39 protein-coding genes and 2 pseudogenes are annotated in these 40,666 nt (G+C 68.2%); 22 read left to right on the top strand and 19 right to left on the bottom strand.

Translation table 11 applies throughout. From position 1 onward, the window contains the following. The first annotated feature begins 87 nt into the window (after positions 1–87). From AB0L95_RS37485 to AB0L95_RS37495, 3 genes are all read left to right on the top strand, one after another. On the top strand, positions 88–726 hold the full coding sequence (locus tag AB0L95_RS37485) for a class I SAM-dependent methyltransferase (protein WP_365170290.1): 639 nt from the start codon (positions 88–90) through the stop codon (positions 724–726). Further along, positions 723–1,283 (top strand): pyridoxamine 5'-phosphate oxidase family protein, encoded by a 561-nt coding sequence (locus AB0L95_RS37490; protein ID WP_365170293.1) that lies wholly within the window; start codon positions 723–725, stop codon positions 1,281–1,283. The genes AB0L95_RS37485 and AB0L95_RS37490 overlap by 4 nt, the downstream gene beginning before the upstream one ends. Positions 1,284–1,466: 183 nt before the next feature. After that, positions 1,467–2,063: a methyltransferase domain-containing protein gene (locus AB0L95_RS37495; RefSeq protein WP_365170296.1), complete on the top strand. Its 597-nt coding sequence runs from the start codon at positions 1,467–1,469 to the stop codon at positions 2,061–2,063. Between the two features lie 47 nt (positions 2,064–2,110). Here AB0L95_RS37495 and AB0L95_RS37500 read toward each other — a convergent pair whose 3' ends face one another. Next, on the bottom strand, positions 2,111–3,307 hold the full coding sequence (locus AB0L95_RS37500) for an amidohydrolase family protein (RefSeq protein WP_365170299.1): 1,197 nt from the start codon (positions 3,305–3,307) through the stop codon (positions 2,111–2,113). 37 nt (positions 3,308–3,344) lie between these two features. Next, positions 3,345–3,473: a hypothetical protein gene (locus AB0L95_RS37505; protein WP_365170301.1), complete on the bottom strand. Its 129-nt coding sequence runs from the start codon at positions 3,471–3,473 to the stop codon at positions 3,345–3,347. A gap of 4 nt (positions 3,474–3,477) precedes the next feature. Between AB0L95_RS37505 and AB0L95_RS37510 the strand changes: the two genes are divergently transcribed. After that, complete coding sequence (locus AB0L95_RS37510) at positions 3,478–3,738, top strand: hypothetical protein (protein ID WP_365170304.1); 261 nt, start codon at positions 3,478–3,480, stop codon at positions 3,736–3,738. Positions 3,739–4,130: 392 nt separating this feature from the next. On the opposite strand, the gene AB0L95_RS37515 is transcribed toward AB0L95_RS37510, so the two are convergent. From AB0L95_RS37515 to AB0L95_RS37545, 7 genes are all read right to left on the bottom strand, one after another. Continuing rightward, entirely contained in the window at positions 4,131–4,415 is a 285-nt protein-coding gene (locus AB0L95_RS37515) for a hypothetical protein (protein ID WP_365170307.1), read from the bottom strand. A 583-nt stretch (positions 4,416–4,998) separates the two neighbouring features. Beyond that, a complete protein-coding gene (locus AB0L95_RS37520; protein WP_365170386.1) occupies positions 4,999–5,559 on the bottom strand; it encodes an ATP/GTP-binding protein in 561 nt (186 codons plus the stop codon). A 49-nt stretch (positions 5,560–5,608) separates the two neighbouring features. Further along, the gene (locus AB0L95_RS37525) at positions 5,609–5,920 is read right to left on the bottom strand and encodes a DUF742 domain-containing protein (RefSeq protein WP_365170389.1); all 312 of its coding nucleotides are present in this window, start codon (positions 5,918–5,920) and stop codon (positions 5,609–5,611) included. Between the two features lie 53 nt (positions 5,921–5,973). After that, the gene (locus AB0L95_RS37530) at positions 5,974–6,420 is read right to left on the bottom strand and encodes a roadblock/LC7 domain-containing protein (protein ID WP_365170310.1); all 447 of its coding nucleotides are present in this window, start codon (positions 6,418–6,420) and stop codon (positions 5,974–5,976) included. A 146-nt stretch (positions 6,421–6,566) separates the two neighbouring features. After that, on the bottom strand, positions 6,567–9,131 hold the full coding sequence (locus tag AB0L95_RS37535) for a nitrate- and nitrite sensing domain-containing protein (protein ID WP_365170313.1): 2,565 nt from the start codon (positions 9,129–9,131) through the stop codon (positions 6,567–6,569). 450 nt (positions 9,132–9,581) lie between these two features. After that, a complete protein-coding gene (locus AB0L95_RS37540) occupies positions 9,582–10,442 on the bottom strand; it encodes an SDR family oxidoreductase (RefSeq protein WP_365170316.1) in 861 nt (286 codons plus the stop codon). Between the two features lie 173 nt (positions 10,443–10,615). Further along, positions 10,616–11,632: a transposase gene (locus AB0L95_RS37545; RefSeq protein ID WP_365170392.1), complete on the bottom strand. Its 1,017-nt coding sequence runs from the start codon at positions 11,630–11,632 to the stop codon at positions 10,616–10,618. A gap of 208 nt (positions 11,633–11,840) precedes the next feature. On the opposite strand from AB0L95_RS37545, the gene AB0L95_RS37550 reads away from it, so the two are divergent. After that, positions 11,841–12,215: an RHS repeat domain-containing protein gene (locus AB0L95_RS37550; protein WP_365170395.1), complete on the top strand. Its 375-nt coding sequence runs from the start codon at positions 11,841–11,843 to the stop codon at positions 12,213–12,215. A 208-nt stretch (positions 12,216–12,423) separates the two neighbouring features. Here AB0L95_RS37550 and AB0L95_RS37555 read toward each other — a convergent pair whose 3' ends face one another. The 3 genes from AB0L95_RS37555 to AB0L95_RS37565 all read right to left on the bottom strand — a co-directional run bounded on the left by AB0L95_RS37555 (position 12,424) and on the right by AB0L95_RS37565 (position 17,065). Beyond that, positions 12,424–13,179: a transposase gene (locus tag AB0L95_RS37555; protein ID WP_365170319.1), complete on the bottom strand. Its 756-nt coding sequence runs from the start codon at positions 13,177–13,179 to the stop codon at positions 12,424–12,426. Further along, positions 13,176–14,603, bottom strand: a complete 1,428-nt coding sequence (locus tag AB0L95_RS37560) for an NAD(P)-binding domain-containing protein (RefSeq protein ID WP_365170322.1) — start codon at positions 14,601–14,603, stop codon at positions 13,176–13,178. The genes AB0L95_RS37555 and AB0L95_RS37560 overlap by 4 nt, the downstream gene beginning before the upstream one ends. Before the next feature lie 1,061 nt (positions 14,604–15,664). Continuing rightward, complete coding sequence (locus AB0L95_RS37565) at positions 15,665–17,065, bottom strand: aspartate ammonia-lyase (RefSeq protein WP_365170325.1); 1,401 nt, start codon at positions 17,063–17,065, stop codon at positions 15,665–15,667. 180 nt (positions 17,066–17,245) lie between these two features. Here AB0L95_RS37565 and AB0L95_RS37570 point away from each other — a divergent pair. Continuing rightward, positions 17,246–17,428: pseudogene (locus AB0L95_RS37570) on the top strand (transposase); the annotation flags it as partial. Between the two features lie 152 nt (positions 17,429–17,580). Here AB0L95_RS37570 and AB0L95_RS37575 read toward each other — a convergent pair. Next, positions 17,581–19,173, bottom strand: a complete 1,593-nt coding sequence (locus tag AB0L95_RS37575) for an APC family permease (protein ID WP_365170328.1) — start codon at positions 19,171–19,173, stop codon at positions 17,581–17,583. A 1,479-nt stretch (positions 19,174–20,652) separates the two neighbouring features. Here AB0L95_RS37575 and AB0L95_RS37580 point away from each other — a divergent pair. Then, positions 20,653–21,873 carry an ISAs1 family transposase gene (locus tag AB0L95_RS37580; RefSeq protein ID WP_365170330.1) on the top strand — a complete coding sequence of 407 codons (1,221 nt, stop codon included), beginning with the start codon at positions 20,653–20,655 and terminating at the stop codon, positions 21,871–21,873. Here AB0L95_RS37580 and AB0L95_RS37585 read toward each other — a convergent pair whose 3' ends face one another. Further along, the gene (locus AB0L95_RS37585; protein WP_365170333.1) at positions 21,874–22,878 is read right to left on the bottom strand and encodes a helix-turn-helix domain-containing protein; all 1,005 of its coding nucleotides are present in this window, start codon (positions 22,876–22,878) and stop codon (positions 21,874–21,876) included. It abuts the gene before it with no gap. Between the two features lie 127 nt (positions 22,879–23,005). Between AB0L95_RS37585 and AB0L95_RS37590 the strand changes: the two genes are divergently transcribed. From AB0L95_RS37590 to AB0L95_RS37650, 13 genes are all read left to right on the top strand, one after another. Next, positions 23,006–23,971: an NADP-dependent oxidoreductase gene (locus tag AB0L95_RS37590; RefSeq protein ID WP_365170336.1), complete on the top strand. Its 966-nt coding sequence runs from the start codon at positions 23,006–23,008 to the stop codon at positions 23,969–23,971. A gap of 30 nt (positions 23,972–24,001) precedes the next feature. Further along, complete coding sequence (locus AB0L95_RS37595) at positions 24,002–24,322, top strand: NIPSNAP family protein (protein WP_365170339.1); 321 nt, start codon at positions 24,002–24,004, stop codon at positions 24,320–24,322. Positions 24,323–24,391: 69 nt separating this feature from the next. Beyond that, positions 24,392–25,378, top strand: a complete 987-nt coding sequence (locus tag AB0L95_RS37600) for a hypothetical protein (protein ID WP_365170341.1) — start codon at positions 24,392–24,394, stop codon at positions 25,376–25,378. Positions 25,379–25,504: 126 nt separating this feature from the next. Next, positions 25,505–25,645, top strand: a complete 141-nt coding sequence (locus tag AB0L95_RS37605) for a hypothetical protein (protein ID WP_365170344.1) — start codon at positions 25,505–25,507, stop codon at positions 25,643–25,645. A 445-nt stretch (positions 25,646–26,090) separates the two neighbouring features. Next, positions 26,091–26,288, top strand: a complete 198-nt coding sequence (locus tag AB0L95_RS37610) for a 4-oxalocrotonate tautomerase family protein (protein ID WP_189898410.1) — start codon at positions 26,091–26,093, stop codon at positions 26,286–26,288. 265 nt (positions 26,289–26,553) lie between these two features. Continuing rightward, positions 26,554–27,837 (top strand): multidrug effflux MFS transporter, encoded by a 1,284-nt coding sequence (locus tag AB0L95_RS37615; protein ID WP_365170347.1) that lies wholly within the window; start codon positions 26,554–26,556, stop codon positions 27,835–27,837. A gap of 144 nt (positions 27,838–27,981) precedes the next feature. Continuing rightward, positions 27,982–28,899: a LysR family transcriptional regulator gene (locus AB0L95_RS37620; RefSeq protein ID WP_365170350.1), complete on the top strand. Its 918-nt coding sequence runs from the start codon at positions 27,982–27,984 to the stop codon at positions 28,897–28,899. A 280-nt stretch (positions 28,900–29,179) separates the two neighbouring features. Next, entirely contained in the window at positions 29,180–30,112 is a 933-nt protein-coding gene (locus AB0L95_RS37625) for a hypothetical protein (RefSeq protein WP_365170353.1), read from the top strand. Then, positions 30,109–30,915 (top strand): alpha/beta hydrolase, encoded by an 807-nt coding sequence (locus tag AB0L95_RS37630; RefSeq protein WP_365170356.1) that lies wholly within the window; start codon positions 30,109–30,111, stop codon positions 30,913–30,915. Before AB0L95_RS37625 ends, AB0L95_RS37630 begins: the two co-directional genes overlap by 4 nt. Beyond that, the gene (locus AB0L95_RS37635; protein WP_365170359.1) at positions 30,912–33,131 is read left to right on the top strand and encodes an isocitrate/isopropylmalate family dehydrogenase; all 2,220 of its coding nucleotides are present in this window, start codon (positions 30,912–30,914) and stop codon (positions 33,129–33,131) included. The genes AB0L95_RS37630 and AB0L95_RS37635 overlap by 4 nt, the downstream gene beginning before the upstream one ends. Beyond that, on the top strand, positions 33,128–33,829 hold the full coding sequence (locus AB0L95_RS37640; RefSeq protein ID WP_365170362.1) for an RraA family protein: 702 nt from the start codon (positions 33,128–33,130) through the stop codon (positions 33,827–33,829). The genes AB0L95_RS37635 and AB0L95_RS37640 overlap by 4 nt, the downstream gene beginning before the upstream one ends. After that, entirely contained in the window at positions 33,813–34,757 is a 945-nt protein-coding gene (locus tag AB0L95_RS37645; RefSeq protein WP_365170365.1) for a DUF6282 family protein, read from the top strand. The genes AB0L95_RS37640 and AB0L95_RS37645 overlap by 17 nt, the downstream gene beginning before the upstream one ends. A 272-nt stretch (positions 34,758–35,029) precedes the next feature. Then, positions 35,030–35,602: a TetR family transcriptional regulator gene (locus tag AB0L95_RS37650; protein ID WP_365170368.1), complete on the top strand. Its 573-nt coding sequence runs from the start codon at positions 35,030–35,032 to the stop codon at positions 35,600–35,602. 72 nt (positions 35,603–35,674) lie between these two features. Here AB0L95_RS37650 and AB0L95_RS37655 read toward each other — a convergent pair whose 3' ends face one another. The 5 genes and pseudogenes from AB0L95_RS37655 to AB0L95_RS37675 form a co-directional block, all read right to left on the bottom strand. Beyond that, positions 35,675–35,884: a hypothetical protein gene (locus AB0L95_RS37655; protein ID WP_365170371.1), complete on the bottom strand. Its 210-nt coding sequence runs from the start codon at positions 35,882–35,884 to the stop codon at positions 35,675–35,677. Between the two features lie 15 nt (positions 35,885–35,899). After that, entirely contained in the window at positions 35,900–36,160 is a 261-nt protein-coding gene (locus tag AB0L95_RS37660; protein WP_365170374.1) for a hypothetical protein, read from the bottom strand. Positions 36,161–36,169: 9 nt separating this feature from the next. Continuing rightward, entirely contained in the window at positions 36,170–36,874 is a 705-nt protein-coding gene (locus AB0L95_RS37665) for a transposase (RefSeq protein ID WP_365170377.1), read from the bottom strand. Between the two features lie 760 nt (positions 36,875–37,634). Next, a pseudogene (locus tag AB0L95_RS37670) lies at positions 37,635–37,697 on the bottom strand (hypothetical protein); the annotation flags it as partial. Positions 37,698–38,084: 387 nt separating this feature from the next. Beyond that, a complete protein-coding gene (locus tag AB0L95_RS37675) occupies positions 38,085–38,981 on the bottom strand; it encodes a LysR substrate-binding domain-containing protein (RefSeq protein ID WP_365170398.1) in 897 nt (298 codons plus the stop codon). A gap of 90 nt (positions 38,982–39,071) precedes the next feature. On the opposite strand from AB0L95_RS37675, the gene AB0L95_RS37680 reads away from it, so the two are divergent. Both AB0L95_RS37680 and AB0L95_RS37685 read left to right on the top strand, forming a co-directional pair. Further along, a complete protein-coding gene (locus AB0L95_RS37680; protein ID WP_365170380.1) occupies positions 39,072–40,400 on the top strand; it encodes an aspartate aminotransferase family protein in 1,329 nt (442 codons plus the stop codon). Positions 40,401–40,421: 21 nt separating this feature from the next. Then, complete coding sequence (locus tag AB0L95_RS37685) at positions 40,422–40,556, top strand: hypothetical protein (RefSeq protein WP_365170383.1); 135 nt, start codon at positions 40,422–40,424, stop codon at positions 40,554–40,556. Positions 40,557–40,666 lie beyond the last annotated feature (110 nt).

Raw genomic sequence — 40,666 nt, forward strand, 5'->3', positions numbered from 1 at the left:
CGGCGCCTACACGCGGCTACTCAAGCGCGGCGGCGCAGACCGCGTCGTCGGACTGGACGCGTCCGAGGGCATGCTGGAAATGGCCAGGTGGCGGGCGGCAGCGGCGCCTACACGCGGCTACTCAAGCGCGGCGGCGCAGACCGCGTCGTCGGACTGGACGCGTCCGAGGGCATGCTGGAAATGGCCAGGTGGCGGGAGGCTCATGAGAAGCTGGGCGTTGAGTACGTCTGTCGCGATGTCGCCGATCCCGGCCCCTTGGGACCATTCGACCTCGTGGTGGGCGTCTACGTCCTGCCGTACGCGGAGTCGGTCGAGCGCCTGCATGCGATGTGCCGCGGGGTAGCGAGCGTTCTCGCCGCCCACGGCCGCTTCGTCACACTGCCACTCAATCCCGAGCTCTCCCTGGATCCGGCCTGGTACGCACCTTACGGCTTCACCATGCGCAGTGAGGAGCCGCGGGTGGACGGGAGCCCGGCTGTACTCACCGTGGACTTCGGTGAGACCCAGTTCTCCGTCAGCTCCCAGCAGTGGAGCCGCGCCACCTACGAACGCGCCTTGCGTGAGGCCGGCTTCGCCGCGGTCCAATGGGACGAGTTGCGGCCCAGCGCGGAGGGCATCGCCGAGAGCGGTCAGGGTTTCTGGGAGCGGTACGTCACCTGCCCGCATGCGCTCATCCTCGATTGCCGCATGCAACCCTGGCCGGTGGCGCCGCAGGTTCGCTCGTGACAGGCGACGCCCTGAGTCCTGTGCAGCGGGCCACAGCCTTGCTCACGGGTTCGCGGTTCCTGGTGCTGGCCACCGCCGACGCCACCGGCCCGTGGGCGGCGACAGTCAACCATGTAGTGAGCCGAGCGGGCGCCTTGCTGTTCTGCTCGCCCCCGCAGTCCCGCCACGGCCGACACATCGCCGACCGGCCAGTGATCGCGGCCACTGCCTACTTGGTCGGCCCCGGTCAGACCCCGCTGGACGGTGTGCAGCTTCGCGGACGGTGCACACCGGCCGGCGAGGACGAGCTGACCGCACTCCACGAGGAGTTCTTCACCCGGGCCTTCCCCGACGACGCCGTACGCGACCAGGCGCTCATCGCGTTGCGGGACTTCGGCCCGGCAGCCGCCTACCAGCTCTACACCATCGAAATCACCCAGTGCTGGGTGCGCGACCTCCAGGCCCGGCGGTGCGAACGGGCCGAGCGCCGGCTCTCCGTGCCGGTCCCGGACCTGGTCGTAGCACTGCGCGCACACTCGACCTCGGTGAAAGGTTGCGAAACCGATGAGCATCAATGACATCTCGGAATTCTTCGACCGGGTAACCAATCCGATCACTGCGTCCTACGGGCCGGACATCCACTTCGGCTACTGGCCCGACCCGACAGAGCCACTCCCTCTTGCCAAGGCCACCGCCACGATGACTGACCAGGTCGTCACCCGCCTTGACGCCGGCCCGGAGTCCCACCTGCTGGACGTGGGGTGCGGAACCGGCGCCCCCGCGGTGCGAGCCGCATTCACACCGGCGCCACCGTCACGGGCATCGCCACCAGTCGGCACCAGGTCGACCTCGCCAGCGCAGCGGCCTCGGCGGCAGGACTGGCCGGCAGGGTCCAATTCGCCTACGCCGACGCCCTTGACCTGCCATACGCCGACCGATCCTTCGACGGTGTGTGGGCACTGGAGTCGGTCGTCCACATGGCCGACCGACCAGGGTTCCTGCACCAGGCCACGCGGGTGCTGCGCCCCGGCGGCCTCTCGGTCATCGCCGAGATCGCACTGCGCGAGCCGCCCCGCGACCTCGCACAGGTCGAGAGCCTCCAACGCTTCCGCGCCGACCCAGCACTGATCGTCGACTACCCCAGCCTGATCGCCGAGGCCGGGCTACGCTTGGAAGAACTCACCGACATCAGCGACCACGTCCGCCCCAGCTATCCGGCCGCCGCCAGTGCCATGAACTCCCACCGCACGGAGTACGGCGCCGTCATGGGCCTGGACGCCTTCGACGCATTCATCAGCAGTCTCAGGGACTTCGCCCCGTGGTGCGGCTACGTCATCCTCACCGCGTCCCGCCCGTGACCACCCCGGCCCCACGCCGTTGCCCACAACCGCACGCCGGCCACCGCCTACCGGTCAACGGCCGCCCACAACCCGCCAGGTGCCAAGACCTCGATACGTCGGCGGGCCCGGAACGTGGCCGGGCCGGTTTCCACACCCGCACGCCACACGGCACGCAGGGCACGCGTGGCGGCGATATCGCGGGTGGGATCGCCGTCCACGAGCAGAAGATCGGCGCGCAGCCCAGTGGCGATGCGACCGCGATCGGTCAGACCCACGCACGCCGCGGGAACGGACGTCGCAGCGGCCAGTGCCTGAGCGGGAGTTAGGCCGGCTTCGACGAGCAGTTCTAGTTCTCGGTGCAGGCCGATCCCGTGGCCGAACACCGGGATGGCGTCGGAACCGGCCAGCAATGGCACCCCGGCGCGGTGCATCGCATTGGTGAGGCGTAGCACGCCGTCCACATACAGATCCCGCTCTGGGCTCGGCGCGCGTGCTGCCGAGGACGGCGCCGTCGGTACAAATCCCGCGGTCGCGCTGACGGTGGGGATGACGAAGCGGCCGCGCTCGGACAGCCGGCCCAGCAGGTCTGCCGTCAGGTCGGTGGCCTCGGGGTGGTGCGCGAGCGCGTCGGCGCCGGCGTCCAATGCCATGCGTACGGCCGCACCGCCCTCGGCGTGCACGAAGACCTTCTTGCCGTGCGTGTGCGCTGCCGCGACGACCGCCCGCACCGATTCCTCCGACAGAGCCGCGTGCTTCGGGGCCGCGCCGGTGCCGCCGCCGCGGGCCCCGGCGAAGACCTTCACGTAGTCGGCGCCCTCGGCGACCCTCGCCGCGACGAAGGACTCCGCTTCCCGCGGCCCGCTCAACGTCGGAAACGGCGGATAGAGTCCCCGCTTCACAAGGTGGGTCGGAGGCCCGCCCGGTGCGGCCGCGCCGATCCCTGCGCTGCGGAAGTCAGCCAGGTCACTGCGGTTCGCCGCTGCGTGCCGCAGCCGCTGGGCGTGCGGGGGCACGCAAAACATGTCCAACTCGGTGGTCACCCCGAACGCAAGCGCCTCGACCAGATTCTCAATCCGCAACGCGTGGGTGTGACTGTCGATCAGGCCTGGCAGAAGGGTGCCCGACCTGCCGGCCACTATCCGGACACCCCGCGGCAGCGCACGTCGACTTCCCACTTCCACAATGAGACCGTCACGGACCAGGACACTGTCAGCATCGATCAGTCGGACGCCGTCGAAGACCCGCGCCGCTCGTATCAGCACACCATCGGAAGCATCGTCGTGCCGACGGTCGGCCCCGTCAGGATTCGTCGAGATGGGCGGCGGCGACCAGCTCCAGCACATCGTTCTCACCCTCGGTGACCTTGGGACTCTTGGTATGGCGCAGCAGTTTCTCGGGGCAGAAAACACCGCCGTCCGAGAAGTGCACGCCGTTGCCCTGGGTGGCGCTGGCGCCGCAGAGCTGGAAGGCGATGTCGCAGACCCCGAAGGCGGTCTCCGTGCGGGCCGCCTTCGGCGTACTGGTACTCCAGCGGCGCGATGAACAGGCTCATGGAGAGGGCAGCGTCGCCCGTGGCGAGTGCCTCCAGGACCAGGTGCTCCTCCAGCTGGGACAGCTCTGGACCTGCGCGATCTGGTGGCGCGGTGAGGCAAGAAAGCCCTCATCACGCGCCTTGTCCATGAGCGTGAAATAGGGCGATCCGGGGCCACCGCTTCCTCGGGGCTTATCAGATCGAGCCGGTGACCGACCGGGGCACGCGTACGGCCTGGCCCGTCGCTGCGCTTCTCGGCAGAGTAGGACCCCCGAGACGCCTCGGGGATCCCACTCCGTGCACTGCGGCTCTTCGGGGGTGGAAGCGGCGGTCCTGAGCCCAGGCTCGCCGTCATCATCCTCCCGTGCCGAGGACCTATCGGGGTACTTTGCGGGTGGGTCTCCCCTTGTGGCGCTGGTCCTCATCGCGAGCGTCGAGCAGACGCTAGAACCGGTCGCCCGATCGTCGGCTCGTACCCGGCGTAGCCCGAATGGGCACCCGCGGGGTGGCCACCGCCGTAGGTCTCGACGCCCCAGGCGGTACCCATGCCGTCGTTACTTGGCGAGATGCATCCACTCGTCGTAGAAGTTGGGCATGCCCGGCTGAGGGTCACGATTGCAGCCGACCATGTCGTACTGCGGGGTCTGCTTCACCCAGGCAGACATCTCGTCGATGCACTGCCAGTAACCACCGGGGAAATTCTCACCGCCGACCTGTACCCACCCGGGCCCGTACGGGCTGGTGGCGGCGGAAGCCGTGGTGGCGGTCAGCGGCACAATGATCGCTGCGGCACCCGCGGCAAGACCGAGGGCTATACGAGAGCGCCCAGGAAACTTCATGAAATCCTCCATCTCGTCGAACCACTGAGCAGCGGAACGTCAGCTCAAACCTAGGTTCGCGGGGCTGCACAAGGCCATGCTGTAAGTTGCTGTCGTGGCGACATGATCTTGCGGTAGGCCCTGCTCATCAGTGCACCGTCGGCGCTCGACAAAATGGGCGGCCGACACGGACGGACTGGAGGATTCGCAGGGCTCGGCGACGCGGCAGGCTCTCGGCCGGTCCCGGCGCGGTTCGACCACCAAAATCCGCCCGGCAGTCAACGCCGCAGGCCCCCCTCTCCTTGATCCTCACGATGGGGAGCGTCGTCGAATCCTCTGTGTTCAAGGGGGTACTGGGCACCGTCCGCTCTGCGTTCTGCCCGCCGGAGGGGGGTGGTCCCGCACCCACCGGACAGGGTCCTGGCCGAACTTCTTTGCCGCCTGGTCGCTCCAGCAGGCCCGGGACGTCCTCAAGCACAGCCTCACGATGCTCGCGGAGTTGGTCAAAGGCAGGCGGGATCAGCGATGATGCGTCGGTGGTCACGGTCTTCCAGTCGGATCACGGGAGCCCTCCTCGTCCACGGCTCGCAGTCGGCGGTGACCGTCAGTGGGTGTCTGCGCGTTCCAGTTCGACGGCGAGGGCGTGTTCGACGGCGGTGACCAGGACCTGTTTGGCGGAGTCGCGGCGGCGGGCGTCGCACAGCAGGACGGGTACCTGCGGGGGCAGGCTAAGGGCGGTGCGGACCGTTGCGGCCGGGTAGGAGCGAGCCCCGTCGAAACAGTTGACGGCCACCACGAAGGGGAGTTGCCGGCGTTCGAAGTAGTCCACGGCGGGGAAGGAGGCGTCCAGTCGGCGGGTGTCGGCGATCACGACTGCGCACAGGGCGCCGGACGCCAACTCGTCCCACATGAACCAGAAGCGGTCCTGCCCCGGCGTCCCGAACAGGAACAGCGCCAGGCGGTCGTGGAGGGTGATCCTGCCAAAGTCCATGGCGACGGTCGTCGTGGACTTCTCCTCCACCCCCTTGGCGTCGTCGACGGCAATACTGGGCAGGGTCATGTTCTCCTCGGTATGGAAGGGGACGATCTCGCTCACCGCGCCCACCATGGTCGTCTTTCCCGCCCCGAACCCGCCGGCGACAAGGATCTTCACCGCCTCGGGCAGCGCGACGCCCCCCGGACCCGCTGTCCCCTCGCCCCGGCCGGCGTCGTGCTCAGAGCGCACGAAGTCCATCAAGCACCTCTCTGATGATGTCAATACCCGGCCGTGCCGCAGGATCGGCCGGTTCATGGATCAGCACCGCCTGCGCGTCGAGCAGGTCGCCCAGCATGACCCGGACGACCCCGACAGGCAGACGCAGACGGGCCGCCACTTCCGTCACCGTCCTGGGATGGCGGCACAACTCCAGGATGCGGTGGTGTTCCGGCTCCATCTGCATCCACGCGTCCAGGGTGTCGACCAGGGTGACCACGAAGGCGATGAGGTCGAATCGCCCCTGTCGACTCTGCGTGCGGCCCCGCACCATGGCATAGGGGCGCACGACGGGTCCCGCGTCGTCGTCCACCCATTCCTGGTACGTCACGTCATCGGCCGTGCCCCGGAGGGCGGCTGACCGTAGCGGGAGTCGACCGACAGGTGCGGCCCGAGCCGCTTGACGACCATGGCCATCTCGTAGGCCACCACGCCGATGTCGGCCTGCTCCGGCGTGAGCACCGTTAGACACGCGTTGCCCCCCGCCGCGCCGACGAAGAGGAATCCCGCCTCCATCTCGACAACGGTCTGGCGCACCGCGCCGCCGCCGAAGTGCCGCCCGGCCCCCTTGGCCAGGCTGTGGAGACCAGACGCGACGGCCGACAGCCGCTCCGCCTGGTCACGGCCCAGCCCCTCGGAGGTACCCAGCAACAGGCCGTCCGTCGACAACAGGACCGCATGACCGATCTCCGGCACCCGCCGGACCATGTCGTTCAGAAGCCATCCCAGGTCCGCACCGGACTCGGAATACTCGGAGGCTTGTGGCAGCGTCATTGACCGCCGCTCCCTTCGTGGGCGCTTATGGTGGGTGAGTCGCTCCGCGAAAAACGGTCGCGGGGACGTGGACAAGTGGGTTGTTGGGGCGTCGCGAGCGTCACTGGACGGTCCGCGGCACCGGACGAATTGCGGAGTGCCGCGCCCTACGAGTAGCCGTCGCCGCTGTGGTCCGCGCGTGCCCGGGCCGCACCGGCCTGCAGGGCCGACATGAGAGAGCGGACGTGTTCCGGTCGGTCCTCGTGATCGACCGCTGCGGCGTCGCCCGCGCCCGGACCGGGCGTCTCGGTGCCGAACAGCGACACCGGGCCGGACCCCCGCTCCCACGCGTGCTGATTGCGCGCGACTGGCGCGTACCCCTGGTCGGACACCGCGTACGCGGCCCGTCCCCGGGGCAGCCGGGAGAACCGCTCGGCACCGGACAGCCCGGCCGCATCGCCCGGCACCCTGCCGGGCCCGCCGGGCGCCGCGGGCTCGCCGCCCCAGTCCATCACGGGCCGCCGGCGCACCGCCTCGGCCTCCTCTCGCAGTTCCCTCGCCAAACTGGCCTGGGGCACCCGGCGAGGCAACCCGTCGACGGTGTCCTGCTGGTCGTGGGCCGTCACGGACGGCTCCGGCTGCCTGACGGCGGCCGTCGCAGACGGATTCGGGTACGAGCCGTGAGCAGTGGCCCGCGCCGTCTCGTGCGCGTAGCTGGGCTCCGGGGCCTGCTCGGTCTCCGTGGCGTACGCGGGCACCAGGGCGGAGGGCTGCCCCGGCTGATAGACCGGTACCGGCGTGCCGCTCGCGTCACTCAGCTCGCTCCGGGCGGCTGCGCCGTCCGAGCGCTGGAGTCGGCCGGCCGTCGCCGCGCCGGGCCCGGGCAGGGCGTTCGCGTCCCACTCCAGAAGCGCATGCGGGATCAGCACGACCGCCGACACGCCTCCGTACGGGGAGTCGCGCAACGACACCTTCACGCCGTGGCGTTGGGCCAGTCGGCCCACCGTCACCAGGCCGAGCTGCGTACTGTCCAGCAGGCTGACGTCGAAGTCCGCAGTGATGCGGGCGTTGGCCACGGCCATCTCCTCCTCCTGCATGCCGAGGCCCCGGTCGTCGATCTCGATGACGAGGCCGCCTGACGCCTTGCTGATGCTCACCCGCACCTGGCTGTCGCCCGGCGAGAACGCCTCGGCGTTCTCGACCAGTTCGGCGAGCAGGTGGATGACATCCGCAGCGGCCCTGCCCAGCACGCCGACGGTGGGCACAGGCATGACCACCACCCGGGCGTACTGCTCCGTCTCCGACACCGCGCCGCGGATGACGTCGACGACCGGCACCGGGTGGCGCCAGAACCGCCCGGGAGGCGCGCCGGAGACGATGATCAGGCCCTCCGCATACCGACGCATGCGGGTCGCGAGCTGATCCAGGAGGAAGAGGTCCGCCAGTACCTTCGGGTCCTCCTCACGGGCCTCCATCGTGTCGATCAGGGCGAGTTGGCGGTGCACCAGCACCTGGCTGCGCCGCGCCAGATTGAGGAAGACATCGCTGATACCGCGGTGCAGCCTGATGTCCTCCTCGGCCAGTTCCACGGCCGTCAGCTGAAGGGCCTGGAAGGCCTCACCCAGCTGCGCCATCTCGTGGTTGACGAAGCGCGGCTCGGTCATGTCGCCGCGCACGTCCACGCTCTCACCCCTGCGTAGCCGACCGACCACGTCACGCAGCCGGTCATCCGTGAGGTTGCGTGCCGAACGACGCAGCTTCACCATGTCGTTGACCAGCGAGCGGGCGATGTTCGTCGAGATCACCACGGACACCACCAGTGCCACAAGACCGAGCGCGCCGGAGACGATCAGCTCCACGAACGCCCGATGGGCCGGCGGGCCGGTGCGCCTGAAGAGTGCGGAGATGTCGTCGACGGACGCCGCGCTGACGGCCTGGTCCTCGGCGTCGTAGACGGCACGCCACGTGGCGGCCGAGAACGGCAACGACTTCGCCTCCGGACCCGCGGCGACAACCTGCTGCTCCAGCGCCCTGAGCTTGCCGACGGTGCTGTCCGGCGCGCCCAGCTTCTCGAACTGGGAGCGCTGCGCCGCCGGCAGGTCCTCCAGTGCCTGGCCCATCAGGTACCGCTGGGAGCCAATGTCCTGGACGAGGGCGACGTACGCGACCGGGGTCAACCGGTGCGAGGGGCTCGCGGCGGCCGCGGAGATCAGCGCGTCCTCCTGAGAGCGGAGGTCGCCGACGGGCGCGAGGTTGTACAGCGCCTCGCCGTAGGCCTGCGCGTTCTCGTCGGGCAGGATCACCATGGAGTGCAGCGCCCGCTCGATCGTACTGCTGACCCCGTTGTAGGAAGCCATCGCCTTGTCGGACGACAGAGTCCCCTCGTCCACACCCTTCCTGATCCCGTCGATGCCCGACATGGACCGGTCGGCCCTGTCGACGGCCTGACGGACGAGTGAGTTCTCCGCGCCGCGGACATCGCTGTCGTGGGACTGGGCCAGGTATGCCTTGAGGGCGGCGTCGGTCTCTTGCCGGTCCGCGTCGAGCGTGGCACGCCCTCTGTTCTTCCCAAAGGTCACCACAACCGAGTCCCGCCGTTCGTGTCCAATGGCGTTGAACACATCGATCATCGGGATGGCGAGGCGGTTGCCCAGCGTGTTCTCATGCGCCAGCGTCAGCGCGTTACCGAGGGACAGATAGGCGGCGTAGGCCCAGAGGATGGCAAGCGACATCAAGGGGAGTACGAGCAGAGCAACGAGCTTGTTTCGGACGGACCAACTGCGCACTCTCATGAGGAGAAGCCAACTTCCACGGTCGTAAGCCATGTGCCCACTGGTCAATGCGCCGGTATTGGCGTTCAACAGCAGCAAATATTGATCACTCAACGGGGTCCCTCGGAACGTCAAGGTGAATGCCGCGTTAAGTTTTTTAGCGATTGCATGTCGCTGTTCCGTAAAGTCACACGCGTCCGCGCAGGACACGGATGCCGGAGCCTAGCGGCATTGCGGCAACCGATCCGCTTGACCGCAGTCTGTGCCAACTCGGAGCCAAATCAGTCCGCGAAAGAACGGGGCGCAGGATGGCGGACGCGCGGTTACGCGGGCGCATTCCTTCATATGAGCCGCGCAGATCGCATACGCCGGTTCATTCGATGCGGAAAGTAAGGGGCTGTCTCTGTAAGTTCATCGCCAAACCATGAGCGAGGGTCCACAGCCTGGGCTCTGATCTCGGAGGCGTGGCCCACCTGGGGTGAGCTCTGCGTGTCCGGCCTTTAAACCGGTCCTGGAGGCCAGTGACAGCCTCTCATCGTCCTTGCGGGAGGGTGCTTCAGCGTCGAGGACACCGTCTGGCCCGCTGGTACCGCACCGGAAGGGAGACTTGCCATCCAGATGGGCTGCGGCATAACGGGCCTCCAACGCCGCCCGGGCGGCGGAACGCCCACCGGCCGACCGCTGATTCACGGCTGTCGTCTGCACGGGACCGTCGGGTGCGACCGCGTTGACACGCACCCTGCGTGGACCGTACTCCACAGCCCAGGCCTTGGCCAGAAAGCCCAGCGCCGCCTTGCTCGCCCCGTACACTGCCTGTCCTGGAATTCCGAGCATGCCCACCGAACTCGTGACATCGACTATCGTGCCTTCACCGCCGAGCGCCATCCTGGGTACTATCTCCGCCACCAGGAGAAACGCGGCACGCACATTGACCCGAAACGCGGCGTCGTACACGTCTGCTGTCATGTTCTCCGCGGCAGGCACATGGCCGATGCCCGCAGAGTTGACGAGGATGTCGATCCGGCCGCCGCCGATCGCCGGCGCCCTATTGCCCAAGCTCTTGATCGACTCGTCGTCCTTCAACTCGCCGACAAGGAAGTCGGCCTGCGCTCCCGCCTCCCGCAATCCCTGCACCACACGGTTCCCGCGCGTGACACTGCGTCCGGAGACAAGTACATGAGCCCCCCGCAGGGCAAGCTCAACGGCCGTAGTTCGGCCAATGCCGCGAGTCGCCCCTGTCACGAGCGCCACTCGACCGGCAAGGCCCTTCACATTCTCTCCTCTCAGCGTGGCGCCGCTCCGGATTCACCTTCCTGGCAGGAGCACCGCTGTCCCACTCTGCCCCGCACCCGCCACGACTGCCCGGCGACATCCTCCGCGCTCACGAAATGATCAGGACCGTGCTGCGCTCACGAGCCGCTCGAACCACATGAGGGCGACCGAACTCATGCGACATACCGATGCCACGGGCTCCGTGCCGTCCTGGACGTGATCGGCGCCCCAAGCTCCGGGTGGGAACGCCCGCACCCTCGACTGCCACTGCGGTGCCATCTGTCTCCCGCGCGTCGGGGATGTCGAGGCCAAGCTGTGGGGATGCCGTCACGGTGCAGCCGTATGTCACACGCCAAACGTAAAGTGTCCGTCTGTACTAGGCGATGCTTGAAATTGCCCATCCATCGCTTAGATCTTGCGGTGGACCCCTGGCCCATTCTCCCGATGGGGTGCAAGAAAACCCACGGCGAAACTCCGGGCCCGCGAGCCCGCACGACCCGGTAACCCCCTCGAGGACTGGGCCGGTCGCCGGTCGCCAGTCGCGGAAAACGCGGCGAACGCTCGGCCCGCCCCTGCTGTTCCTGCACCTCTGTGACGGAGCGCGAGCAGAAGAAGCCGCCGCGGTTCGAAGGGGTATGCACCGAGCCGGCAACCTCTTCCAACGTGGCACGGAGGCCTCGGTGACCAGTTCCAGCCGGGTCAGGTCCCGCTCCTCGGCCAGGACGTGGGTGGAGTCGGTGCGCAGGGTGGTGCGCTCGCGCACGAGTCCGGCCTCCTTCAGGCGCGCGAGCGCCAGACCGAGAAGACGGGGTGCGGTCGTCCTGGGCGAGGCGCTCGCGGAAGTCGCCAAGCACACTGTGGTGGAAGCCGGGATCGTCCAACTCCATGGCCAGGGCGTATTTGAAAGCGATTCGGCAGTGCACCGCTTCCGCTGCCTGACGGTCTGACAGACCGAGCACAAACTGCAGCACACAGATGGTTGCCAATCGGGATGGCGAGATGCCGGGGCGTCCGTCGCGCGGGTACCAGCCGACGAAGTCCTCGTCGTGCCACAGCGCGTCCAGCCGGTCTCTCACCCACATCGCCGTCGTCCCGCCCGGATTGCTCGCCCGCGCGACCTGCGCGGTCAGAGACGGGCCTTGCTCACCGGAACAGGGGCGGAGCGACAACAGACACCTCGACAACTGCATCGATCTTTGACTCAGCACCGAGCATGCCCGCTGATCGCGCTGGCGCACCGGGAGACTCCGAGATCCCCGACAGAGTCAAGCTGAGACCGGCCACCATCACCCCAAGCAGCTACACCACGCCAGTTCACACACTTGCGGATCAACTCAAAAGTGCGGAGCACGAGGCGTCACCAGTCGTACGCGGCGGACCCTGTCGGGTGGTCGGCGCATCTGGACGTACCACTGGGACAGTGACGACCGGCTCACCCGGATCAGCACGCCGGAGGGACACCGCTGGATTTACCTGTACGACCCGCTGGGCCGACGGGTGGGCAAAGAGCGCCGGGACACCAACGGCCGGGTCGCCGACCGGGTCGAGTTCGTCTGGGACGGCGACCGGCCAAGGCACCCCGTGCCCGAGGGCGCGTCACCCCGATGCTGCCGAGCACAGCACACCGCCGTCCGTCGCTCCCATCAGACGGACCGAGCCAGCTCACCGTACCGATCGAGCCCGAGCAAGGTTCCCATGGGCACAGCCTTCATGTTCCCCGGCGCAGGCTCCTCCTACGCGGACCCCGTCGCGCACTACCCGCCGGGAGGGTGACATCCTCGGGTGCCCAGCAGCGGAAGAAGGAGATCTCGCCGGTGTAGCGGTGCCGACGGGCGACCAGGACGCTGGTGCCGTGGTCGTTGTGCCTGTCGGGGGTGTCGTCGGCGCGGACGTCGAGCCAGGCCCAGTCGTACTCAACGCGTGCCCTTCGCCCCGTGTCCGGACCGCATACGCATCCATTGGTGGGGCTGCACCTTGTTGATCACCCGGTGGGCCTTCCACCTGCGGCCCGCTCCGTCCGTGACCGTGTGCCTGCGGGACACGCCGACCGCGTAGCCGAGCCCGAACTCCCGGAAGTTCTTGCGGAGTTCTTGGTCGGAATACACGTCGTCGCCGACGAACCAGCGGGCCCGATTCCCAGGTCGAGCGTGTTCTTGACCACGGCGGCGGTCTGCTCCAGTGTGGTCGCGAACTTGATCTCCTCCGGGACGCCGGCCACCTCGCGGCGTTCCTCGTCCGCGACCCAGTCCCGGGGCAGATACAGGGCCCGGTCGATCACCACACGCACGGGCTCGGTGACCACGGCCAGGTGCACGGCGACCTGGTACAGTCCGACGCCTTTGATCGCGCCGGAGTACTGGCGGCCGGCGCCGACGCAGTCGGTCGAGGACTTCGCGTCCCCGGTCTCGTCCGCGACCAGCACCACCTCCTGGCCGACGAGTTCAGGCACGACGAGGCGGGCGGCCTCGTCCCGGGCCCGGTCATGGTCGAACCTCGCACGTGACAGCAGATGTTGCAGCCGGTGCGGACCCGGATGCCCCAACGTCCGGGCCAGCGTCCAGCAGTTGCGCGTGTCCACTTCGGCCGGCAGCCCAGTGGCCATCTCCGCCGCAGTCGCCCTTGTTTCACGCCGCGCGAAGCAGCCCGCGACCGCATCCATCGCTGCCCGGAACACCCGGTCCCAGGCGGCCTGGGCGATCGTGGCCTCCACGGCCACCTGGTACTGATACGTCGTCACAAACGATCATGATCACGATGGCCGTTCCCATGCCCGAACCCGCCCCCCAGGCAGCTGACCAGCACAGCTCCCGGAACTACAGCTGCCGTGTTTGATGCGGAGTTTCTTCGGTAGACGGATGGCCGGATACCAAGGTGACGCAGAAATGCGGCAGACAGGGGCCCGGGTCCGGAGAAGCCACATCGTTCAGCGATTTGGGTGATGGTGAGGGTGGTGTCTGACAGTAGTCGCTGTGCCAGCGCGATGCGAAGGCGCGTAAGATATCGATACGGTGTCTCGCCCGTGGCGAGTCGGAAGACGCGCAGGAAGTGGTACACGCTCAAGTGCACTTCAGCGGCGATGTCGGCCAGAGTGAGCGTCTCGGCCAAGCGGTCCTGCATGATTGCAATAGCTTTGCGTACGGCAGCGTGCTCATCGTCCCAAGCGTGTGGTCCCAGGCTGCCGGACAGGAGTGCAGGAATGCTGCATGCACCGGTCAGCGTACGCGAAGTGACTTTGCTGTCCACGGCACCGGTACACCTCACGGCACCCTCGAAATTGTCCGCTTCCAGTGCCTTTCGTGAGAGCTTCTCGGTGTTGTCGGTGGAGAGCGCGGTACTGAGCAGGTGATGTAACAGGGCGCCAGAGTCGTGGTCGAGCTTGAGCACTGCCAGGAGCCGATCGATATCCAAGCCCTGGCCGGCGGCGACAGAGGAGTCCTCGATAGCTGCCTGGTTCATGAGCACGCCGAGCGCGTCCTTGAACATATTCCCCGCCTGCCCAGCGCCCGAGGCGCCAAGATGCGCGATATCGGCGGAGAAAGACCGGAAGATGGGTATGCACCGCTCTACAGCGTCGTGGGGTCCGCCGACCATGGTGGTCAGGCGCTTCTCCTCGGCCGCCGAGCGTCCACCGCTCACTGGGGCGTCGACGACCATCACGCCCCTTCCTGCACACAACTCGGTGAGCAGCATCGCGCAGGCTGGCGAGCCTGACCCGTGGTTGACCACTACAGTTCCCGGGCGCAGGCGGGGCAGCATCCGCTGGACCACCTTCAAAACGCCCACGTCCGTTCTCACACGCAGCGCGACGACATCGCATGCTGCGGCCAAGTCCTCCACCGTGTCCAACGCCTCATAAAACACCCCCACCAAAGGCTCCAGCGAAGCGGGGCGGCGAGCCAGGAGACGCAGGGGAAACCCCGCCTCGCTGATGGCACGCGCCATCTTTAAACCTGGACCGCTGAGCCCTATAAACCCAACAACCGGCAAGCGTGGTGGCCCTGTTGTTTCATTCACGTTGACACACCCGCCTGAGATAACCATATCGATACGTTCCGGCGGCCCCATGCCGTCCAGTTCCCGTCGCGAAGGCCGCTCACCGACTGCGCATACACCGAGCTGGCCGCCGAAAGAACTGCCACCGCCGTTATCAAGATCACTCACGATGGAACCATCGCGAACATCGACGAACTGCTGGAGGGATCCCTGACGCGGTTCATTGCCGACGGCGAGCCGGGATCTCTGTAGGTCAGCCCGCAGGGCTCATTCTGTTAGCCGCTGTTAAGGGCTGTCCGTAACTCGAGAAGGCGTCCGGCGGCGTCCGGAACATCCTGGTCCGGTGCGGTCTCGTCCACCGTCGACAATCGAGACAGAAGTAGACGAGCCGCTCTCCCGAGAACGACCCGGTCGCCGCTTCAAGGACCTACGGGATAGCCCTTAGGCCAGGTGTTGCCTCCCGACCACTGCTTCTTTCCTGTGTATCGGGCGCCAAAAGCCCCAGGGTCTTTCGTCTGGATCTCGGTGGGCTCGCGGCGTCCGGTACAGCTCCCCCAGCCTCCGGCCGGGGGTGCCCCCACGCAGCGTTGTCGTCGGTCGCGCATGCTCCGCAGTGACTTCCTCCTCCACCTTGCGATCCACGGCACCGGACTGCACTCCCTGCTCCACCCTGATTCAAACGAAGCCCCTGGTACGCCGGGACTCTTTAAACCGTAGATAGCCACGGTTGGTGAGAGGTGAACCAGAGCGACATGGTCAGAGAAAAAGAGCGTCACGTGATACATGGCGCCAGGGACAAGGATGCGAAGTGGATCGACTGACCATGGCGACATTCAATTCTCAGAGAAGTGAGTTCTGTGGTTTGTTCTCCCTAAACGCCATCACGCCGGACGCATCACCTGGAGCATTCGACGTCTTCAAGCGAGGGGTGGGAGGCGCAGACCGGCGACGGTCACCGCAGCGAACGCCACCGCGAAACAGCTCGGCCGGTGCTGGAACAGTTGGGGTCCCCGACCCCACACCAGGCCACCTCTCTGATAAACGCCAGCCAGCCGGAGTGGACCCGTCCCCACCCTCACGGGCGGGCCACCGGCGACGCCGCAGACTTCGCGCCGCCCCTCCGCCTCCCTTCACACGGCCGTTGGCGCAGAGTATTTCCCCTGCTGGCGATTCAAGTCCTTGCGAACGTAGCGAATTTCAAGGCTGGCCTCGGGGTGGTCGGCCGAAAGTCAGGCGCGGGGTAGAGCAATCTTCTCCGGGCTCAACAGTAGGGCCAGACGCTCGGCCGGAATCAGCCCCTTCTCCAACACCAGTTCGGCGACTCCTCGGCCAGTGGCGAGAGCTTCCTGAGCGATGCTGGTGGCAGCGCCGTAGCCAATGTCGGGGTTGAGTGCAGTGGCAAGTCCGATGGAGTTCTCGACGGTCCTGCGCAACGTCTCCGTGTTGGCAGTGATGCCACGAACACAACGTTCGGCCAAAATCTGGCAGGCAGCCCGTAGGTGGGTGATGCTCTCCGAGAGGGAGTGCAAGATGATCGGCTCAAACGCATTCAGCTGGAGTTGTCCTGCCTCAGCAGCCATGGTGATGGCGCTGTCATTTCCTATCACCTCAAAGGCCACTTGGTTGACGGCCTCGGGGATGACCGGGTTGACTTTTCCAGGCATGATGCTTGATCCGGCCTGCATCGGGGGCAGGTTGATCTCACCCAGGCCGGCGCGTGGCCCCGAGGAAAGCAGTCTCAGGTCGTTGCAGATCTTGGAAAGCTTGACCGCGATGCGCTTGAGCACTCCTGACAGATGGACAAACACGCCGCAGTCCTGTGTCGCCTCTATGAGGTTCACGGCAGTGACCAGGGGCAGCCCCGTGATACTCGCCAGGTGGCGGCGTGCTGCTTCGGCGTAGCCGGCAGGAGCGTTGAGCCCGGTACCGATCGCGGTGGCCCCGAGGTTGATCTCGTGAAGGAGCTGGACGGACTCGGCGAGCCGACTCTGGTCCTCTGCCAACATGACTGCGTAGGTGGAGAATTCTTGGCCAAGCGTCATGGGTACCGCGTCTTGTAGTTGGGTGCGTCCCATTTTCAGTACGTCGCGGAACTCCGCAGACTTGGCGGCAAATGATTCTCGCAGCACCGACATTGCGTCATTCAGTCCCTGTGCTGCGACGATTGTGGCTACTTTGACGGCCGTCGGGTATACATCGTTGGTGGACTGGCTGAGGTTCACGTCCTCGTTCGGATGCAGAGACTTGTAGTCCCCCTTCGTGCCACCCAGGATTTCCAGCGCACGGTTGGCGATCACCTCGTTTGCGTTCATGTTCGTGGAGGTGCCCGCCCCGCCCTGGACTACATCCACAATGAACTGATCGTGAAGTCGGCCCTCACGGATGTCCTGGCAGGCCACGGCGATCGCCTTGGCCTTCTCTCTGGTGATCAGTCCGAGTTCCTCATTTGCCCGGGCCGACGCCTCCTTCACCGCCGCCAGCGCAGTGACCAGGTGCGGGTAGGACGCAATCGTCTGCCCCGTTATGGGGAAGTTCTCGGAGGCGCGGAGGGTGTGGATGCCCCAGTACGCGTCAGAGGGAATGTCCCGGTCCCCGAGGAGATCGTGTTCACGACGGTATGTGATGGTCATCAGGTTGTGCTCTCCTAAGACGTTGTCTCATTTGGCGTGGTCGCTAGTCTGGGGTGGTGCTGATCGCGGAACGCTCGGTGCCGGACGAGTTGTATGACCTCTTCCAGCGGGTGGTGCCTCCCTCCCCAACGCGGCCGCAGGGCGGGGGCCGACGACGGCACGGCGACCGTGAGGTTCTCGAGGCGCCCCGCCAAGCTCCACGCGGACAAGGGCTATGACTACGACCACCTGCACAGATGGCTCCGCAAGCGCGGCATCCGGCACCGCATCGCCGGCAAAGGCATCGAATCCTCCACCCAGCTGGGCCGGCACCGCTGGACCATCGAACGCACCATGTCCTGGCTGGCGGGCTGCCGCCGCCTCCATCGCGGCTACGAGTGGAAGGTGGAGCACCTCTTGGCCTTCACTGCCATCGCCTGCAGCCTTATCTGCTACCGCAGACTCGCCAAATGAGACGCCGTTTAAGTGAGTCCGGAGCAGAGCCCGTTGTAGCGGCCGGCACGCTGGGCGACAGGTCAGTAGGTCGCCAGATCGCTCTCGACGGCTTCCACCGTGGGCTCCGGGGCCTTGGGCCCGGAGAAGGAGCCGCTACGCGTGCCCCAGTAGTAGAAGGCGAGGGAGCTGATCGCCACCAGTGCCATGTCCCAGCCGTACGGCACAAGGCCGTGGCCACCGAATTCACTGCTGCCGGTCGCTGACAGCAGTGCCTCCCACACCAGGTATGCAGGGAGCCAGATTCCGGAGCGGAAATGCCGGCCAAAATCGGCGAATCCGCCCTTGAACTGGTAGTAGAGGTAGATCGGCAGCCCCACCACCATGATCAGGATCACCTGGCCGGTCAGCGGCCAACGGGACCAGTACAGCACCTCGGAGGCGAGCACAAACGCAGCCGGGGCCAGCACAGGAAGGGCCTTGAGCTTGAGAGGCCGGGCCAGACCAGGGGCGGTACGGCGGAGTACCACCACGCACACCGGACCGGTCACATAGGAGATTACGGTCGCTACCCCGATCACTGCCGACAGCGTGCCCCAACCGCGGAACACGCAGAGGAACACGAACGAAACGACCAGGTTCAGCCACATCGCCGGCCGGGGAACCCCGTAGCGGGGGTGGAGCTGCCCGAAGACCCTGGGAAGGTGTCCGTTCTCGCTCATGCCCTGAATCATGCGTGCGGTTGTGGCGGTGTACGTCATGCCGGTGCCGGAGGGCGAGACGAAGGCATCTCCGTAAAGCAGCACAGCCAGCCAGTTCAGGTTCAGGGCCAAGGCAAGGTCCGCGAATGGCGAACTGAAGTCCACCCCTTCCCAGCCACCCAGCAGATCGTGGCCCGGCACCGCGCCGATGAAAGCGATCTGCAGGCCGATGTAGATGACGGCCGCGACCAGGACGGAACCGATAACGGCGAGAGGGACGTTACGACCGGGGTTGCGTGCTTCGCCTGCCATGTTCACGGGACTCTGGAAGCCGTTGAACGCGAAGACGATGCCGGAAGTGGCCACCGCGGTAAGCACTGCGGAAATGCCGTTGGGAGCGAATCCCCCGTGCTGGTGGAAGTTGCCGCCGTGGAACCCGGAAGCGACCAAGGCCACCACAGTGACGGCAGGAATAACGAACTTGAACACCGTAATGAAGCTGTTGGCATGCGAAAACGCCTTGACCGTCCAGTAGTTGATCAAGAAGAAGAACACGACAAGAACAGCTGCGACGGCGAGGCCGGTCGGCCGTAGGGTGTGTCCGTCATACATCTGGTGCGCCCAGTGCCACTTCCACGAAGCCATGTACTGGGCAGATGCTTGCGCCTCGATGGGGATGACGGACACGATGGCGATCCAGTTCGCCCAGCCGCCCATGAAGCCGGCCAGAGAGCCGTGAGAATACTGCGCATATCGCACCATGCCGCCGGACTGCGGGAACATGGCACCAAGCTCCATGTACGAGGACGCGATCAGCAAAATGACCACGGCACCGATGAGCCATGCCACAATGGCGGCTGGACCAGCCACCTTCGCTGCTTTCCACGCTCCGAAGAGCCAGCCGGATCCGATAATCGAACCGAGCCCGGTCATGAACAGGGCTGGTAGGCCGATGGAACGGCGAGAATCCGTCATAGTGATACCTTCTCTCCACTTGAGACAGGTGGGTGGTACAGAAAGAGGCTGCGTTACAGAAAGACGCGAAGCGGGAAGAGCAGACCACTGCTGCAGGGGTCTAGTGGATCGTGTGTGCCGACGAGCGACATGGACGGCGCGCAGTTTTCCAGCAAACTGCCGTGACGAAGGGGGTTTGGCGTCGCGTCGACCATCACCAAGCCGCCAGTGGGCCTTCCTGAGGTCGGTCCACAGTGCACCGGAATTCCATGGCTGGGGTAGTTGTCTTCTTGCGGTCTCACCCCGCGTCTGCCTCACTGACCGCGTCCCCCGCAGTCAGCGATGTGATCCCGGAAACGGCTCCCTGGAGGTTGGGGCAAACAGGCAGACTGCCTGCCAGCGCGGCGTGGGACTGCGGCTGCCGGCACGCCGCCACGGTGCCAAGCGACTCGAGGAGTTGCACGTTCCGTCGGTCAAGTCTCATCGCGTTCGCCGCCATGCGGACCTCACCAAGCACGGACGGGCCGGTCCTGCCACAGTCCACCCGACCCGCGATCAGCATCAACGACCGTGCGGTGACTGCCCAGCCCGCAGCGTCACCAGTCATCCGGCAGTTGGGCCGCGAGTTGGCATGTCGCCGCTCTGTCAGCAGACAGGCAAGGGGCCGAGGTGGGTTCCTTCAGCTCGAGCACGGGCTGTGGGCTGAGCGCGCTGCTCACCGGGGTGGCGGAAACCGCGGGTGGGCCGGGCCGGCCGACGCGGCCAGCGTACCTGGCCAATGGTGTCCTCCCCCGCTCCTTCCATGCGTTTCGTGTCGTCTTGAGGCCAAGGCTGTGGCCGGCGTCTGCGCGGACTTCGGACATGTTTAATGTCCTTGAACCGGGGGGCTTCGCAGTACCTGAAAAATCTTCTCGTGGTGTCCATGTACCCACGAAAAGGCGCAGGGAGGGATGCAGACCCGCTCGGGCGAAGTTCGCGACTTGATGGATCATCAATTGGGTAGCCACAGGCTGTCACTCGCTAGAATTCTCACCGCATTGATCAGAGGTGGCGATATCACTTCGCCGCATGGGACCGGAGTCCGAGGAAGCGCTCACGGGATCAGCTTCCCGTTTATCCGGCCGCACGTCCAATAAGCATTCACCGGGATCCGATAAACAGCATTTATGGCAGGATTCATACTTAGCCTCGCTCTTTCGGTTCGAGCGGGATGACGGTGTTGATCGTCAATTTACGGGTGCCTGAGCCGCGTTTTGTGAGCTGGGCGTGCTGAAGGACCGGCGTGGTGGCCGGGGTCTCCGAGGTCCTGCGGATCGTGGGTGGTCAGGGACGCGCAGGTCGGTAGGGCGGTTGCAAGTTCCGGGGTCGTGCGGTTGGTCGGGTTGTGACCGGTTGGGGCGCATAGCAGAGCAGGCACGGGCTTCGTGATCATTGTGGTGTCTAAGCCCGATGATCATGAGGTGGCCCGTGCCTGCCGCTGCATCCTCTCCCATCCCTGCCGTGCTGGTGAAACTGGAGCCGCTGGACCCCGTCCGGATCGCCGACCTGCGCCCCTACTTCGACTCGGTGCCCGACCCGCGCGCGCGGCGGGGCCGGTGGTACTCACTCACGGCGATCCTGCTGGTGTGCGCCTGCGCGGTCGTCTCGGGAGCGAGGAGCATCGATGAACTCGCCGAGTGGGGTCAGCGTGCTTCGAACGCACTCCTGACAGTGATCGGGATCCGCCGCCACCTGCTCGGATGGCGGCGCACTCCGGCGTCGGCCACGATCGGCCGTGTGCTGGGGGCTGTTGACGGTGACGCCCTGGACCGGGCGGTCGGCGCCTACCTGGCCGACCGGTACCGCGCCGCCACCGAACCCGCCCAGGCTCCGTCGCCCTCCGTGTCCGGGCTGTCGCGCGTGATCGCTGTCGACGGCAAAGCACTCAAGGGATCAGCCCGTCTTACCGCGACGCGCAGGCATCTGCTCTCCGCGGTCACTCACGGCACCGTCGTGACCCTCGCCCAGGTGGAAGTCGGCGCGAAGACGAACGAAACCACATACTTCCGGCCGCTCCTGGCACCGCTGGATCTGACCGGCACAGTCGTCACCTTCGACGCCCTGCACTCGGTCAAGGCGAACATCTCCTGGCTGGTCGAGGCCAAGAAGGCCCACTACATCGCCGTGATCAAGACCAACCAGCCCACTGCCCACGCCCAACTCGCCGCCCTGCCCTGGCAGTCCATCGCAGTCCAGCACACCGCCTCCGGGGCCGGACACGGACGCCGCGAGTCCCGCTCGATCAAGACCTGCGGGATCGCCGACGAACTCGGCGGAATCGCCTTTCCCCACGCCCGCCTGGCCATCCGCGTCCACCGCCGCCGCAAGCAGACCGGCCGGCGCGAGACCCGTGAGAGTGTCTACGCCGTCACCAGCCTCGACGCCCACCAAGCCGGCCCCGCCGACCTGGCCGCCGCGATCCGCGGACATTGGGGAGTGGAGAACTCCTCGCACCACATCAGGGATGTCACCTTCGCCGAGGACACCTCCACCGTCCACGCCGGGACCGCACCACGGGCCATGGCAACCCTCCGCAACCTCGCCATCGGCGTGCTGAAAACCCTCGGAGCCGACAACATCGCCAAGACCACCCGGGCGATCCGCGACGAACCCCAACGAGCACCCCCCATCCTGGGCATCACCAACACGGATGGAAGGCCCCGCGGGTCCGCAACGCGCTGATCACGCAGACCGCTCACATCCCGGCCCAGACGCCGTCATAGGCTCCGGTGCGTTGTGGGCGCGACGGTAGGCCAGTGGTGACAGGCCCAGGTGCATGTGGAAGTGCTTGCGCAGGGCGACGGGGTCGCCGAAGCCGGAGGCGGTGGCGATCCGTGCGACGGTCAGATCGGTGGATTCCAGCAGCAGGCGCGCGTGCGCCAGCCGTCGTTGTGCCAGCCACTTCAGTGGGCTGCTGCCCACCTCGCTGCGGAAGCGCCGGGTGAAGGTGCGCACGCTCATGTGCGCGTGCCGGGCCATGTCCTCCAGTGTGATCGGCTCGGCCAGCCGGTCCAGCGCCCACTGGCGGGTCGCCGAGGTGGAGCGGTCGGTGTCCTGCGGTACCGGGTGCTCGATGAACTGCGCCTGCCCGCCCTCGCGCCATGGCGCCACCACGCAGCGCCGCGCGGCGGCCGAGGCCACCGCCGCTCCGTGGTCCAGACGGACCAGGTGCAGGCACAGGTCGATGCCGGCGGCTCCGCCGGCGGACGTCAGGATGCGTCCGTTGTCGACGAACAGCACGTCCGGATCGACCTCGATGTCGGGGAACAGCCGCGCCAGTTCGTCGCACAGCGTCCAGTGTGTGGTGGCCCGGCCGCCGTCCAGCAGACCGGCCGCCGCGAGCAGGAAGGCCGAGGTGCACAGGCTGACGATGCGAGTTTGCGGCCCGATCCGGTCCAGCGCCGCGGCGAGTTCCCCGGGAAGCGCGCCGGTCGCGAGCAGGTCCTCGCCTGGCTCCTGAGTGGCGAGGACGACGGTGTCCGCGCTCTCCAGCACCGACTCGTCGTGGTCGACGACGATCCGGTAGTCCTCGTGCGTGCGCACCGGCCGGCCGCCGAGGGAGAAGGTGACGACGGAGTAGAGAGGAGTCCCGTCCGGCTTACGGGCCTCGTTGAACACCCGGGCCGGGATGCCCAGATCCAGCGGCAGGACTCCGTCGAGGGCGAGAACAGCGACACGATGCGACATGGCTGGAATGGTACGACAGGTGGCCCTCCGGCCACTCACCCGCCTTGGTAAGCACACGCCACTCTTTGTGAAGCGGGGATGCGGTCCCCGCTGAAGGAAGAGCAAGACAGACATGTGCGAGGACACCATGAGCGAGAACACCATGCGGGCAGTCACCATCAGCGAGTTCGGCGGAGCGGAGGTGCTGACCGTCGAGGAGGTCGCGCGCCCCGAGCCGCTGCCGACCGAGGTGCTGGTGCGGGTGCACGCCGCCGGGATCAACCCGGTGGACTGGAAGACCCGCGAGGGTCAGGGAATGGCGGGGCTGCAGACGCTCCCGCTGATCCTCGGCTGGGACGTGTCCGGTGCCGTCGAGAAGGTCGGCTTCGGCGTCACCACCCTGAAGGTCGGCGACGAGGTGTACGGCATGCCGTGGTTCCCGCGCGCCGCCGGCGGCTACGCCGAGTACGTGACCGCACCGGCCCGCCAGTGGGCCCGCAAGCCGGCCACCCTTGACCACGCGCACGCGGCCGCCGTGCCGCTGGCGGCGCTGACCGCCTGGCAGACCGTGGTCGACACCGCCCACGTCCAGGCCGGCCAGCGCGTCCTGATCACGGCCGCCGCCGGCGGAGTGGGCCACTTCGCGGTCCAGTTCGCCCGGCACCTGGGCGCCCACGTGATCGCCACCGCCAGCGCCGCCCGCCACCCCTGGCTCAAGGAACTCGGCGCCGACGAGACCATCGACTACACCACCACGCGCTTCGAGGACGTCGTCAAGGACGTCGACGTCGTCATCGACCTGGTGGGCGACGCCCACGACAACACGAGCACCCGCTCGCTGAAGGTCCTGCGCCCGGGCGGCCTGCTGGTCGCCGTACCGTCCGGTGTCTCCCCGGACCTGACCCGGGCCGCCGAGGCGGCCGACGTGCGCCTCACTGCGTACCTGGTCGAGCCGGACGGTCCCGCGCTGACCGCGATCGCAGGCCTGATCGACGCCGGTCAGGTCGCCGTCGAGGTGGAGGAGACCTTCCCGCTGGAGCAGGCCGGCACGGCCCAGGCCCACGTCCAGGCCGGCCGCACCCGCGGCAAGGTCGTCCTCACCGTGACCGACTGACCAACCCTGCAAACAGTCAGGAGCAGCACGGTGTACTACGAGATCCGCCGCTACCGGGCGCAGCCCGGGCGCCGCGAGGAGTGGGTGCGCTACATGGAGGACGTGGTCATCCCGTTCCAGGCCTCGCTGGGCATGGACGTAACCGCCTCCTTCGTCGACGCCGAGGACGAGGACGGCTACGCGTGGATTCGCCGGTTCGAGGACGAGGCCCAGAGCGAGGCCCTGTACGCGGCCGTGTACGAGCACGACCGCTGGAAGAACGAGATCGGTCCGGTCGTCTACGACCTGCTGATCCCCGAGAAGTCCGTCATCACCCGTGTGTTCCCCACCCCGGCCTCACCCCTGCGATGACCCGGCTCACGGCCGCTTCATCCGCCACCGCACAGCGCAGCACAACAGCGAAGAGAAAGAACCCAGCCCATGAGCAAGAGACTCAACCTCGCTGCGGCCGTAGCTGCCGCAGCGGCCGTCTTCGTGTCGGCCCCCTACGCGTCGGCCGCCGGGGGGCGGGAACACCCCAAGCCGGTAGTCACCGCCGTCAAGACCGTCGCCCCGTTCGACTGGTCCGCCGGGGAGGTACCGGAGAACATCACCGTCAACCCGGACAGCACGCTCACTGTCTCCATGCTGGGCAGCTACGCCGGCAAGCGGCCGGAACTGGTCCGGCTGAGCGCCAACGGGCAGCACAAGACTGTGCTGGTGACCGGCGTCCTCGGTGACGGCTTCACCGGGAACACCCGTGGCAGCGACGGGACCATCTACTACAACGTGTGGTCCAAGGACGCCTCGCGCGCAGGAGTGTGGAAGCTGCCCCCGGGCGGCCACCCCAGCCGCGTCGCGGCCCTGCCCGCGGATGGCCTGCCGAACGGGCTCGCGATCGACCCTGCCGGACACACGCTCTACGTCTCCGACAGCCTCAAGGGCACGATCTGGGCCGTCCCGGTCGCAGGGGGCCAAGCCAGGGCGTGGCTGACCGACCAGGCTCTCGCGCCGGACCCGACGGCTTCGCTGAAGTTCGGCGTGAACGGGCTGCGCTACCACAACGGGGCGGTGTGGGTCACGAACTTCGACACGGGCACCCTGCTGCGGATTCCCGTGACCGCTGCCGGGAAGCCGGGCTGCATCCACCAGGTGACCGATGGTGAGGTGGGCATTGACGACTTCAACTTCCTGTCCTCCCGCTCCGACATTGTGTTCGCCGCGGTGAACACGCAGAACAAGGTGGACATGGTCTACCCGAACGGCACGAAGGTCACCGTGCTCACTGCGGCCGACGGGCTGGCCAGCCCCACCGCCACCGCCGTGCGCGGCACCGAGCTGTACATCACCGACGCCTCGCTTGCCGCCCCGCACCACGCGCAGCTGCAGGGTGGCCGGATCAACCTCGCGCGGTTGCAGGGCAGCTGACCGTGCAGCGCCGGAGCCACGGCCTCACACTTCGATGTCTGCTGCGGGCAGCCTGGTGCCCGCAGCAGCGAGGTGCCGGAGCGCTTCACTAGTGGGGCCACCTCGCGGGTGCCCTCGCTCCGCAAGATGACCTGCTACGGGCTCCTGGGCGGCGTGGCCGTCTCCGGAGCCCTGGAGTGGCCGGTCGCCGTCGCAGTCGGCGCCGCCACCGAGGTGATCACCCGCGAGCAGGCGGCACGGAAGCGAGCCGAGCAGGCGGGTCGGTAGGCCGGCACCGAGCCTTCCGCCCGGACGGAGGCCGCCCAGCAAACGGCCATGGCGTGACTGACGCGTTCTCGCCGTGAACACCGGTGGGTCCAAAGGCGGTCGGGCACCGGGATCCACCGAGCGTCACGCGCCGGACGGCACGCGGACTGTTGTTGCGCATGTCGCCCGGACAGGGTGTTGTCGCGTGCCTCGCCGCGACGGCTCTGGCGGCACTCATCGCCGTACGCAGGATCTGAGCGCCCCTGCCCGGCTGCCCCCGTGCGGCGGATTCGAGCATGCCCCGGGCCTCCGACCCCGGCGACCCATCACGATTCGTGATCGGTTCCAGATCGGATTGCGTCTTGGACGGCCTGCGGCCCGGTGCTGGACTTGGTCCAGGACGGCTCCCCGGCCCAGTGGCCCGGGATCGTGCGCGACCAGTCCAGCCTCACCCCCGGAGAACGTTATGCCTCTCATCCACGTGCAGCAGACCCCCGGCAAGACCGCCGAGCAGAAGGCCGAACTGGTCCGCGAGCTGACCGACGCCTATGTGAAGGCCACCGGCAGCAAGCCGGAGAGCGTGTGGGTGACCGTGCAGGAGATCGCCCCGGACAGCTGGTCGATCGCCGGCGAGACGCTGGCGGCCCGCGCCGCCAGGCGCTGACCCCGCGGGCCGCCAGAGCCGCGGCTGGCGCCGGTCGGCCGCTCCCCTCAGCCGCCGTGTCCGGGTCGATTCATCCCCCGTACTCGGCCCGGAAACGGCTCCTGCCCGCATACCGGCGGTCCCGCATCCCAGCCCCCCGCATCCCGGCAGTTCCCTGACGGAGCAGGGCGCACCCATCGAGCGCCTGTACGCCGTCGGCGGGACTGCCGGGCTCTGCTGCGTCCGCTGCCCGGAATCCCTCGATCCAAGGAAGTTGCCACGTGCAATGAAGAGCGCATCGTCACGCACGCCGTACGGGCTGTTGCTCGCCGTGCTGTGCTCACTGAACGCCGGCGGCCTGTTCGCCTCCGACATCAACCTGCCCGGCGTGCCGGCCACCGCGCACGCCTTCGACACCCCGGTCGCGTCGGTTCAGTGGACGTTCAGCGCGTTCATGATCGGTATTGCGGTCTCGCAGGCCGTGTACGGGCCGATCTCGGATGCGTACGGCCGTAAGCGCGTCATCGTCTCCGGGCTCGCCCTGTTCATCGTCGCCTCCCTGGTGTGCGCGGTGGCGCCCACGGTGGAGGTGTTCGGCGCCGGCCGGCTGCTCCAGGCGCTGGGTGCCGGATCGGGCATGGTGCTCGGCCGGGCCGTGATCAGCGACCTGTACGAGGAGAAGGACGCGGCGCGGATGTTCGCCACGGTCATGCCGATCGTCGGTGTCTCCCCGTCCGTCGCCCCGCTGGTCGGCGGCTATCTGACCACGTACGTCTCCTGGCGCGCCCCGTTCGTGGTCACCGCCCTGATCGGTCTGGTGACGCTGGTCGTCATGGTCACCTCCATCCCCGAGAGCTTGCCGCCGGAGCGGCGCAGCAAGCATCTGGGTGCCACGCTCCAGGGCTACCCGAAGCTGCTGACCCGCCCGTTGTTCTGGGCCTACACCGTCAACCTGGCGGTGGCGTACGGGGGTTACTTCGGCTATCTGGCGGCCTCCCCGCTGGTCTTCCAGAAGATGGGCCTGGCCACCGAGACCACCAGCTACTGCTACATCACCGTCTCGCTCGCCTACGTCGCGGGTAACCTGACCTCGCGCTCCCTGGTCCGCAAGCGGCACGTCAACCAGCTGCTCTGGACGGGCCACGGGTTCTTCCTCGTCGGGGCGCTGATGATGCTGGGCCTGGGCCTCAGCGGGGCCGGCGCGCCCTGGGGTCTGCTGGTGCTCGTCTTCATGCCGGTGATGACCTTCGGCAACGGCTTCCTGCTGCCGCTGTCGATGAGCGCGGGCGTGACGACGTTCCGCTCGACCGCTGGCTCGGCCTCCGGCCTGATGGGTGCGCTTCAGCTGCTCGCCGCCTCGCTGGGTATCTTCCTCTCCAGCCGGCTGCCGTCGGGTGATCTGTTCGCGCTCGGCTGGTTCGTCGTGGCTGCTGCGGTGGTGGGGATCTGCGCCTTCGCTCTGTTCCTTTCGCTGGCGGCCCGCCAGGCTGCCGGTGCGCGCGAGGCGGGCGACGATACCCGTGGCGCGGGGAACCGGTCCAGGGAATTGCAAGGAACCGCGGCCGAGTAGATAGGAATGCACGAATCGGGATAGCGACCCCGCCCGGTGGCGGGTGTCGCTTCTCGGTGTGCTTAGATTCCCCTGCGGCGATCCCAGAGATTGAAAGATTTCAAATTCAACGAATGGAGTCGCCTGGAGAGACAGGGGGATTCCGTGGAACTGCGTCAGATTCAGTACTTCGTCGCCGTCGCGGAGGAGTTGCATTTCGGCAGGGCGGCCGGGCGGCTGCACATAGGCCAGCCCGCGGTCAGCCAGCAGGTGCGCCGCCTGGAGCGTGAACTGCGCACGCAGCTCTTCGACCGCTCCGGCCGCACCGTCACCCTCACCCCCGTCGGCCAGGCCCTGCTGCCCGAGGCGCGCGAACTGCTGCGGGCCATGGACTCCTTCGCGGCCAAGGCCGAGCGCCTCGCCACGCGGAGCGAGGCCACGTTCCGGGTCGGCATCAGCTCCGCCCTGGGTGAGCGCCTCGACGACTTCCTGGACGCGCTGCCCGGCCGCGGCGACGGCACCCGCTTCGAGTTCCAGACCCTGGACGCCCACGCCCGCCTGGAGGGGGTGCGTGCCGGGCGGTTGGACGCGGCCTTCGTCCGCGGTGTCGAAAGCGCCCCCGGCCTGCGGCTTCTCACCCTCTGGCACGACCCTCTGGTGGTCGCGCTGCCCGCCGCGCACCCGCTGGCCGGGCGCGACCGGCTGGACCTGGCCGACCTGGCGGAGCTGCCGTTGCGCATCGCCGCCCGCACCGAGAACCCGGTGCTCTTCGACGCTGTCGTCGCCGCCTGCCGGAAGGCCGGCTTCGAGCCGGTCCTCGGCCCGCCCTCCACCGGGCTCCAGGACACGCTCGCCGAGATCGGCGCGGGTGCCGCCTGCTGGACGCTGATGTACCCGACGGCGGCCCCCATGGTCTCCTCCCGCCGCGTCGTGCTGCTCCCGCTGAATGGGGATCCCATCACCATGCGCATGTTTCTAGCCCTTCGGGAGAATGCCGACCCGGGCCGTCTCGAGCTGCTTACTGCAGCAAGTACGGAGGTTCGCCGGATGGTTGACGAAGAGAATCAAAGCCATCGGACATGACCGATTTTTTACCTTCCCCTTGCAGGTTTTTGCGGGCCGTGCGGGTGTCGTGCGATAGTTTTGAAGCAATGATCTTCCGGTTTCGCCGGGCCGATATGCACGTCGGGCCCGAGGGCATGGACTGCCGAACCGGGGAGTCGTCAACGGGGTGGTGCGGGATGCCGAAGAAGAATTCCCGCCGGTTAAAAGCACTTTAAGTCGCAATCACTTCGCCGCATAATGGCGGATCTCGCGCTCTGCTCTCACCCCGTCAACTGTGTCTGTCATACATGGAGGGGAAATGATCGTCAACCTTGACGTGACGCTGCGTGACGGGGGTTACCGCAACAACTTCGGCTTCCCCCTTGAGTACGCACTGCACCACGCCCGGGAGAGCGTCGCGGCGGGCATGGAGTGGGTCGAGATCGCCTACCGCAACGGCTCGTTCAAGCCCAAGCCCGGCATCGGCCGCACCGGCGTCGGCGCCGACGACTACATACGCGCGGTCGCCGAGGTCATCTCCCCCGACCGCATCTGCGTGATCCTGCACCCGAAGAACATCACCGAGGACGACCTCCCCCGCATGTACGAGGCCGGCGTCCGCCTCGTACGGTTCTGCCTGCCCTCCGGGGCGCCCGAGCCCGGGCTCGCCCTGCTCACCCAGGCCGCCGGGCTCGGCTTCACCACGACCGTCAACATCACCCGGGTCAGCCAGCTGGACCGGCGCCGCCTCGTCGAACTCGCCGCGATGTCCGGCGACGCCGGCGCCGACGTGGTCTACCTGGCCGACTCCAACGGCAGCATGCTGCCGAGCGAGGTGGCCCAACTGGTCACCCTGGTCCGGTCGGTGACGGACGCGGCGGTCGGCCTGCACGCCCACAACAACCTCGGCCTGGCGCTGGCCAACGCGATCGCGGCCGTGGACACGGGCGCCACCTGGATCGACTCCTCCGTCCTGGGCATGGGCAAGGGCCCGGGCAACCTGGTCACCGAGCAGTGGCTGGCCTACCTCGGCCGGCACACCGCGGCCGACGGCCACGACCTCGGCCGGATCCTCAGCCTCGCGCACCGCATGGAGTCCGAGCTCGCGGAGGCCAAGCCGTCCCTGCCGCTGCCCGACCTGGTCCTCGGGCACTTCGACCTGTCCGTCGAGGAGCGCGCCAAGCTCCCCGTGGACCGGATCGGCGACGCCTTCTCGGCGGCCCGCGAGCTGACCGCGGCGGCCGCCCGGTGACCTCGCGTCCCCAGGGTCCGGCGCGCACCTGCGCGCCGGACCCGGCCCTCGCCGCTCTGGGCGACACCGGCGCACCGCGCCACGCGGCCGTCCTCGCCCCCGTCATGCCCCGCTGGGACCACGGCGCGTGCTTCCGGCAGGTCGCCGAGCCGCTGCTCGCGTCCGGGCACCGGATCACCGTCTACGACACCCTGTCGCTGCTGCGCCCGGGCGACGACCTCAAGGCGCTCGTCGGCCGCTGGGCGGACCACCTGGGAAGCCGCGACGACACCCCCGACGTACTGGCTGGCAACGCGCTGGGCGGCGCCGTCGTCCAGGCCCTCCTCGCCTACGAGTGGACCCACCGGGCAAAGGTGCTGTTGCTGTCCGGCCCCACCGTTGCCGACGAGGAGCTGAACGCCGAGCTGGAGCGCATCGCCGCCGCCGTCGGCGACCAGGGCCTGCCCGCCGCGCTGCACCTCCTCGAAGACGTCGTACGGGGCCCCGGGGCGCGGCGGAGCACCCAGCCGCCGACCGTCCAGCCGCCCGCTGCCGACGAGGAGGCGGCGGGACGGCGGCTCTCCGCCGGTCTGCGGCTGCTGCGCGACGCCGACGCGAGCGGGCCCGTACGGGACTTCCCCGGACCGCTGCTGCACCTCTACGGCGAGCAGTCGCTGCTCGTCCGGCGCCGGCACCTGGCCACCGGCCCCGGCCCGCAGCACCGCATCGTGGGCATCCCGCAGGCCGGAATGCGCCCGCACGTCGACCGACCGTCCCTCACCCGAGACGCCATCGCCCGCTTCCTGGGAGCTGAAGAGCAATGAACCTCAAGACCGTCGCAGTCCTCCCCGGCGACGGAATCGGGCCGGAGGTACTCGACGCCGCGCTGCCGGTGATCGAGGCCCTCGGCCTGCCTGTCGACCTGGAATTCGGTGACATCGGCTGGGAGTGCTGGCGCACTGAGGGTACTCCGGTCCCGGACCGTACCTGGGACCTGATCGGCCGCAGCGACGCCGTGCTGCTCGGCGCCACCACCACCAAGCCACGCCGGGAAGCGCTGGCGGAGCTGGCACCCGAACTACGCGGACAGGCCCCCCAGTACGTCTCACCCATCATCCAACTCCGCCAGCGCCTGGACCTGTTCGCCAACCTGCGCCCGGTGGAGAACTACCTCGGCGGCGGCACTCCGTACCGCTTCTGCGTGGTCCGGGAGAACACCGAGGGCCTCTACGCCGGCCTGGACTGGGACCACGTACCGGACGGGATGTGGCCGCTGGTCGCCGACCACCCCAACGCCTGCCGCAGCGGCCGTCCCGGCTCCACCGCGAGCATCCGGCTGCAGACCGCGCACGGTCTGGACCGCATCCTGCGCTTCGCCTTCGACACCGCCCGCGACCACGGCTACGGGCGAGTCACCCTCGCCGACAAGCCGAACGTCCTGCGGCAGAGCAGCGCGTACGTCCTGGGTCGGTTGGAGGCGATCGCCGCCGACTACCCGGAGATCCCCTTCGAGGTCCTGAACGTCGACGCCGTCGCCCTGTGGATGGCGCGCCGCCCGGAGCAGTTCGGCGTGATCGTCGCCGAGAACATGTTCGGCGACATCCTCTCCGACCTCGGCGGCGGCGTGATGGGCGGCCTCGGCCTGGCCCCCAGCGCCAACATCGGCGAGCACGGCAACTACTTCGAGCCGGTGCACGGCAGCGCCCCCTCGATGGCCGGGCGCGGGCGCGCCAACCCCGCCGCGGCGTTCCTCACCATCGGCCTGATGCTGGAACACCTCGGCTTCGCGGACGAGGCGGGCAGCATCCAGGACGCCGTACGCCACGTCACCCGCCGACGCGACCGGGTCACCTACGACCTGGGCGGCACCGCCACCACCGGCGAAGCCGCGCAAGCAGTCATCGACGCCTGCCGCGAGGTCCCGCACACCCCCACGGCCGCCGTCATCACCATCGGCGACGAACTGCTCCGCGGCGACCTCGAGGACTCCAACGCCGGCAACGCCTCCCGGATGCTCGGCGAACGGGGCATCCCGGTGCGCGTCCGCCACACCATCGGCGACGACGAGGCCACCATCGCCGACGCCGTGCGCGCCTGCATCGGCCGCGACGACGTCGTCGTGGTGATGGGCGGACTCGGACCCACCTCCGACGACGTGACCCGCAGCGCCGTGGCCCGCGCCCTCGGCCGCCCGCTGGAGCACTGGGAGGAGGCGTGGCAAGGGGTCGTGGAACGCCTCACCCGCTTCGGCGTCGCCATCCACGACGACAACCGCCGCCAGGCGCTGTTCGCCGAGGGCGCCGACCTGCTGCCGAACCCCCACGGCACCGCCTGGGGCTGCCGCACCGAGGCCCAGGGCAGCACGGTGATCATGCTCCCCGGCCCGCCGCGGGAATGCCTGCCGATGCTGGAGATGGTCCTGCGCGACGGCCTGCCGCACCTGCCGAAGCGGCCCGAGGTGACCACCGTCTTCCGCCGCACCCTCGGCATCATCGAGGCGGACGCGGCAGCCCTGGTCGACCAACTCGTGGCGGACAGCGGTGCGCCGGTCAGACCCGCCTACCGCTGGCACTACCCGTACGTCGACATCCGGCTCGGCTGCCCGCCCGAGGCCGCCGACGAACTGGCCAAGCGCCTGGACACCGCACTCGCGGACCACATCGTCACCGGCCGGGACCGCACCGCCGTCCAGGAACTGGCGACACTGCTCGACCAGCACGGCCTCGTCCTGGACCTTGACGACCGGCTCACCGGCGACGTCTTCGCCACCGAGCTGGCACGCGAACGCGACATCACCGACGGCACGGCCACGCTCCACGCCACCGTGTCCGGGACCTGGCAGACCGGGGACCGCACCACCTACACCGGCACGGTAGCCCTGACCTGCACAGTTCGCGACAAGACCGACGAGCGCACCTACCGCCTGACCGTCCCCAACCGCGGCCCCGAAGTAACCACGTGCTTCACCCAGTTCGCAGCCTGGTCCGTCGCCCGGCACCTCACCGGCCGCCACCACACCCGCACGGAGGAACCCGCATGACCACCGCCGCCGCCCCCGAGGCAGCCGAGGCGCTGCGCGAGCGCCTGTCCCGCCTGGACACCGCCGCCCTCTCCGACGCCATGGACAGCCTGCGCACCCCGCCCTGCGTGCTCCCCGGCATCAACGCCCGCACTCCCGGCACCGTCGCCTGCGGACCCGCCTTCACCGTCCGCTACCGCGCCGTCGACGACGACACCACGTTCCACAACGCCGCCAACTACATCGACGACGTACCGGCCGGCTCGGTCGTCGTCGTGGACAACGGCGGCAGCCACACCTGCACCAACTGGGGCTCCCTGCTCAGCTCCGTCGCCCTGCACCGCGGCATCTCCGGCACCGTCGTACACGGCTCGGTACGCGATGTGAACGAGAGCCGCACTGCCGGCTATCCCCTGTTCAGCACCGACGTGACGATGGTCAGCGGCAAGAACCGGGTGGTGCTGGACCGCACCGGCGTCGAGGTCGACATCGCCGGCACGCGCGTCGCCCCGGGCGACTGGATCGTCGCCGACGACAATGGCGCGCTGCGCATCCCGGCCGACCTCGTCGAGGAGGTCGTCCGCCGCGCCGAGGCCGTGGAACGCACCGAGTCCCGCATCCGCGAATCCGCCCTCAACGGCAACCGCCTCGACGAGTCCCGGGCACGCTTCGGATATGCCCGTCCGTGGGAGGACAGGGGCAATGGTGACGAACGCTGATCCTGCAAGGGCGATTGGCTCCGGGCGGGCCACCGGACCGGCGTCCGCCCCGGCCGCCGAACGGCCTACCGCTCCCTCCCCGCAGGACGCCCGCTTCATCGATGTCCACTACCACGTCGGCCCGGACGCGTATGTGCGCCGCCACACCGCGACCACCGCGGGAGCGATCTACGTCACCCACGGCGGCTGGGTCGTCCTCAAGAACCACCTGGGCTCGACCGCGGCCCAGGCATGGGAGGCCCGTCGGCAGGGCCTGCCGGTGTCCGGCTCGATCGTCCTCAACGACATGGCCGGCGGCTTCGACCTACGCGCCGTGGAGCAGGCCGTCATCCAGCACGGGGACGACAGCGGCCTGCGGCTGATCGTCCACCTGCCCACGGTCACCGGCCGCTCCCACCGCAGCCGCCTGGCCCGCACCCCCTCCCACCCGCTGCTCGCCGACGGCCAGCGCCCGCTGACCGTCACCGGCTCCGACGGCGTGCTGCGCCGGGACGTACGCGAACTCCTCCGTGCGGCAAGGGACTTGCCGGTGGTGATCTCCACCGGCCACGCCGACGGCCAGGAGGTGCGGCTGCTGGTCGACGAGGCGGTACGACTCGACCTGCCCCGACTGATGCTCAATCAGCCCGCCAACCCGATGACCGGCCTGACCTGCAGGGACCTCACAGAGGTGGCCGCTGCCGAGCAGGTCTGGACCGAGCAGACCGCGCTCACCCGCCTCCTCGAATACCAGGACCGGTCCGACTTCGCCGACGTACTGTCTCTCCTCCCAAGGGTCGTCTACAGCTCCGACCTCGGCCAGACCTCCCAGATGGACATCGAGCCATGGCTGGAGTGGAGCCGGAGACGGTTCCAGGAGTCCGGGCTGACCCCGGAACGGATCACGGAGATCACGCACACCGGACCCCTCCAGATGCTGACCCTGTGACCCACCGCCGGCCACTGCTCTCCCTGAACGAGGCGGGCTGAACCAGTGCGGGCGGGCGCGCGAGGCGCAGGACGCCCGGCGCCGTAAGTACTGAGCGGGATACATCCCACTAGGGCGTGTTTCGAAAGTCCCGTCTGGCCCGCGACTCCCCCAGCCTGGCGGCTGGGCGGTGCCTCCAGGCACGGCACCTCGCCGCGTTGTCGGGATCGTCCGCGTTGAACGTAGTACTGCACTTGCAGTGATGTCAGTGGGAATCGTCTGAGGAGCTGTCGATGCGTCAGAACCCGGCCCGCCGTACCGCCTTGCTCGACGCCGCCATCGAAGTCCTCGCTCGCGAGGGCTCCCGGGGTCTGACGCTGCGCGCCGTCGACAAGGAGGCGGCCGTCCCCACCGGGACAGCGTCCAACTACTTCGCCAACCGCGCCGACCTGCTGGCCCAGGTCATGGGACGCACTCGCGAGCGCCTGACTCCCGATCCGTCCGAGTTGGCCGACACCACGAACGCCAAACCGTCACACGAACCGGTCAGAACCCTGATGCTGCAACGCGTCGAGCGCATGCGCCGCGAACGCAGCAGCCATCTGGCCATGCTCGAACTGCGCCTGGAAGCCACCCGGCGGCCCGAACTCCATGCGGAGCTGGCGAGTTTCTTCACCGCCGAGCTCGACGCCAACATCGAGTTCCACGTGGGGGACGGACTGCCCGGCGATCGCACCGGGGTGGTCCTGCTGTACCTGGCCATGCTGGGGTTGATCGTCGATGACCTGACCGTCCCGGAACTCCTCACGACACACCGGCTCGACGCCCTGATCGACGCCATGGTGACACGCCTCCTTCCGGGATGAGCCGTCGGCTCAACGTAGCCTTCGTGCTACGCCTGCTCATGGGGCTCTCGGGTACGCCGGGGGCCAACGCGTTCAGAAGGTCGGAACGGCCGGGGAGTTCGCGAACGGGCTCGTCGAGCACAGCCTTGCCGTCCTTCGATGAGGAGCCTGAACGTGAACCAGGTCGTAGTGGGCCTTGCACTTGTCGTGCGGCGCGAAGAGTCTGCGGGTACGTGCGGCGGCGGCGAAGGACAGGGTGGCGAGGATGACGCCGAGGGAGAGGCCGACGCTGATGGAACCCAAGCCGGACAGTGTGTTTCAGGCTTGGAACCAGCGTGGGTGAGGGCGGAGTTTGCGCAGCACGAAGGAGAGCTGGACGATGTCGTCTTCCCGGTGTGGCGGACGGTCCCGCCAGCGGAATTCTGCTGTTGCGCTGCGTACGGGCGTGATGATCTCGTCGGCGAGCCATCGCGCGACCTGTCGGGGGTAGGGGCTCCGTAGGCTCAGCACGATGTGCGTCACGCCTGCGGCGATGAGTTCTGTGATGGCTTTGCGGTCGGTGGCAACTCTGCTGCGCAATTGATGGGTCTACGCGGTGAGCCGGTAGGCAAGGCGTTCGAGGCGGCTGGTGCGGACCCGGCGCAAGGGCTGGTCGCTCCAGTGGGCGTCCAGTTGCACCACGGTGACCGCGGCCGCGGAGAAGGCGTGCTGGAGGCGGACCTTGGGCAGCCCCCGGTAGCGGGCCCGGCGCAGGCCGGTGACGTCCAGGGCCTGGTTGACGGTGCCCTCGATGCCGGCGCGCAGGGTGTACTTGGTCCGCCAGGCCGGGGTGTCCTGCTCGGTGCGGGCCTTGGCGGTGGCCTCGTGGATCTCTTTGGGTCGCAGGGTGAGCATGCGATTGCCGCGGGCGGCGTTGGTGCACTGGTCCTTGACGGGGCAGCTGCCGCAGTCGGCCTTGGCGAACTCGATGACGATGGCGTCGCGTCCGTGCTGGGTGACGGGGTGCCAGCCGGGGCCGGCGTGTTCTTCGGGGCAGCGGACGGTCCGGGTCGCCCAGTCGATACGCAAGGCGCTCTTGGCGAACCCCGCGGCGGCCCTGGCCTGCGGGGAGTGGTCGGCCAGCAGCGGAGTGACCATGGCGATGCCGTTCTTCGTGGCGGCGGTGACCGGGTCGGCCGAGGGGTAGCCGGAGTCGAGGTAGTGCTCGCCCGGAGCGAGGTCGCGTCCGGCAAGCCGCCGCTGGATACCGGCCATGGCCTTCACATCCGACACGGTGGCGTCGGTGGTGTGCACGTCGGTGATCAGATTCGGCCGCGGGCCGGCCCACCGGTCGGCTTCGGCTTCGGCTTCGGCTTCGGCTTCGGCTTCGGCTTCGGCTTCGGCTTCGGCTTCGGCTTCGGCTTCGGCTTCGGCGGGGGTATCGCAGCTCTCGGTGAGGTGGATCTTGTATCCGCACCAGACCAGGTCCCCGCCCTTGGCCGCCCAGCGTGCGTCTGTGTCGTACGGGGAGGCCAGACAGCGTCTGCCAGGCGGGGCCCTCGTCGTCGTCGGCCCGCTTCACGATCACCTCCCGCCCCCGGGTACCGGTACGCACGTAGTAGGTCTGCACCAGCACCTGCCGCAGGATCTGCACGGCCTTGACATCGCGGATCCACATCGGAGCGGCTGCATCGTAGGCGGCCCGCACGATCGCATAGCCGTCCTGCGCGAACACCTGCGCCAGCCGGTCCCTCTTGGTTTTGGACGACGGCAAGGTCCAGCCGTTCACCCTCGGTCCATAGCGGTGGGCGAACTCCGCGACGTCGATCCGGTCGGCCAGCCCCGGGGCGGCCACCGCGAGGGGCTCCAGTGCCGCGCGTACGCTCTTTCCAGCCAGCTCCAGACGGTTCAGGCCCCGCAGCGCGGAGATGACGTGGGTGGCATCGGTACGCTGTTTACCGTCGGCGCCGACCAGCCCGGCGCCGGGACAGTGGCCGACCAGCCGGTCGAGGACCACCCGCTCCAGGCCATGCTCGGCCAACCGGGCGCGGAAGCGGGCCAGCACGCTGGGATCGAAGCCGGTATCCGTCAGCTCCGCCCCGATCGCGTACTTCCAATCGATCGCCCGGACGGCCATCGCGGCAGCCTGCCGGTCAGTCAGGTTCTCGGCGAACTGCAAAACCGTGACCAGCGACAGCACCGCGGTGCCATCCCCGGAGCGTCACGGACCCCGAAAGCGCCGGTGAACGGCTCATCGGCGAAGACCTCCGCCAGGCGGTCCCGCACCCGCATCGGCAAGCTCCCCTTGGGGAAAGCCGCCCGGGCCACCGCCACGGTCTGCTCCGGGACCTCCGGCAGCCCCTTCGGCTGCAACGACATCCGCGTCATCTCCCCTGCAGTCGCACGACAGGAAAGCGACCACGCAAATGATCACCTCGTCATCACACCACTCCCCGCGGCGAAATTGCGCAGCAGAGTCGCCGGGCGCTTCAAAGTCATCGAAGCCGCCCAGCCGTTCGTCGAGCTATTGAGCACCAAGGGCACGATTGTGACGCAGCGTGTCAAGCACAACGCGTACCGCCGCGCGCAGTGGTACGCCGCGGCGGGTCGCTGCCGTGACGGTGCGCGTCACAGGGGGGTTGAGTTCCCTGGTGGCGACGCGATAGCGGCGGTCGACCGCCAGGCCGGGCAGCAGCGCGATCGACAGCCCGGCCTCAACGTGCTGCAGGGTCATCATGTAGTTGCTGAACCGGCACACCACCCGTGGCTCGAACCTCGATTGACGGCACAGTCGTAGCACGAGATTCGCCATGTACGACTGTGGCATGTCGAACGCCCACGGCTCGTCCGCGCAGGCCGCGAGGTCCACGGCGCCGCGTCCGGCCGCGGGATGGTCGGACGGGACCACCAGCAAGATCGAGTCCGTGGCCAGCGGCACGAGGTCGAGGTCCGGTCCCAACGGCAGCTCGTCGAAGTCGGTGGTCGTGATGATGACGTCCGCCTCGCCACCCCGCAGCGCGGGCAGACTCTCGTGCGGCTCCAGCTGCAACAGCTCGACGTCGAGGTGGGGATATTCGCGCGCCAGACGGCTCACCGTCGGCACGGCCATGGTGTGGATCGCGCTCTGGAACGCCCCCAGCCGAACCAGCCCGGCAGGTTCTTCGCCGAACCCGCGCAGCTCCGCCTCGACGCCGTCCATGTGATCGAGGATCGCCCGCGCCCGCCGCGCGAGGATCAGCCCGGCCGGGGTCAGCCGCACCCGGCGGCCGGTTCGTTCCAGCAGGTGCGTGCGCGTCTCGGCCTCGAGCACGGCGAGCTGCTGAGACACGCTTGACGGGCTCAGGTTGGCGGCCTGGGCGACCGCCCGGACGGTGCCCAGCGTGTCCAGCTGGCTCAGCAGCCGCAACCTCCAAGGGTTCATCACGCCCTCATTATTGTGCGGTTTTGCCGATCAGGACATCCGGGATTGTGAGATGGACGTGTCGCTCGAGTACGGCTTACCGTCGGCGATATGGCTGCTTCGACTACCGCCCCGTCGTCTACCGAAGCCTTCTGGGCCGATGCCGAGAGGCACCTCGTCCGCTACGGCGGCGAGTTCACCCGCGAGATCATCGACCGCGCCGCCGGGAGTTTCCTGTTCACCGCGGACGGTCGGAAGATCCTCGACTTCACCTCCGGCCAGATGAGCGCGATCCTCGGCCACTCGCACGCGGCGATCGTCGCGACCGTCCAGCGGCAGGTCGCGACCCTCGACCACCTCTTCAGCGGCATGCTCAGCCGCCCGGTGGTCGACCTCGCCCGACGCCTTGCCGACACGTTGCCCGCGCCGCTGGAGAAGGTGCTGCTGCTGACGACCGGCGCCGAGTCGAACGAAGCAGCGATCCGGATGGCCAAGCTCGTCACCGGCAGGCACGAGATCGTCTCGTTCGCGCGGTCGTGGCACGGCATGACGCAGGCCGCCGCGTCCGCCACCTACAGCGCGGGGCGCAAGGGTTACGGCCCGACCGCGCCCGGCAACTTCGCCATCCCCGTGCCGAATGCGTACCGGCCGGACTTCACCACGGCCGACGGCTCGCTGGACTGGCGCCGCCAGCTGGACTTCGCCTTCGATCTGATCGACGCTCAGTCGACCGGCAGCCTGGCCGCGTGTCTCGTCGAACCGATTCTCAGCTCAGGCGGAATCATCGAACCGCCGACCGGATATTTCGCGGCCCTGCAGGCAAAATGCCGGGAACGCGGCATGCTGTTGATCCTTGACGAGGCCCAGACCGGCCTGTGCCGCACCGGGACCTGGTACGCGTTCGAGCGCGACGGCGTCGTCCCGGACATCCTCACGCTGTCCAAGACGCTCGGTGCCGGACTCCCCCTCGCGGCTGTGGTCACCAGCGCCGAGATTGAGCAGGAGGCGCACGAGCGTGGGTTCCTGTTCTTCACCACCCACGTCGCCGACCCTCTGGTGGCCGCGGTCGGCAACACCGTCCTCGACGTCCTGATCGGCGACCAGCTCGACGAGCGCGCGCGGTTGCTCGGCGCGTTCCTCCGCAACGGCCTGGCGGACATCGCCAGGCGCCACGCAATCGTCGGCGACATCCGCGGCCGCGGCCTGCTGGCCGGACTCGAACTCGTCATCGACCGCGAGACGAAGCGGATCTCGAACGAGCTGGGCGCGCGGGTCACCCGGCGCTGCCTCGAACTCGGTCTGCACATGAACATCCTCCAGCTCCCCGGCATGGGCGGAGTCCTGCGGATAGCGCCGCCGCTGACCGCCACCGAAGACGAGTTGTCGCTCGGCTTGACGATTCTGGACAAGGCGATCGGCGACGTCTGCGCCGTCCTTTGAGCATGCTGCTGGTGCTGACCCGTGCTCGACGAGCACGGACCCGTCGTCGGCCACCAGAGCCACGGAACCAGGCGCTCGGCCGCACAGACCGTCGTCGACCGCGCCAATTACCGCAACTTGTTCATTGCCGACTGCATCCAAGCGGACCTGTGGTGATATATGGGTTGTTACTGAGGTTTTCGGGTTGTCGTCGGGGGTGGTGACGGTTCATGATCCCTGCGGTATGCCGGTGGGATGCGGTATCCGGAGGGTGGGGGCCTGACCGC

This window comes from Streptomyces sp. NPDC052036 (assembly GCF_040680495.1).
Taxonomy (GTDB): Bacteria; Actinomycetota; Actinomycetes; order Streptomycetales; family Streptomycetaceae; genus Streptomyces.

Excerpts from the sequence above, each read along its gene's own strand:
- AB0L95_RS37515 (WP_365170307.1), bottom strand. The coding sequence starts at position 4,415 with ATGAAGTTTCCTGGGCGCTCTCGTATAGCCCTCGGTCTTGCCGCGGGT.
- AB0L95_RS37525 (WP_365170389.1), bottom strand. The coding sequence starts at position 5,920 with ATGGTGCGGGGCCGCACGCAGAGTCGACAGGGGCGATTCGACCTCATC.
- AB0L95_RS37530 (WP_365170310.1), bottom strand. The coding sequence starts at position 6,420 with ATGACGCTGCCACAAGCCTCCGAGTATTCCGAGTCCGGTGCGGACCTG.
- AB0L95_RS37535 (WP_365170313.1), bottom strand. The coding sequence starts at position 9,131 with ATGTCGCTTGCCATCCTCTGGGCCTACGCCGCCTATCTGTCCCTCGGT.
- AB0L95_RS37545 (WP_365170392.1), bottom strand. The coding sequence starts at position 11,632 with ATGCAGTTGTCGAGGTGTCTGTTGTCGCTCCGCCCCTGTTCCGGTGAG.
- AB0L95_RS37565 (WP_365170325.1), bottom strand. The coding sequence starts at position 17,065 with ATGACCATCACATACCGTCGTGAACACGATCTCCTCGGGGACCGGGAC.
- AB0L95_RS37575 (WP_365170328.1), bottom strand. The coding sequence starts at position 19,173 with ATGACGGATTCTCGCCGTTCCATCGGCCTACCAGCCCTGTTCATGACC.
- AB0L95_RS37585 (WP_365170333.1), bottom strand. The coding sequence starts at position 22,878 with ATGTCGCATCGTGTCGCTGTTCTCGCCCTCGACGGAGTCCTGCCGCTG.
- AB0L95_RS37590 (WP_365170336.1), top strand. The coding sequence starts at position 23,006 with ATGAGCGAGAACACCATGCGGGCAGTCACCATCAGCGAGTTCGGCGGA.
- AB0L95_RS37600 (WP_365170341.1), top strand. The coding sequence starts at position 24,392 with ATGAGCAAGAGACTCAACCTCGCTGCGGCCGTAGCTGCCGCAGCGGCC.
- AB0L95_RS37605 (WP_365170344.1), top strand. The coding sequence starts at position 25,505 with ATGACCTGCTACGGGCTCCTGGGCGGCGTGGCCGTCTCCGGAGCCCTG.
- AB0L95_RS37610 (WP_189898410.1), top strand. The coding sequence starts at position 26,091 with ATGCCTCTCATCCACGTGCAGCAGACCCCCGGCAAGACCGCCGAGCAG.
- AB0L95_RS37615 (WP_365170347.1), top strand. The coding sequence starts at position 26,554 with ATGAAGAGCGCATCGTCACGCACGCCGTACGGGCTGTTGCTCGCCGTG.
- AB0L95_RS37625 (WP_365170353.1), top strand. The coding sequence starts at position 29,180 with ATGATCGTCAACCTTGACGTGACGCTGCGTGACGGGGGTTACCGCAAC.
- AB0L95_RS37635 (WP_365170359.1), top strand. The coding sequence starts at position 30,912 with ATGAACCTCAAGACCGTCGCAGTCCTCCCCGGCGACGGAATCGGGCCG.
- AB0L95_RS37640 (WP_365170362.1), top strand. The coding sequence starts at position 33,128 with ATGACCACCGCCGCCGCCCCCGAGGCAGCCGAGGCGCTGCGCGAGCGC.
- AB0L95_RS37645 (WP_365170365.1), top strand. The coding sequence starts at position 33,813 with ATGGTGACGAACGCTGATCCTGCAAGGGCGATTGGCTCCGGGCGGGCC.
- AB0L95_RS37650 (WP_365170368.1), top strand. The coding sequence starts at position 35,030 with ATGCGTCAGAACCCGGCCCGCCGTACCGCCTTGCTCGACGCCGCCATC.
- AB0L95_RS37675 (WP_365170398.1), bottom strand. The coding sequence starts at position 38,981 with ATGAACCCTTGGAGGTTGCGGCTGCTGAGCCAGCTGGACACGCTGGGC.
- AB0L95_RS37680 (WP_365170380.1), top strand. The coding sequence starts at position 39,072 with ATGGCTGCTTCGACTACCGCCCCGTCGTCTACCGAAGCCTTCTGGGCC.